Below are 56,663 nucleotides of genomic sequence, written 5' to 3' on the forward strand. Positions count from 1 at the left end.
GGTGTGGAGCTGACTGGTACTAATAGGCCGAGGGCTTGTCACACACCAACACCACGCAGGGAAACATTGTTTCTCCTGACCGTGTTGGGACAGATCGACTGATAAAGCCTGCGCTATGTAACGATGTTCGCGTTCACTGTACGGTTCCCGGAATACGGTCAACCCCAGCAACCAAACCCCACACCAGGGGTTTGTGACTTAGCAGGTTGATATGTGTTCTCATAGAGTTTCGGTGGCCATAGCGTCGGGGAAACACCCAGTCTCCATTCCGAACCTGGAAGTTAAGCCCGCCAGCGCCGATGGTACTGCGACCGGGAGGTCGTGGGAGAGTAGGACGCCGCCGGACATTCACACTGTTAAGGGCCACCCCATCCGGGGTGGCCCTTAACATTTCCCCCTGTAGTTGGAGTCACCCGCGCTGCTCGAGCAGCTGCTTGCGGACAGGCGTGTACGACCACCAGGGGCGAGCCGGATTGCCGTTGGCTTGGTCCGTCGCCGACATGATCGTGTCGAGCAGACACGGGTCGTGGAGTACGGCGTCACGTTCGCAGATCGTTTCGTAGATCTCGAAGGGATCGCGGCCGACCAGTTGATCGACGTGGGTGATGTCGGCGCGGCCCAGGTAGCCGGCCACCGCGGCGCCTACGTTCATGAGACTGGTCAGATCAGTCGGATCGTTCTTTGACATGGTTCGACCATGCCTCGGCCGGCGCCCTCCAGTCTTGAACAAATCGGACACCTACGCGCTGCCACCCCTTTAGGCTCTGGGGATGGCTGTGATGGTGTTGATCGTGGGGCTACCGGGCGCAGGCAAGACGGCCCAGGCTCGCCGACTCGAGGACGAGCGCAAAGCGATCCGGCTGACGCCGGACGAGTGGATGCAGGCGCTTTTCGACACCAGTGAGGTTGACGGACGACGCTGGGTGCTGGAATCGGAGCTCCTGTGGGGCGTCGCAGCGAGGGCGCTGGAGCTCGGAGTCGACGCGATCCTCGACTACGGCTGCTGGTCGGAGGAGGAGCGGGACCTATTCCGGACCCGGGCGCAACAAGCGGGCGCGAGCGCGGAGATCGTCGTACTGGATCTGCCGTTGGAGGTGTTGTGGGAGCGGCTCGAGCGGCGGAACGCGGACCTGCCGCCTGCGACGTTCCCGGTCAGTCGGGAGGAGCTCCAGGAGTGGAGCGACATGTTTCAGCGACCAACTGTGGAAGAGCTTCAGCGCTGGGATCGGCACCTCGTGGTGACGAGCTAGCTGCTACTCGGGGGCGATTCCGACCAGGGCGGCCGCGGCGCAGATGTGGACCGGGGTCAGGTCGATGGGGGAGACGGGTGCCTGCAGCAGGGTTCCGCGTTCGTATGGAGTCAGGCCGATCTCGATGCCAGGGGCGCCGGCTACCAGGCCGCGGACGTACGTCAGCCAGCCCATCATCGGGATGCCGCGGCGGAAGACGCCGGCTGCGGCGGCGAGTTCGGTGTCGGCGATGCTGGCCCACTCGGGTTCCCAGATCGTGACGACCGCGCGGAGTACCTGGGCGAAGCGTTCCGACTGCTGCAGTGCGTCCTCGTCACTCCAGTGCAGCGTGAGCTGATCGGAGACGGTGGTCATCGTGCCACCCATGGACAGGTCGAACAGCCATGGCAGCTCGCCGGTGCTCTGCAGGTGCAGACGCGTCGTACTCGTGCCGTTCGCGAGCACCTTCGTGGTGGCCTCGACCATCTCCTGCAGCGGCGTCGAGCCGTCCGCCTCGAGGACGTGGTAGCCCCAGCGCTCGTCCTGCGTCCAGTTGTGGACGTCGGGGAACGCCACCGCGACGGCGGTCAGCGTGCGGCCGACCCGGAGTGCGCGGTGTTCGACGGTCTCGTCACGGTGGGCCCATTGGGCGCGGAGCAGCCAGGAAGCCATTCACGCCCTCCGATCATCCGAAGGCGAAGGTACGGCGGATGCAGGTGACGGTACGCCGTGATACAACCGCTTGACCAGAGGTCCGCCTACTCGGTGTGAGCGGGCGGTAGCGATCTCTGGATGCGTCACCTGACCAGTCTGCTGCACCTACCGGTCAGTGGTCAGCACCGGGGTCCTCTTTTGGTAACCACCCAACGAAATCTATACAACTGTCAAAGAGTTCAGCTCTTCGGCGTCGCCGCGAGCAGGCCGCTCAGGGCACTGGCCTGCGTACGCCAGTCGCGGACGTTGGTGCCACCGCCGGCCCACCGCTGACCAAGCTTGTTCAGCGAGTCGCGATCGTTCTGCCAGATCGAGTCGGCCTGCCGCTGCGCGTACGTCCGGTACGACGCGTCGCCGGTGGAGTCGGCCAGGTCCATCAGGTATCGCGTGAACACGCCCTTGAACTGCTTCTGGTTGTCGTCGCAGTTGCCGGCCGCGTCACACGATTCGCTGAGGATGCCACCCGGGCTGAGCACCGACGACGACATCGCCGCATCACCCAACTGCCGGGCCGAGGTGAGCAGCGAGCTGTCACCAGTCGCGCGATACAGCTCGAGCGCGCCGCCGATGGCCAGCCCCTGGTTGTAGGTCCACACGGTCTGACCGTTGTTGGTGCACGATCCGGTCAGGCCGTCGTTCACCAGGCCGGCCGAGTTGATCATCCCGCTGGCGCGGAACCAGTTCCATCCCGTCGTGGCTCGCTGCAACCAGACCGTGTCGCCGGCGAGTCGGTTGTGCAGCGCCGCGGTCAGCCGGATGTACAGCCCGTTGGTCACCGCGTTCTTATAGGTGCGTTCGCGGTCCCACCACACGCCACCGCCACAGGTGCTCGTGTCCCAGTAGCCCTGGACGTAGTTCGCGATCGTGACTGCCATGTCGAGATACTTCGGGTCGCCGGTCAGGTCGTACGCCTCGACCCAGGCGATGCCCCACCACTCGGTGTCGTCGATCGCGCGGCTGATGAAGTTGCCCTCCAGCGCGTCACCGCTCTTCTGACCGGCCGGGAACACACCCTTGTTCTTCTCGAACACCTCGTTCACGATCCAACGTAGATCGGTACGGCGAGTGCGCTGCTGGTAGTCCATCAGCGTGGTCACCGCCACCGCGGAGTTCCACCAGCTCGACAGCCACCACGCTGTGTACGGCTGGTAGGAGTACATCAACGCATCGGCGGCCGCGCTGGTCCGATCGGAGGCCGGCCGGGCCCACGACGTACAGCTGCCGTTTTGGCCTTCGACGGCTCGGCCGCAGGCGCGGACGGCGCCGCCGTACAGCTTCGAGAGTGGATCGGTTGTGGCGTAGAGCTGGGTCTTGGTTGCGGTTGCGCCGGAGCCGACGCTGGTCCGGCCGAGTGATGAGCCGTCGGGCCAGGACGCGCCTTCGTTCCAGGAGCGGTCCAGCCAGATCTCGTCACCGGCGGTGCCGTTGGCGATTGTTCCCCAGGCCATGCCGCGGTCGTCGATGTGCAGGGAGATCGTGCGGTTGGACAGCGTGGCCGACGGCACCGGCTGGTTGTCACCGGACGGTCCGTCGCTGCCGTCGCACGCCGCCGCGCAGACGGAGGTGTGTACCCAGGCGGTGCAGTCGACGCCGGCTGCATCACCGCAGGCGCGGAGCAGACCGCGGCGGTGACCGGCCGGGTCGGCGAGGTTGTACATCAGTGTGCGGGTGCCGGTCCAGCCGGACGGGATGAAAGCTTTGCCGAGCAGACCGTCCCAGGTCGCGCCGCCGTCCCAGCTGCGGTCCAGCCAGACAGCGTCGTTGGTCGTGCCGGCGTCGATGCTGGCCCACGCCATCGCGTCCTTGTCGGAAACATGCAGTACGACGTGACGCCCGTTGATCACCTTCTCCGGCACGGGGAACGTCTCCTCCTGTGCCTTCGACGGATCGAGAGTGTCGCACGCGACCGAGCAGACCTGGTCCGCCTGCACCTGCGCCTCAGCCGTGAGAGCACCCGCAGACAGCGCGAGTCCAAGGACCGCGGCCAGTAGTAGTCGCATGTCAGCCTCCGAGCCCGGGCTGGTCGGCCCACGTTGTGTCTGCGTCGTACGAACCGCCGCCGTCCCACGGGTTCGCCCCGCTGACGGTGGCGATGTAGACCAGCTCGCTGGAGTGCCGGACGTAGTACGTCGGGTAGTTGAAGGACTGCAGCGACACGTTGCCTGCTCCGCCGCCGCGTGGTGGCTGGGCACAGAACGTGGCGTCCTTGCGGAAGGTGTCGGTGCCATCGTCGGACGCCTTCTGTAGCCGGTAGTTGCTGTGCCGGAGGAACTGTCCGGGGAAGTTGACCGATTCGAGCGAGTAGCAGCTACTCTCCGCCAGCCCTGGCCGGATGACGAAGCTCGCGTCCTGGCGATCCGTGAGGGGCGAGTTGGCGTCGATCACGTCGGTCCGCGCCAGTCCATCGCGATGCCGCAGTACCCGATCGGTGAAGCCAGCCGTGGTCACGCGGAACGTTCGGACCTGACCGACGGCGAGGTCTGCGCCGCTGCGCCACCAGGCCGGGACCAGATTCCAGGTCGCGTCGTCGCGGTACGAGCCACCGGTGTCGGTGTCCAGCCAAACCTCGGAGTTGCGATGACGCAGGTAGTACCCGGGTCGCGCCGCCGACTCCAACGACGTACCGCCGCCGCTCAACCCCGGATGCGCGCAGAAGGTAGCGTCGGCTGCGTCGGGGTTGGCTTCCTTGTAGATCCGGAGGTCGCGCTGGCGCAGGTACTGACCGGGGAAGTTGCGCGACTCGAACGAGTAGCAGCTGCTGTTGGAAAGACCTGGCCGAACCCAGAATGTCGCATCCTGCTTGAGGGTTTGGCTGCCGCTGGCATTGACGACCTCGGTGTTGGCGACACCGTCGATATGGCGTAAGTAGCGGTCCGTGTACGTCGGGGTGGTGACGCGGAACGAGATCAGTTTGCCGGTCGGGAGCGTCGTACCGTTCGCGGCCGCGAGCACCTGCTGCTTGACCGCGCGTACCCGCGCGAAGTCCATCTTCTGCACCTGGCGGTCGTAGGTGTAGAAGCCGTTGATCTCGTCCTCGACGTCTGTCGGCTCGGTGTAGATCGAACCGGACAAGCCTGAGCCGGTGATGAGGTCCGGCAGTTGACTGGTGATCTGCACGTACCGCGTGGTCAGGGCATCGCTCGTCGGCAGCATCTCGTAGGCGAAGCTGTTGCCGCTCGGCCACTCGTGACCGGGGACGTGCAGGCCGAGCCCGCCGTACTCGCCGAGTTGCAGCACCCGCGTCGTCGACGGCGCCCGGGCGATACCGGGACCGACGTACATGTGGTCGTCGATGACGTCACCGTTGCCGGGATCCGGATCGGAATCGCAGCAGTTCGAACCCGAATTGTGGTTGACCAGGCGGCTGGGGTCGAGGCTCTTGACCAGGTCGGCGATCCGGCCGGCGTCGAACTCACCCCAGCCCTCATTGAACGGGATCCACTGCACGATCGACGTGATCTGCTTGTGGTTGTCGACCATCCGGCGCAGCTCGGTCTCGTACCGCGCCTCTCCGGTCGCCGAAGCGTTGCGTCCGGCAACCAACGACGGCATGTCCTGCCACACCATCAATCCGAGCTTGTCGGCCCAGTAGAACCAGCGCGCCGACTCGACCTTGATGTGCTTGCGGACCATGTTGAAACCGAGTGCCTTCTGCTGCTCCAGATCGAAGCGCAGGGCGTCGTCGGTCGGTGCGGTGTAGAGGCCGTCCGGCCAGAATCCTTGGTCGAGCGTGCCGAGTGCGTAGACGAACTTGCCGTTCAACGTCGGCCGCAGGAACCCGCCGAGCATGGCCTTGCCGACCGAGCGCATCCCGAAGTACCCACCGACTGAGTCGCTGCCCATCGTGACTTTGATGTCGTACAGGAACGGGTCGTCGGGCGACCAGAGGTGTGCGTTCGGCACCGGGACTCGGAACTGGGTGCCGCTGATGCCGCTTGCTTCGCCGACGACCTGTCCGCCGGAGAGTACCTGCGCGTGGAGGGGTTGACCGGACGCCGAAGCTTGCACGGTGAGGTCCAGACCGCTGGCGGCGACGTTCGGGATGGTGTCCAGTCGGGTGATCCAGGTGGGTTCAGTCGGCTCGAGCCAGACGGTCTGCCAGATGCCGGACGACGGCGTGTACCAGATGCCGCCGCGGTTCACGCGCTGCTTGCCGAGCGGGATGTCCTCGGTGTCGACCGGTGCCCACACTCCGACGACGATCTCGTTGCTTCCGGCCCGCAATGCGGAGGTGATGTCGTACGAGAACGCGTCGTACCCGCCCTCGTGGGTGCCGAGCAGAGTGCCGTTGACCCAGACCTTCGACTGCCACATCACCGCACCGAAGTTGAGCTGCACGTGGCGTCCCGACCAGCCGGCCGGGACGGTGAAGGTCCGCTTGTAGTACATCCGATCCGCGTGGCGCTGGATGCCGGACAGCGCGGACTCGATCGGATACGGGACCAGCACCTCTTCGGGCAGGGATCCGGTCGGCGGGTTGTTCAGGTCGCTCGTCGGCGCGAACTGCCAGACGCCGTTGAGGCTCTGCCACTCGGTCCGGGTCAGTTGTGGTCGCGGGTACTCCGGGAGTGGGTCGGTGACCGAGACCTGGTTGGTCCAGGGGGTGGTCAACGGTGGCGGCTTCGGCGTGAACGCGCTCGCCTGCAGCGGGGACAGCAGTACGGCGAGGAGGCCGAGGACTGTGGTCAGCACGACCTGACGTGACAGCATGTGGATCTCCCTGGGGCGGTAGGAAGAGAGCGCTCTCACCTCGTGAGTATGAGGACCACCGCCGCCAGGTCAAGACCTCGCGTGATTGTTTCTGTCGGAAATTGTCGAACTACGTGAGCGTCGGCGACGCCAGCTCGAGGGTTGGCGTCGAACCGCGGTACGACGTCATCCACTCGCGGAGCAACTCGACCCGGGCGGCGTTGTCCTCGTTGCCCTTCACGACCGGCGCCTGGTTGTACGCCATCGTGTCCGAGCTGCGTCTGAGCTTCACGTACAGCCGGGACGACGCGAGTGCATACCGCTCCATGTCGTCCTGCAGTGCACCGATGACGGTGATGTTCCGATCCCGACCGATCTGCTCGAACAGGGCTACCGCCTCGCGGCGGTGCTGCGAACCGAGGTTGCGCCCGAGTTCGTCGAGGATCAGCAGCAGCGGACGGTCCGAACCGCCGGCGAGCGCCGCAGCGCAGACCAGCTTGACCGCCTTCTCGTCCATCTGGGCGGTGTTGCCCTTCACGTTGAACGCGGAGAACGGGCCACCCTCGGAACGACGCCACTTCGGTGTGACCGTCCAACGCCAGGGCTTGTCGGGCTCGGCCGGCGGGTCGGGCTCGGGGAATTCGAGCTTCGCGCCGTACCCGCCGTACTGCTGGTCGAGGCGGTCGAACTCCTGCGACACCAGCCGGAGTCGCGCTTTGATGCCGTCGGCAAGGGATGCGCGGTGCGCGCGGGCCGTGCTCTCCGCCTCGGCGAGGCCTTCGCGGGCGCGTTCGAGGGCTGCGTTCCGCTCGGCGCGCTGGCTCGCGATCTGCTGTTGCTGCAGGCTGTCGAACGTCTCGTGCTGGGCGAGGTGGCTGCTCAACGTCCGGTGCAGCGCCGGCACGAGGCTGACGCGGTCGCCGAGGGTGCCGTTCGTCCAGCCGTCCGCGCCGTTCAGGATCTCCCAGAGCTCGGTCGGGATTTCCTCGCGGGATCGGGCGTTCGGGAAGCAGCGGCGGATGACGTCGTCCAGCTGGGTGCAGGCCTGGTGGTTCCAGTCGGCCGTCGTACGACGCTGGACGTCGTCGGGCAGACCGAGGATGAACTCCTCGGCTTCGGCCGCCGTCCCGCCCCAGGCGGTCGTCCGCGTGGTGAGGTCGAGCGCCGTTTGCTCCTCGAGCAAGGTCAGCCGTCGACCGGTCAGGTCGTCGAGGATCCGGCCGTGGTCGCGCCGGGTCGCCTCCAGGTTCTTCAGCCGCTCGTCCCGGACGAGCTGCTGCCCGGCGGCGGCTTCGGCGGACTCCTTCGCTGCCTGCAACTGGGGTGCGAGCGAGTCGCGATCGGTCTCGTGCCGGTCGACTGTTTCGCGGAGCGCGAGGATCTGCTCCTGCACCGATTCCGCGTCGGCCAACGCACGAGCCGCCGCCGTACGCCGCTCTGCCTGCTCGACCCGCGACCGGGCCTGCTCGAGCGCGGTGGATGCTTCGGCACGGGCCTCGACTGCGGCCTCGACTCGGCGGCGAGCGGCCTCGATGCGCGCGGTCCGGCCGGTGATCGGCTCATCGAACTGCCCGACCGCGACGACGCCGGCGACGTCGTCGATCGTGTCCTTGCTGGCGCGCTCGCCGATCGCGGCGAAGAACGTGTCCAGGACGAATCGCTTGTCCGCCGACCTCGGCCCCTGCTTCGCGGAACGCTTCGAACCAGGCCGATTCGCCAGCACCAGCAGGAATCCGGCGTACCCGGCATCGGTCAGCGCGGTCGACGCGAGAGCGGCGTCGGCCGCGTCGATGACTACTGCCTCGCGGTACGGCGCGAGCCGCGGCTCCCACTCGGCTCGGTCACCGGCGGGCAGCTCGGTGATGTCCGTCAGGGCGCCGGACTCGATGCCGGCGTTCTCCAAGATCTTCTGCTGCGGCGCCGACACGGTCTGACCGCTCTCGGCTTCGCGCAACTCGGCAGACGCATGGTCGACCGCCGAGCGGGCTGCGTGGTCCCGGCCGATGTGCTCCTCGAGGACTGCGCGCGCCTCGACCTGCTCCTCGCCGGCTGCGGTGAGGTCGCGGCCGTCTGCCGAACGCCCCGCCTCGAGCAGTCGCCGGTGCTCCTGGCCGAGCTGCTCCAACCGTTCCCGCATCGAACGCTGCGCTAGGTCGAGCTCACGGTCGCGTGCATCCAGCTTGTCCCGCTCCTGACGGGTCAGCTGGACATCGCGGAGCATGCCCTCCTCGTTGCCAAAGGCATCGATCTCGACGTCGACCGCTTCCCGTCGCGCCTCCTGCTCGGCGACGCGCTCGTCGAGGACACCGAGCTCCTGCAAGATCTCGGCGTTCCGCGCGGCGCCGTCGATGAGGTGCCGGGCGCAGCGCGCTTGCCACGATTCCTTGGCCGCGGCGAGCGCCTCGCGGGCCGCGGCACGCTGCAGGATGCCGGCCTCGACGGTCGCCATCTCCTGCTCCCAGCGCTGCAGGTCGGCCGTCGCTTGCTTGGTCGCCTCGCGTTGGGTGTGCTCGGCGGAGCGGTGCGCTTGCTCCTGCTCGAGCTCGTGGTCGAGACCGGTGAGGGTCGCGATCGCGTTGAAGATCCGGGCCGGGCCGAGCTCGTTGAGCGGCTCGGCCAGCAGGTTCGCGGTCGGGCTGGAGCGGACGGACGTCGACAGAAACGAGACGCAGCGGACCTGTCCGCCGTACAGGACCTGCGACAGCTTGTTCGCGTGGAAGTCGGTGCGCCCGTTCGAGTGCGGGAGCGCGGCCCAGAGTGCATCGGCGCCGGCCGCACGCTCGGCTTCGGTCGCGCCGTACGGGATATGCAGGCCCTGTTTCCAACGGAGATCGAGGTACGACGCCTTGCGGTTGATCCGGATCCAGACGGTGATCGCGGCCGTCTCGATCTCGTCGAGGTCGGTCAGGTCAGGGTCGGAGAAGACGCCGATGATGTAGCCGCGGTCGACGTTCGACCAGTTGCCTTCTTGACCGGCCGCTTCGGCGGTGAAGAGCAGCTCGGCGGCGCCGGGAGCGCCGCTGGTCAGGCGCCACTGGTCGTCGGCGTGCAGGAGGCTGAGGGCGGCGATCCAGGATGATTTGCCGGCGCCGTTCGAGTCGGTCGGGCCTTGGCCGGCGACCGTGATCAGGCCGCGGCCGATCATCGGGATCGGGTGCGTGGAGAGGCGCGACAGATCGACCACCTGTACACCCAGCAGGACCTTGGACCCAAGGATGTCGAACGACCCGTCCTCAGATGTGCTCATCCACGTCCTCGCTTCGCTCCGGGCGCGGATGAGACACGAGACGCGCTGTGCTGAACGATGAGCTCGCTTCGCTCTCTCATGCGTCCTCTCCTTCTACTGGACCGCCGGTGCGGGCGCGGATGGCTTCGGCGATCGGGCTGGCCGGGGCGGCGGCGAGGATCAGTTGGTCCTGCAGACGGCGGCGCGCGGCCGGCGTCAAGCGCTGGAGCTGCGGACCTGGGATGTACGACGGCCCGCCCGAGTGGTCACCGGACAGCTGGATCAAGCCGGCCGCGCGCAATCGCTGCAGGGCAAGGCGTCTCTCCTCGCCGCTGATCCTGGTCGTCCGCAGTTCGTCGACCGTGGTGGGTCGCGCGGACTTCCAGCTGTCGCCGGTCAGGATGCCTTCGCTGCGGGGGATCGCGACGGAGTGGACCAGCACCAGCACGAGTACGGCGCGGTCGATGACGGACAGCGGCTGCCAGCCTTGCGCGACCAGGGACGATGCGATGTCGTCGTCGTACCCGGCGGTCCAGTGGGTGCCGTCGACGTGGACGAGCGTGCGGCCGATGAGCTTGAGCATCCGCTGCACTTGGCGGCGGAGCGTCACGTCGCGGAGGCCTGCTAGTTGTACTTCGGCGACCGGGTGTGCGGCGTACTGCACCGCGCTGAAGGCGGCGAGCACCTCGTCCCGCGAGCGGTCGCTGAGGTCCTGGAGCAACGGGTCGAACAACGCATGCTGCTCAGTCATCCGACACCTCCCCACGCAGCTCATCGGACGGCCCGTCCTGGAGCGCGGCGTCCGCGAGCGCGTCGTCCGGCAGCGCGTCGTCCGAGAGTGCCTCGTCCGGGAGCGCGTCGTCCGAGACCGCGTCGTCCGGCAGCGCGTCGTCGGGGAGTGCTTCGTCCGGGGGCGACGCGGCGGGAGGCTCGGTGGAGAGGACGGCCGGCGGTGGCTCGGGGAGGTGGCGGCAGAGGTCGCGGAGGGTGGAGAGGTCGGCGGCAGTCCACGTGATGACGCGTGGGCCGAGCCGGACCTCACCAGCCTTCTCGTCCCACCGGATCCAGTGGGTGGCGTGCAGCCGACGAAGGCTGCCGATGATCAGGGTCAGGTCGCTCGACTGCTCGGGCCGGCCGCGCATCCCGGCGTACACGGATCTGACCTGGGCGAGCGTGCCCGTCGAACCCGGCCAGGCTGGTGCGCTGCGGTCCGTCCAACAGCAGGCGACGCAGATCGCGAGTACACGAGCGGTCTCGTTCGGCTGCTCGACCGCGACCGGGGGAGAGTCGAGCTCCTCAAGCACACTGTGACCGGCGCCCGAGGGGAGCGTCGGCACGAGCCAGACGGTCGATCCGTCCGCCGACGCGGCACGGGTGAGACCGGCGACGGCCGGTGTGTCCGGATCGATCTCGAGCGGCCCGGCGGACTGAACTTTCGCCCACCAGAGCGCGTTATAGACCCGCCGCTCAACGGCCTCCGACGGTTGCGAGCTCATGACGCCACCCGGCGGAACACGCCTTCGGTCGCCCACGGCGTACCCGCGGCTGGGTCGATCCGCATACCGTCCGACCAGACCAGCTCGTACTCGAGCTCGTCGTGCAAATGCGCCGCGGTCAGCTCAGCCAACACACGCCGCGCGGTGACCCAATCGCCTGCCTCGTCGATGACCTCGACGATGTCGACGGCCGATCGTCCGGCCAGCACCCGCTCGGCCTCCGCACGCAAGTCCTCGCGGTCCGTCGCAGCCGCGGACTCAGGCGCGTCCGCATCCGCGGTCGGCCGTGGCGGCGCCATCCGAGCACTTCCGGTACGTCGACCTGTCTCGACCGCCTCGACCATCGTCTGTGGCGAGAAGTCCGGCGCGGCCGCATCGAACAACAACCCGTCGAGCACGGCGGCCAGCGTGTCGGGCTCGCTGCTGCGGGCGAATGTCAGCCAGGTCTCGATCGGCAGCAGCCCAAGGGCTCTCGTCGTACCGGCGCGCTCGACCAGGCGGCCGGCGGCTAGCTGGACAGCGTCGGCATACGCAGCGAGCGCCATCCGGAGAGACGTGCAGTCGCGGTGGAGCTCGGGCCAGCGATCCAAGACAAGACGGTGTACCTTCTCGGCCTGTTCGATCAGGCGTTCGTTACCCCACGCGAGCTGGGCGTTCTCGCGGAGCTGGGCCGTCGTGCTGGTTGCGACCAGGATGGCCAACTCGTTGCCGAGGAGCCGGAACACCTTGGTCATCCGCCCGATCGACGCCTTGCCGTCGTCGGCCGTCGCCTGCGGGTCGCTGACGCTGTGGGCCTCAAGGGTCAGCAGTTGGTGCAGCTCGGCCTGACCGCCCTGGACCGACATCCGGCGCAGGAACATCAGCATCACGTACGGCGCGAAGGCGGCGCGGTGGCGCAACTCGTTCGGACGGTCGACGAGTTTGGTGATCGCGCCGTACTGCCGGAGGACCTCGAAGCGGCGGACGATCACGTCATGGGGGTACGCGCGGCAGGCGAGCGTCGCCTGCTCGACCGTGAGCCCGTCGCTGCCGGCCTCGGCGAACGCGTCCAGGATCGCCTGGTCGGCGTCCAGCAGGTCGGGGTCGACGATCATCGCGCCGGCCTCGCGGGCGAGCACGGCGAAGACCTGACGGTAGACGCGCAACACGGCCGCTTCGGCCTCGGCGTCGAGCAGTGTCGCGTCCATCCGTACTCCTCCCCGTGTGATAGCAGCTGCGCTACCAGAGAAAAGGACTCTAACCACCCGCACCGACAGACCAAAACTCACCCGCCACGAGCCTGTGGACAACCCAGTTGACGCGGCGGCTGTGGAAAACCGGATGACGCCCGGAGCGGGCCTGCCTACCATCCGAGATGTGATGAGAATCCTTGGCTGACGCGGTCGACAGGCCGCGTCAGTACCACGGCGCCCGATAGGCGTCGCCCCGCCGGTGCGGGCCCTGTCGCAGGGCTCCCGGCGCGCTTGCTGATTCTCTCCATTCGGAGCTTGCACATGACTGTGCACAACGCGCGTTCCATTGGCGCGCAACATCCCCGTGTCCGTGACCTGTTCACCCTGCGGAAGGACGGTTCACCCGGCCGGATCATGGTCGAAGGCAGTTGGGAACACGACCGCCTACTCACCACTTCGGCCACGATCGACGCCTTCTTCTGGTGCCCCGAAGCCGGCACGACGGACGTCGATCGGATCGCGGAACGCGCCACCGAGGTGTACCGCGTCTCGGAGAAGCTGCTCGCCCGTTTGTCCCGCAAGACCCGGCCCGACGGCCTGATCTCGATCGCGCGGCTGCCGGAGTGGCGGCCGCACACGTTCGAGTTCACCAACGAGTCGCTGGTCCTGGTCGCAGATGGCGTCGAGTACGCCGGCAACCTCGGCACCCTGATCCGTACGGCGGACGCCGCCAACGCGGACTGCCTCGTCCTGACCAGCAGGCGAGCCCGGCCGACGCACCCGGCGGTGTATTCCGCCAGCCGCGGCACCGTCCTCTCGACTCCGATCCTGGAGTTCGACGACATCCCGGCCGCGGCGGCGTGGTTGCGGAGTCACCGGTTCCGCGTCCACCTCGCGGATCCCGCGGCGTCGGGTACCTACCGAGTTCCGCAATACGACGGACCGACGGCGTTCGTGGTCGGTTCGGAGGGCTCGGGGCTGTCGCGGCAGTGGCACGACGAGGGGTTCGACGCGGTGTCGATCCCGATGCTCGGGCGGGCGGACTCGCTGAATGTCGCGCTGTCGGCCGGCATCCTGCTGTTCGAGGCGCGGGCTCGGAAGGCGGGGTGGTGATCTCGCCAGGCAGAATGGCACAGCAAACCCGAGGACAAGGAGTGTGCTGTGCCGTTCGAGCCTGGCGAGGTTGTCGCCCCGTCCGATCCGCGCATCGTCCTGGAAGGACAGTGGGGACAGCAGCCCGGCGTGGCGATCACGGTCAACTCCGGTTCGCGGATCGCGTTCTCGTTCGCGGGTGAGCGGTTGCAGTTGCTGTTCGACATCGATGGGCTGACGGTCGCGCCGCACCTGTGGATCACGGTCGACGACGGCGATCCGGAGCTGCACGTGATCGAGGATCCGGTCATCGAGCTGTCCGCGCCTGACGGTCGGCACCAGGTCGAGGTCGTGGTCAAGGACGTGAACGAGCACGTCAACCGGTGGAACCCGCCGTTCGAGTGCGCGGTCGTGTTCGCCGGCTTGGTGCTCGACGTGAACACGCGACTCCGGCTGAGTGGTCGGCCGGGCGGTCCGCGGCTCGAGTTCTACGGAGACTCGATCACGCAGGGCGTGCGGTCGCTGAGTTCGCACCCGGAATCCGAGGGCGCTGACGGCACGACGTCGTACGCCTATCTGACCGCGCGGGCGTTCGGCGCGACGTCGTACCAGGTCGGGTTCGGCAGCCAGGGGATCAGCAAGCCGGGGAACGGCGAGGTGCCGGCCGGCGTGGACTCGTTCGGCTGGAACTTTGCCGGCTCACCGGCCGAGCGCATCGAGCCGTCCGACCTGGTCGTGATCAACCTCGGCGTGAACGACCCGACGCTGGAGCTCGAGGAGTACGCAGACTATGTACGACGGGTGCGCGCGGCGTACCCATCGACGACGATCGTCTCGCTGACGCCTTTCAACGGGAAGCACGCCGACACGATCCAGGCCGCGGTCAAGTCCCTGGACGACCCGAACCTGATCTGCATCGACTCCACCGGCTGGATCACCGAAGCCGACTGCACCGACCTGGTCCATCCAAGCGTCGCCGGCCACGCGAAGATCGCCGAGCATCTGATCACCGGCCTCGAGGAGCACACCTCCCTACGCCGCGGCGACTGATTTCTCGCCGGCATGAGGTCTGGGAAACCGGAACCGGGACTGGAGACAGGAAATCGCGTGTGGGGACAGGCTATTTCCTGTCTCCGGACACCGTGGCGTGTCCGCAGTCCCGACAACTACGCGCGTAGGGCGAGGCGAAGCACTAGATTGGCGCGCATGGCGGAGAAGTTCTCGAGCGTGGACGAGTACATCGCGTCATTCCCTCCTGACGTGCGGGAAGTGCTGGAGGAGGTACGGCGTACGATCCGCGCGGTCGTGCCCTCGGCCGGGGAGAAGATCAGCTACCAGATCCCGACGATCACGCTCGACGGGACCTCACTGATGCACTTCAGCGGCTGGAAGGCGCACATCGCCGTCTACCCGATCCCACCTGTCGACGACGCCCTGGCAGCCGAGCTCAAGCCCTACCACTCCGGCAAGAGCACCCTCAAATTCCCCCTGAACAAGCCGATCCCGTATGACCTGATCACCCGGCTAACCCAAGCCTTCGTCGCCGCGCGTTGATTCACGCGTAGGCAGGAGCGATGGCTTGGGCGAGTGCGACGACCGGGCCTGGGTGGAGGGTGCTGCCAGGAGTCGCTACCAGTTCGATGTAGGCGTCTTTGGCGGTGCGGAACACCAGCTCGCCGTCGGTCTGCTGCCAGCCTTCGATGCCGACGTTCACACGATGTGAGTGGAACCCGCCCTTCACGTAGCCGAAGTCGAGCGACGGATCCGAGCCCAAGCCACCGGATCTCACCACAACCGAGCGTGTCGCCGAGCCCCACTGGCACGACAGATAGCCGTCGGCCAAGGCGTCTCGCCTCAGGACCGCCTGCCCGCCGAGCAGTCGCTCGGCTGCTGCAGTGCCACGGGCGCATTCCGGTCGGGCGATGATCGGCTGAGCGGTGGGCAGGCCGCCGGGGAGGCCGAGGATCGTCTCCGCGATGGATCGAAGTTCGTCCAGCGTCCCTGAGCCGCCGTCCTCCACGCTCAGCTTGATCGGGCGGTTGCCGGCGCGGAAGACGAGCCAGGATCCGGCGGCTGCCGGGTCGACGGCCCACGAACCCGGTCCGATCTCGCCGTCGATGACCTTGGCGGCGTACCCCAGTTCGGTGATCCGCTCGGCGTCGCTCTTGCGGAACTCAGCGAACTGCGCGTCGGTGACCGGGGCGGCGGAGAGTGTGACTCGGACCCGATGGCTGTCCTGTGCCGCGTCGACGAGCGAGCAGCCGTCCCCGAGCGGCACGATGAGACCGGAATCTGCCGCCGCAGCTTTCCAGCCGGTGAGTTGCGGCGCTAGTCGCTCGCACAAGCTCCCAGCCGCTGTCGGTGTCGCCGTCGGGGTTCGTACGGTCTGCGGTGGGGTGTGGCTGTCGCAGGCCACCAGGCCGAGCAGGACGACAGCTACCGCGGCCGTGATTCGACGCATGGAACCTCCCTGAGCGGGAGCCTAGAGGAGGTCGCGGGGATCTGGGGCTGGTGGACGGGTGAGGGTCCAGTCGTTGAAATGCTGGTCGAAGCGGTACCAGAGGTTGTCGGAGCCTAGCCGGAGTTGGAGTTTGCCGGTGGTGACTCGGTTGGCTTCGGTGGTGGCGGTGGGCAGGGCTTCGAGGGCTTCGGCGACGGCTTCTGGGGGGACGTCGTGTGGTTCGTCGACGGTTACCGCCAGGCCGCCGGGGCCGGCTTCGCGCCAGGCGACGGCCCAGCTGGTGAGTTGGCGAGCGGGTACGCCGGCTCGATGGGCCAGGTCGGCGAGGTCCGACGTACCGAGGACGAGGGCTGCTCGGCGGGCGAGGTCCTGTTCGAAGGTGAGGCTCAGTCCACCGTCTCCGTCGCCGGATGCCAGCTCCCAGGCGCGACGAGCTGCGTCGGTGGCCAGTGCGACCAGATCCCGTACGTCGACACCCGACGAACGCGGTGGGTCCAGCACCTGCACCGCGGCTGGTACTCCGGGCGCTCCAAGCGGTCTCGGTGGCGCAGGGATGGCAACCGGACCGCCGCCGCCAGGCCGACCGCCGCCCTCGGACGGGCCGCTCTCCGTTGGCTGTTCGGGGGTGGCCGTCATGTGGCGGGCGAAGGCTGCGATTGCGGGGATGCCGGCTGGCGGGGGAGTGCGTGGTGTGACGATTGCGCCGCCGGTCGTGCCGCGGCGGGTGCGGAGGGCGGCGAGGAGCTCGTCTTTCTGGCGGCCGCGGAGTAGGAGGAGGGCGAATGGGTCGTCGTCCAGCGCGTCCGCGATCAGGTAGCACACGGCCGCAGAATGCTTGCAGGGAACGGCAAAGTCGGGACACGTGCAATGCGTCAGGACCTCACCAGCTCCAGGCAGAAGGTCCAGCCCCGCATCGTGTACGTCGTCGATGACTTCGGGCGGCAACTCGCCGTCGAGCAATGCGGCGACCCGGCCGATCTGCGCCGACACCACATCCATCACCGAGTCCCACTCCGCGCGAGAGAACGCGCGGATCCGCACTGTCACCTGGTACGGCGTGACGCGGCTGCCCTGGACGATGGCCTCGACCTCGCCCGGGCTGACCGTCAACTCGAGAACGCTGCCACGCCTTGCGTACGAACGTCCACGCGAGAGCCGCCCTGGATCAAGCCGGGCTCGCTGCTCCAGCGCCTCCAACCAAGCTCGTCCCCACCACGTCGCCCCGAACGTACGCCGGCTCCCCGGTCCCCTCGCAGCGGGCAACCCGGCGTCCTCGTCCGTCCGCCGCCACGCCTGCCAAGGCCTGCGATCCTCGTCAGCCATCGTCACCACCCGCCGACGTCCCAGCGGGCAGTCCGGGCCATATGCCTCGACCGTTCTCAGTCATCGGCGCCGACCGATTTGCCAACGGTAGAAGGGTTGTAGGCGCTCGCCGACCCCGACTTGACCGGTCCGGTCGACAGCTCGACGAGCTCGCTCAACTCAACGTCAGACAGCTCGCTCAGCCACGCCTCGCCTGAGCCGATGACGGCGTCGGCGAGCTCGCGCTTGGAGTTGATGACGGTCGCGATGCGGTCTTCCAGCGTGTTCTCGGTGACGAGTCGATGGACCTGCACCGGCCGGTCCTGGCCGATCCGGTACGCGCGGTCAGTCGCCTGATCCTCAACGGCAGGGTTCCACCAGCGGTCGTAATGCACGACATGCGTGGCCCGCGTCAGCGTCAACCCGACCCCACCGGCCTTCAGCGACAGCAAGAACACCTGCGCCTCGCCAGACTGGAACTCCGAGACCAACTGCTCGCGTTTCCGCACCCCGATACCGCCGTGCAAGAACAACGTCTTGACCTGCCGCGCCGCCAGATGCGCCTCGATCAGCCGGCACATCTCGACGTACTGACTGAAGATCAGCACCGACTCGCCCTCGGCCAGGATCACGTCGAGCAGCTCGTCCAGCGCCGCGAGCTTGCCCGACCGTCGCTCCAGCGGACCGGGCTCGTGCAGGAACTGCGCCGGGTGGTTGCACACCTGCTTCAACTGCGTCAGCAGACTCAACACCAGCCCGCGCCGCGCAATACCCTCCGCCGACTCGATCTTGGCGAGCGTCTCCTTCGCGACCGCCTGATACAGCGTGGCTTGCTCAACGGTCAGCGGTACGACGACATCTCGCTCGGACTTCTGCGGTAGCTCCGGAGCAATGCCCGGGTCGCTCTTCCGCCGCCGCAGCAGGAACGGCCGCGTCACCCGAGCCAGCCGCGCGGTCGCCTCCTCGTCATGGAACCGCTCCACCGGTACGGCGATGTCGTGGCGGAACCGGTCGAGGGTGCCGAGCAACCCGGGCGCCGACCAGTCGAGGATCGACCACAGCTCGGACAGCCGGTTCTCCACCGGCGTCCCGGTCAGCGCGATCCTGGTTGCTGACGGCAACGTTCTCAACGCGCGAGCCGTGCGGGACAACGGGTTCTTCGCGTGCTGCGCCTCGTCCGCGACGGCCAGCCCCCAGGCCACCTCACCGAGGACACGGTGGTCCTGACGCACCACGCCGTACGTCGTGAGCACCACCTCGTCGGGCGCCAGGTCGCTGAGGGTCCGGCCGGCACCGTGGTAGCGCCGGGTCGGTACGTCGGGCGCGAAGCGTTCGAACTCGCGCTCCCAGGTGCCGAGCAGGGTCGACGGGCAGACGACCACCGTCGGACCGCGTCCTGCGAGCTGGAGGTGCAGGGCGATTACCTGGATCGTCTTGCCCAGGCCCATGTCGTCGGCGAGGCATCCGCCGAGGCCGAGGTTGGCGAGCTGCGCCATCCACGCGACACCGCGGCGCTGGTAGTCGCGGAGGGTCGCGCGGAGACCGGCTGGCTGGGCGAACGGAGCCGGCTCCTCGGCCGCACGCAGCCGGGCGAGCATTGCGGCCAGCGATCCGTCGGCATCGAAGGGTACGAGCTCGCCGTCGACGTCGATGGTCCCGGTCAGCGCCGCGCCGAGCGCCTCGGCTCCGGTGAGCTTGCGCGCGGAACCGTTGCGGAGCTTGCGAACGACGTCCTGGTCCACCCGGATCCACCGGCCGCGCATCCGGATCATCGGCCGTTTGGCTTCTGCGAGCGCGGCGACCTCGGACTCGGTCAGCTCCTGGCCGTCGAGAGTGGGTCGCCAGCGGAACGCGACCAGGTCGTTGAGACTGAAGTCAGGCCCGGTGACGGCGCCCGGAGTCGGCGTCGCGACGGACCCACGGACTGCCAGCTCACCCGCGAACAGGTCGCTAGGCCAGAGGACCTCGATCCCGGCGCCCTCCAACGCAGTGCTTCCTTCAGCGAGCTCTTCCAGTGCGTCGTCATCGACAGCGACTTCTTCCGGTGCAGCATCGCGCAAGGCAGCACCGAGCGGCGGCCAGACTCTCGCCCCACGACGAAGGGCGAGGAGCAGATCGGTCTCGGCACGCTCACCGAGAGCCGTGAGTACGGCGGCGGGTGCGTTCCACATGTCCGCGACATCGACCAGCAGACTCGGATCCAGCCCGCTCCGCAGCTGCATGACCGCTCGAAACGACTCCTCTTCTGGAGCAGGCGGTTCGATCCGAAGGACGAGGCGGGCGCCGGCCTCCTCCGCGAGCGCGGTCTCGTCGAGCCAGCTTGACGATCCGGTCAGAGCAGTCGGGTCCGCGGCGGCGAACGGCGCAGCGCCCGGTCGAGTGGCGACAGCTGCAGCGGGCGTGCGGATCAAGGCGTCCGCGAGCGCGTCCCAGAACGCGCGGACGAGCTGCTCAGGATCGACCAGCCGAACGGGTCGGGTGCCCTCGATCGGAAGCGCATGACCGTACGCCGGCATGGCGGCACCGAGGTTCCGCAGCCAGGCGTGGTCCAGCGGATCGATCGGAGCCACCCGCCACGCACCGAACCCATCAGGACTGCGATCCGGCACCAGACGTCCGCGCCCGATCAACACCAACCCGGCAAGCCCAGCAGCCCGCCATGCCGCCCAACTGTCCGACGTCTCGGTCTCCGACCCGGTCAGCCGCGTGAGGACCTCGTCCATCCGCAGTAGACGGGCAGGAATCGTCGTACGGCGGACCGTCGAGCCGCGCGGCAGGACCAGGTCGACCGTGCCGTCAGCGGCTTCGCCGGCGCTCGCCAAGTCGCCGTACAACGCCAAGCGACCCGCGCGCGGCGGGTCGGCCGGGACGAAGACAGCGTCGAGCATGCCCAGAGGGTACGCCGGGCCACCGACAACTCTTGAGCTTGACCTGAACCAACGTTGAGGTTGCAGTCTGGGAAGCCCGAAGACCAACGGAGAGAGTCAGCGATGCGTGCAGCAGTAGTGACAGAGTTCGGCGGCCCGGACGTGATCGAGACCCGCGACCTGCCGGATCCCGAGCCCGCCGCCGGCCAGATTCTCGTCGAGGTCGGGATCGCGGACGTCATCTTCGTCGAGACCGCGATCCGTCGCGGTCAGCACAGCAACTTCTTCGACATCGAGCCGCCGTACGTCCCTGGTGGCACTCTCGGCGGACGGGTCCGCGCGGTCGGTTCCGACGTACCAGCGGAGTGGATCGGCAAGACGGTCGTCGGTCGTACTCTCGGCTTCGGCGCTCATGCCGAGTTCGCGTTGACCCCGACCGACCTGGTCGAGGTGCCGCCCGAGCTCGACCTGCAGACCGCGGTCGCGGTGTACGGCGATGGCTTCACGGCCCTCATGCTCGAAGAACTCGCGCCGTCGACGGCCGGCCAGAACGTACTGATCACCGCATCGGCCGGCGGCATGGGTCTGCTCCTGATCCAGCTGGCCCACCAGGCCGGAGCGCGCGTGATCGCGGCCGCTCGCGGCGAGGAGAAGCTCGAGCTCAGCCGCGCCCAGGGCGCCGACGTACTGATCGACTACAGCAAACCGTCCTGGGAGAAATTGGTGCTCGAGGCAACCAACAACCAAGGCGCGGACATCGTCTTCGAAGGCGCCGGTGGCGAGCTCGGCGCGGCCGCGTTCAGTGTGGTCAAGGACGGCGGCTGGTTCTCCGCCCACGGCGCACCGAGCGGCGGCTTCGCGACCATCGACCCAGCCGAGGTCGAGCGTCGCGGCGTCACTCTGAAAGGCATCATGGATCTCCGCGCCGATTCGACCACCACATCGGTCACCGGCGCCGAGGTGATCGCCCGCGCGGCCGCCGGCGACCTCAGGCCGGTGATCGACCAGACCTACGATCTCGACCACGTGGCTGACGCGCACCGAGCGCTGGAGAACCGCACGCTGCGCGGCAAGGCGCTGATCAGCGTCAGTCGCTGACGTTCTGGTCCGAGTCTTCGGACTGATCCATATGGTCTGTGACGGCCGGCGGATTCGGGAGCGCGGCGACGATCTGGTTGCGCCCGGACCGCTTGGCCGTCAGCAGTGCGTCATCGGCGGCCAGGACGAGCTGGTCCATGGTGTCCGCGACATGCGGGTAGATCGCCGCACCGAAGGACGCCGGTACGCCGGTGATGGCAGCAGCGCCGCCGTTCGTCGTACCGACCGAGACCGTGAGGCTCACCAGCCGCTCTCTGATCCGCTCCGCGATCTCCAGCACCTCGAGCTCGGATGCGCCCGGCAGCAGGACCGCCAGCTCGTCCCCGCCGACCCGGGCGACCAGATCGCCCTGCCGGACCTCGTCGCGGATGGCCTCACCGACAGCACGCAGCGCCTCGTCACCGGCCGGGTGACCGTAGGTGTCGTTGATCTCCTTGAACCTGTCGAGGTCCAGCATCAGCAGACCGACAGTGCTGCGCAGCGTGTCCGCCCGGGCCAGCTCGGCGGGCACTGCGCTAGCCCAGTACGACGAAGTCGCCAGGCCGGTCTTCGCGTCCGTCCCAGCGGCCCGCTGGTACTGCGGAAGCAGCAGATCCCGGTGCAGCGCCATCACCGTCACCATGAGCACAGGGACGACCCACGGGTACGACGACTGGACCGCAGCGATCGCCACGCCGAGTCCCAGACCGGCGCAGACCACCAACTGGTCGGACAGCTCGCCGAGCGCTTCACGCGCGGTGGCCTCGGGAGACGAGAGCAGGATCGCGCCGATCACCAGCGCGTAGTTCACCAGCCACCAGGTCGCGGCCGCCGCTATCACCACCAGCAACGACCAGAGGCCGGTCGGTACGCGCGGCTCGGTCAGCAGACCGCCTGCTCGCAGCACGGCGGCGGCTGCACCGCTGGCCAGGATGTACGTCGCTGTGGAGAAGACCTTGCGGTGGGCGACGGTCCGGCCGTACACGCGGAACCAGGAGTACAGGTACGCCAGGACGACCAGCGGGATGACCAGCGACAGCGGGAGCAGCAGCAGCGCGGCGAAGATCCAGAGGCACTTCAGGTTCGTATGCGGTGAGGTGTTGGCCGCTGTCTCGCGACGCCGCTCGATACCGCGGGCGCACTCCAGGTGCAGGGTCGAGGCGACAGCCAGGACGATGAACGCCACCCATTCCGAGTGGCGCACGCCGGAATTCGGCCCGGTCAGCGTGCTTCGAACCGCGAGTGTGGTAATCGTGACCGCGATCACATCAATCGCGAGCACATAACCCAATGCGGATCTGGGCAGCGACCAGAGCTTCCATTGCTGGGGTGGCACCCAACTGCTCCGACCGATCAGAATCATTATGAGCCTCACACACGGTCGACCTGAGCGGTTATGCGCTTCATCGTAACGAACCGTTCACGTCAGGTCACCCCCGTGGCCGGGGCATTCCACCAGTTGGTCACTCCAGAAGGGTCGAAATCATGCAGAAGTCAGCGCGCGTCAACGGCACCGGCAACGACTGGTTCACCGGCGGCAACGACTGGTTCCACGGGGGAAACGACTGGTTTGCCGGCGGGAACGACTGGTTCACCGGTGGCGGTAACGACTGGCTCCGCGGCGGCAACGACTGGTTCGTGCCGCGGCTCGCCGACGGCGGTAACGATTGGTGACGAAAGCCGGATCTTTACTTCTGTCTTACATTCCGGAGAAGGCGCTCGCGGATTAAACCCGGGGCCGGGGAAATTTATCCTACTGTAATTCCGGAATCGTCGCCGATTCGGCGGGCGCGGGTCCACGCCGCGCCCGCAGCGGCCGCCAGCAATGCACCTGTGACGCCCATCACGGCGAGTGCGTTCGCCGCGCCGAATGGTTCTGCCAGCACCCCGACGAGCAGAATTCCGAGGCCCTGGCTGCCCTTCAGCGCGGTGCCCGCCACGCCGAACGCCTTGCCGCGCTGGTGGTCCGGCACAGCCTGGACGAACGCCGCGCTCGTCGGCAGGTGGTACGCCGACGCCGCGCCGGACAGCGCCCAGAGACCGAACGTCACGGCCGGCCCCGGTTGAAGGGCGCAGAACGCCAGCGGGACGCACGCCGCAACCGCCAGCGGTCCGAGCAGCTTCATCCGCCGCTCCGGCGGCCAGAGCGTGATCAGCCACATCCCGACCACACAGCCGGCCGGACTGGCGGCCAGCAGGACACCTGCTGCTGTGGTGCCGTGGCCGATCTGGTGCGCGTACGGGACGGCCAGACCCTCCACAGTCACGTAGAAGCCCGCGATCGTCGCCAACAGGACCAGCGTGCGGAGTTTCGGCGTACGGGCAACCAGCGAGACGCCGGACAGCAGATCCTTCAAATAGCTCTCCGGTGACTCATCTGTGCCACTTGACGGGACCGGGCGTCGTCGTACTCCGAAGCTGACCAGGACCGCGGACAGCAGGAAGGTCGCCGCGTCGAGCAGCAGGCCACCTGACGTCCCGACCGCGACCACAACGGCGCCGCCGAACCCGAAGCCGAGCACCTGGCTGAACTGCACGACCATGTCGTTCGCAGCCTTGCCGAGCACGTAGTGATCTCCCGGCAGCACGGCGGGCAGCGTGGCACCGCGCGCCGCGTTGAACGGCGACCCGAACGCCTGCAACGCGACCAGCAACAGGATCACCGCGAGCAGCGGAAGCGCCTGAATCGCCATAGCTGCAACGAGAATCGCTCGTGCGAGATCTGTGACGATCATCACCGTACGTCGCGGGTAGCGGTCGGCGAACCCGGCCAGCAACGGCCCGAACAGCAGGTCCGGTATGTAGGTCAGGGCATAGGTGACCGCGGTCAGCCCGGCCGACGCTGTTCGGTCGAAGACCAGTACAGACAGGGCAACGCGGGCGAGCTGGTCGCCCGCGACGGACAGGACGCCGGCCAGGAACAACGCGCGGAACTCCGCGTGTCCGAAGACATCGCGCCAGCGCGCCCGCTCGACGTCAGCAACCGACATACTTACGACGTTAACCACAATCCGTGGTCCGACACCTCCCGAGTGTGATCAAATCCGTGTCCTGCCGTGGTTCAAGGGTTTGCCTGCGGCGCATCTGTGCCAGTTGGGGGCCAAATCATGGGACCCGGTGGAGCAGTATTTGGGTGAACGTTCTACTCTGTAGATCTCCGGTAGCGGGGTCTGGGCGGGGCGGCCCCGACCCTGCTACCGGAGCTCTTCTTTTGTGGGCCGATCCTGAGCCCCAGCCCCGAAAACTGTCGGTGGCGCCCGGTAGCGTTCTCAGTGCCAGGGGCGGCTCCTGGACGTGCTTCCTTCTCCTCCACCAGGCCAAGTAGCGCGTCCGCTCTCCGCCCCTGGCGCCTTCCTAAAACGCCCACCGGGGGAGACGCCATGTCGGAAGAAGCCGCCGTCTTGCTGCGCCGTCGCCGGCTCGTCGACGCAGCCGCGCTGACTCCCGCCGTTCGGCGCTCAGCCTGGCAGTGGCTTCGCCGTCCGCTCACGATCCAGGCAGGCCTGTCCGCGCTCCAGGCCGACCTGATCCAGCGAGGCTTCCTGCTGTCAGTCGGCCTCTACCGGTACTGCGCCTCGCTGTCAGCTCCCGCCCTCGCCGGCTTCGGGACTGCGCTGCTCGACCTGCTCGACGCCGAGTCCGGCAACCACATCCACCACACACCGCTGTTCCGCGGATTCCCGGAGAGCGTCCCCGGCAACACCGAGACCTTCTATGTGAACCGCGTGTTCGCTCGTCTCCTACAGGAGGTCGATCAGCCCTGCGTGCTGTGCGGCGACACCAAGACGGTGCATCCGGTCTCGCCGTGCGCCCACCTGGTCTGCCGCACCTGCTGGGACGGCTCCGACTTCAGCGTCTGCCCGCTGTGCCTGCGCCGGATCGACCGCAAGGACCCGTTCCTCAAGCCGTCCTTCGACGAGGTCCAGCCGGCCCACGTCCGCTCAGACAGCCTCCGTCTGCTCTCACCGACAACGCCCGACTCGGCTCGCGAGACCGTCGAAGCCCTGCTGGTACGGCGTTCGCCGCTGTCGGCCTCTGATCGCGCCGATCTGCAGGTGCTGCTCGACGGAGCCGACCAGTTCTGGCTGCCGGACGAGATCCCAGTTCGGGAGACGCGAGCGCTCGTCATCGCACACTTCCTCGCGGGCGATCCGGACCTGATCGATCGCACCGACACCGCGACCGACGTACTGCGGCTGATCTACGCACTGATGGACGCCGATCCTGGGTTGCGGACGGCGCCGGCCCGGAGGAAGTCGTTGCCGCGGGCAACTCGACGGTTGCTGCTGCAGCGACTGGACCGGTTGCCGGTCGAGACGCTGATCGAGGACCTGCTGCGGCACGAGCGCGCCTGGAAGCTGATCGCGGAAAACCTGCATCCCTTTGAGTTCGCGACTCGGTTCCCGGTGGCGGCGCTGGCGTTCGCAGTCCTCCGCCGTACCAAGGTGGATCTCGGGACCGCGGCCGGCCGGGCCGTGGCGGGCGAGGCATCCCGGCATCCGTTGGTCCGGGTGGAGGGCGGGCGGCTGGTGATGAGCACGTTCGCCGCGCGGGTCGAGGGCGCCTTCGTGCAAGGGCGGCCGGAGCAGGCGCTCGACCTTCTCCGTCAGCGTCCCGGCGAGCTGGTACGTCGCTTGGTCCACCTGGCGCGCGTACTTCCGCCGGAGCAGCATGCGGCGCTCATCGAGGCCCTGACGACCGCGGTGTCGGACGTTTCTCCGGCGGTGATCACGGCCGCCCTCGGTCAGGTGCGGACGCCGCCGGGCGATCTGCGACTGTTCTTCCCGCGGGGCGGGACCGCTCGGATCTGGACCGCGGTCGACGATCGCGAGCCGTTGCCGGCGGAGCTGGCGCTCGAGCTGTCCGGCGTACTGACCGGGGAAATGTTGCGGCGGGCAACGGATCTGCCGCGCTGGCGGCGGGTGTTCCTGGACGAGGAGCTGGCCCGGTTGGCAGCGCCCGGTTCGGAGCGGAGTGCGTCGTCGAGCCTGCTGCGGATGACGCGGGGGAGTGCGGTGCCGATCCCGCAGGACGAGCTGCTGCGGTTGTTCCTGCACTGGGTCGAGCCGCCGAGCCGGCGCGTCGATCTCGATCTGTCGGTGGCGGTGTTCGACGAGGAGTGGGCGTTCGTCGGGCTGTGCGACTACACCCGCCTGCGGTTCGACCAGGATGCGCTGGTGCACTCCGGTGACCTGACGTCGGCGCCGGGGCCGCACGGGTCGACGGAGTTCGTGGATCTCGATCTGCGCGCAGTGCGCCGGGTCGACGGGCGCTATGTGCTCCCGGTGGTGTTCAGCTACAACGACGTACCGTTCGATCAACTGGAACGCGGATTCGTTGGGGTGATGCGGCAACCAAACGGCCTGTTCGACCCGGCCGCGGTCGAGGATCGGTTCGACCTGTCCGGGCCGGCGAAGATCCTGATGCCGTTCGGCGTCGACCTGCAGACCAGGGAGTTGCGCTGGTACGACGTGAACCTCGGCGCGGCCGGATACGGTCACAACATCGCCAGGTACGGCGGTCAGCTCGGGCTGATGGCCGCGACGCTGGAAGAGGTGCACGGGTCGGGCGACCGGGTCAGCCTCTGGGAGATCTGCTGCTGGCATGCGGCCGCGCGGACCGACGAGATCGCCGTCCGGTGCGCCGATGGATCGGTTGTCGGCTACGTGCGGGACCCGTCCGAGGAGCTGGCGACCTTCGCGCGCCGGGTGACGGCGCGGTTGGAGCCGGACCGAAGCTGGGACGAGGACGCGGTGAAGACGTCCGATTTCGTCGCGGTTCTCTCCGGTGATGTCACACCGCGGTCGGGCACCGAGGTGTACGCGCTGCACCCGCGTCTGCTCGACCACGTCTCGCTGATCGACGCGCCGTACCTGCTGGCCGCTCTGGCGCCGGACTCCCGAGCCCGAGCGAGTCTCCCCACCCGCTGAATGCCTGGCACCTTCGGTCGGGCGAGTCTGGCAAGAGCCTGAGAAGTGTTTGACATTTCCGTGACGGACGCCGGGGCGGTGCTTTGGTGCGCTCCTGTGCAGGAGTACAACGGAATTGACGCGAAGGGAGCCACGAATGACGTTCCACGTGGTGGTGCTCATCGAGCGGGAGATGAGCGAGGGCGACGCGCGCCGCGTTGCCGCCCTGTACTCAAGGCACGAGGAAGCTGTGGACTATCACCTACTGGTCTCCAGTCATCCGGACAACGGGATCGGCGGTCCGATGGCGTTGCTTGGCTCGACGTTCGCGGATGTGGCCGGTCTGACCGGCGCCGCCTCCGTGGCCGGGTCGGCGACTGGTCCGTCGGCGCGGGTGGGTCCGCCGACGACCTCGAGCCGAGCACCGATGGCCACCCTTGCGGACCCGGCCGTCGATCTCGCCTCCGTGATCGAGCACAGCTCGCGTCGACTCCGGGCGGCCAGCGGCTACCAGGTCCACGTGTCCATCACGCACGGCGAGATCATGCTGGCGCTGATGCAGATGGTGAAGACCACGGGCAGCCAGGAGGTCCTGGTCGTTGCCTGGCCGGAGACCGCGGCACGTTTCCTCTGCTCCGACTTCACCACCAAGGCCCGCAAGCTGTTGAAGGTGTCGCGGGTCCGCATCCTCGAGCACGACACCTGAGGACCCGTACCGGACGACAGGAGGTAGTCCCACGCCTGAGCGGGCGGGCTCCTGCCGTGGTGGCGCGCACCGCCGCTACCTCCTGTCGTTCGGTACGAAACGTCAAGCGGAGACCGGTTGCCGCGGCAACCGGACCTGCAGCGTGGTCTCGCCAGGTCGCGACGTGATCTTGACGGTGCCACCGTGATGTTCGGCGATGATGCGTTGCGCGATGTCGAGACCCAGACCGGTGCCCTTGCCAACGTCTTTGGTCGTGTAGAACGGCTCGAAGGCGCGCGCCGCGACCTCCGGCGGCATCCCCGGTCCGGTGTCGGTGAACTCGACCACGATCCGCTCGCCATCGGTCCGCGTGGTGATCCGCAACGTGCCGACGCCGTTCATCGCGTCGACCGCGTTGTCGATCAGGTTCGTCCACACCTGGTTGAGCTCGCCCGCGAACGCGTCGATCCGGGGTACGTCGGCGCCGTACGCGCGGACCACCTCGACACCGTCGCGGAGCTTGTGCCCGAGCATCACCAGCGTGCTCTCGATGCCCTCGGTGACGTCGATCGTCTGGATCGAGCCGCGATCCATCTGTGAGTACGACCGGACTGCCGCAACCAGCTCGGTGATCCGCCGCGTCGACTCCTTCACTTCACCTAGCAAGGTCGCCGTGGAGAGCGTGCTGGCGACCCATTCGAGTCCAGGCTCCAGTGCCTCACCGAGTACGTCGGCCGCGCGCTCACACCACTCCACCCCGGCGCCGGCCGCGGCCAACGGCGGCGCGATGAACCAGTCGTGCTCGATGCCGTGCTCGTCGAGCCAGTCCGAGATGACGGTCTCGTGATCGGCCAGATCGACCGGGTCCGGTATCGCCGTACCGGCACCGAGCTCGACCCGCAGCTCGTCGAGTGCACTGAACTGCGCGGCCGTTGCCTCGCCCTCCGCGAGCCGCCGCAGGGCCGACAGCAGCGTGACGCACGCGGTGTCGAGCGCGCTGACCGAGCGTGCCGCGGCCGCCGCGGGATTGTTGATCTCGTGTGCCAGCCCGGCCGCCAGCGTGCCGAGCGTGATCAGCGCCTCGCGTTGGCGGGCGGTCGACTCGATCGCCCGGGCGGTCCCGTACACACCCTTGATCAGATGGCCGGCGAGCGGGAACCAGGCGTCGATCCGCTCCCGGAGGAGGTCGGACGGCACCCGCAGTACCCGCCCGTCGGCGAGGCCGCGACCGCTGGCCAGGTACACGCCGTGCTCGTCCCAGGCCCGGAACCCGCCGGCCCACCGACCCGGGACGTCCATCTTGCCCATCACCGTGTCTTCGCGGCCGATCTTGCGGTGCAGCGCGATCGCGCCGTCGATCAGGACCCACCAGAAGTCCGCCGGCTCGCCTTCGTGGAACAGGTCTTCGCCGAGCTCGATCGGTACCTCGGTACTGCCGTCGATCAGCTCGTCGAGTTGCGCGTCGGTCAGCCCCGCGAACAGCGGGATGTCCTTCAAATCGTCGGCGCGCATCAGACGGTCGCAAGGTAGCGGTGGACGAGATAGATCGACATGGCGCCTTCGCCGACCGCGGACGCGACCCGTTTCATCGAGTCCAGCCGAACGTCGCCAGCGGCAAACACTCCCGGCATGCTCGTCTCCAGCGCGTACGGCGGTCGCGGCAGCGACCATCGATCGAATGCGATCAGGTCTGGCCCAGTCACGACGAAGCCCTTGTCGTCGCGTACGACGGAGTCGCCGAGCCAATCGGTCCGCGGGATCGCGCCGACGAAGATGAACAACCAGCTCGCGGGCACCTCGTCGGTGCGACCGGAGTTGCGGTCGGCAAGCGTCAGACCTTCGAGGTGACCGTTGCCACGGCAGCCGACCACCTCGGTCCGGCAACGCACCTCGATGTTGGCCGCCTGGGTGATCTTGTCGATCAGGTACCGCGACATCGAGTTCTCGAGCGATTCACCCCGGACGAGGAGCACGACCCGCTTGGCGTAGCGAGCCAGGTTGAGGGCTGCCTGGCCGGCCGAGTTCGCCGCACCGACGATGTACACCTCGCCGTCCTGGACCTGACTGGCTTCGCTCGCGGTCGCACCGTAGTACACGCCGCGGCCGGTCAGGTCGCTGAGCCCGTCGACGTCGAGGCTCCGGTACGAGACGCCGGTCGCGACGATCAGCGCGCGGGCCTCGATCTCACCGGATCCTTCGAGCAGTACGGCGTGCACCGGGCCACGCGACTCGAGTCCGACCACGGATCGGGCCAGCACCATCTCGGCGCCGAAGCGGGATGCTTGCGCGACCGCTCGCTGGGCCAGGTCCGAGCCGGTCAGTCCGCGTGGAAAGCCGAGGTAGTTCTCGATCGCGGCGCTGAGTCCGGCCTGGCCGCCGGGAGCCTCGCGCTCGACGATCACGGTGCTCAGGCCTTCGGAGGCGGCGTACACGCCGGCGGCGAGGCCAGCGGGTCCACCGCCGACGATGCAGACGTCGTACAGCGGTTGTTCGGCCGTCGTCCGCAGGCCCAGGGCCAGGGCGATGTCGAGGGCGGTGGGGGAGCGGAGCGTGTCGCCTTCCGGGATCAGGACCAGCGGGAGGTCGTTGTCGGAGGCATCGGCCAGGGCCTTCAGACGTTGGCCTTCGGGGTCGCGCTCGACGTCGTACCAGTGGTACGGAACGTGGTTGCGGGCCAGGAAGGTCTTGATGTCGTGGGCCCGGTCCGACCAGCGGTTGCCGACGATGCGGACGTCGGAGCTGTGCACGGGGTTGGCGTGCAGCCAGTCGCCGAGCAGGTCGTCGATGACCGGGAACAGCTGGTCCTCGGGCGGGTCCCAGGGCTTGAGCAGGTAGTAGTCGAGACCGATGTCGTTGATCGCGCGGATCGCCACCTCGGTGTCGGCGTACGCCGTGAGCAGCAGGTACTTCGCGCTCGGCGCGTGTTCACGGGCGCGCTCGAGCAGCTCGATACCGGTCATGCCGGGCATCCGCTGGTCGGTCGCGATCAGCGCGATCGGCTGGTTGCGCAAGGCAAGCCGGGTCAGCGCGGCGAGTGCCTGGTCGCCGGACGTCGCGCGGACGACCATATAGTCGTCGCCGTACCTGCGGCGCAGGTCGCGGGAGATCGCCGCCGAGACCATAGGGTCGTCGTCGACACTGAGAATCGCTGGTTTGCTCACGCGGTGCCCCCCACCCCAGTGAACCGATCCCGTCAGAATGCCACGGGATTCCCTCACTCCTCTATGAGTGCACGCAACGTTTCCTGCTCGGAGTCGGGCACGTACCCGGCGTAGTAGTCGAACATGTTCTGGCGGGCCAGGCGGGCGGCCGCGTTGCCGTTGCCGGTGCGGATCGCGTCGACGACCTCGGCGTGGTGGTGCAGCGACTCGAGCATCAGGGCGCGGCTGTTTGGCGCGTGCGCGATCTTGTCGGAGATCAGGCCGAGTACGACGCCGCGGACGACCTCGTTGCAGGTCTGGATCAGCGAGTTCCGGCTGATCCGCGCGATCAGCTCGTGGAAGGCGAGATCGGCCTGGCTGAACGCGTCGAAGTCGACGTCGATCGCTGTCCGCATCGCGACCAGCGTCTGTTCCAGCTCGTCCAGCTCCTCGGGCGTGCGCAGCCTCGATGCGACCTGGATCGCCGCGCCGTCCATGATCATCCGGAACCCGATCAGCTCGCTCAGGGTCACCTCCTCGACCCGGGCCAGGCGGACCATCTGCTTGCGGAGCGCGACCTGCGAGAACGGCAGGATCTCCGGGCCGTTCGGATCGCCGGGCCGGGAGCGGACCACGCCGTTGCTCTCCAGCACCCGCAGCGCCTCGCGGACGGTTGACCGGCTGACCGCGAACTGGGCGACCAGTTCCCGCTCGCTCGGCAGCCGTTGACCCGGGACCAGCTCGCCGCGGGCGAGCGCGTCCTCGACCTGCTCGACGATCCGTTGGTAGGCGCGCACGGGCTGTACCGGGCTGAACTGCATCCCGCGTTGTCCAGTTGTCATCCGCCGCACCCCCTAGTCGCTTGACAGGCACCTGAGCAGGGGACAAATCTAGTGGCCCAGTTACACCTAGTCCACTGGTCAGACCAGTTGCTCTCCGTGAAGGAGTTGGCGTGAAGTCGTCGTTTCGCATCCGGGCGGTCGCGTTCGTCGCCACCGCGGCGGTGCTGGCCCTGACCGCCTGCTCGGCGGGTTCGAGTACGTCGGGCTCGTCCGGCAGCTCGCCCGGCGGGGACCAGAAGCTGTCGATCGGCCTGGTCGCGGAGCCGGCCAGCCTGGACTTCACCACCACCGACGGGGCTGCGATCCCGCAGCTGCTGCTGGGGAACGTGTACGAGACGCTGGTCAAGCAGGACGACTCCGGCAAGATCGTGCCGTCGCTGGCGAAGTCGTGGACGGTCTCGGCGGACCGCAAGACCTACACCTTCGACCTGGTCGACACCGCGAAGTTCACCAACGGCAAGCCGTTCACCGCGAACGACGCGGTGTTCAGCATCAACCGGGTGAAGACGGCGTGGACGATCTCGCTGAAGGCCGCGATGGACGTGGTCTCGCAGGCCAAGGCGCTTTCGCCGACCCAACTGCAGGTCACGCTGGCGAAGCCGAGCAACGACTGGCTGTTCCGGATGACCACCCGGATCGGCGCGATGTTCTCGGAGAGCGGTGTCAGCGCGCTCGCGACCGACCCGGTCGGCACCGGCCCGTTCAAGTTCTCGAAGTGGAACCGCGGCGACTCGATCGTCATGGTCCGCAACGACGACTACTGGGGCACCAAGCCGTTCTTCCAGCAGATCACGCTGAAGTACTTCAAGGACGCGACCGCGCTCAACAACGCCCTCCTGACCAGCACGATCAACGTGATCGGCACGGTCCAGGCCCCCGAGGCACTCAGTCAGTTCACCAGCAACACGAAGTACCAGGTGATCGAGGGGACGACCAACGGTGAGGTGCTGCTGTCGTTCAACAACTCGCGGCCGGTGTTCAAGGACATCCGGACCCGGCAGGCGATCCGGATGGCGATCGACCACAAGGCCTTGCTGGACACGTGTTTCGCCGGTCGCGGCAAGCTGATCGGCAGCATGGTCCCGCCGACCGACCCGTGGTACGAGGACCTCACCGGCATCGCGCCGTACGACCTGGCCAAGGCGAAGTCGTTGCTGCAGGCATCCGGTGCGGCCGGAAAGACCCTCCGGCTGCGACTGCCGACGTTGCCGTATGCAACGTCCTGCGGCCAGGTGGTGAAGAGCATGCTGGAGCAGGCCGGGCTGAAGGTGCAGATCGACCAGCTCGAGTTCCCGGCGGCCTGGCTGACCACGGTCTTCAAGAACGCCGACTACGACATGTCGATCATCGCCCACGTCGAGCCGCGTGACCTGGGTGCGGTGTTCAACGCGAAGTACTACACCCGGTACGACGACCCGACGCTGCAGGGCTATCTCGCCGCGGCGGACGCGGGTGACGAGGCCGCGCAGGTCGACAACATGAAGAAGGCCGCACGCCGGCTGTCCGAACAGGCCGCGGGCGACTGGCTGTTCCTGTTGCCGAACCTGGTCGTCGCGGACAAGAACATCAAGGGCCTGCCACAGAACGCGATCACCGAGAGCTTCGACCTGTCCAAGCTCGCGCGATGATTCTCCGCCTGATCGAGCGCGCCGCCGTGTTCTTGGTCAGTCTTGCGGTGAGTTCCGTGCTGGTGTTCGCGTTCATGGCGGTGCTGCCCGGCGACCCGGCTCGGGTCGCGCTCGGGGTCAACGCCTCCGATCAGGCAGTGGCCGAATTGCGGCGGCAGTTCGGCCTCGACCGGCCGTTGCCGACGCAGTACTTCGACTGGCTCGGCGGACTGCTCCACGGTGATCTCGGTACGTCGTACGTGTCGAAGGTGGCGATCGGGCCGCAGGTGTTCGACCGGCTGCAGGTGACGCTGTGGCTCGTTGTCGCGGGCATGGTGATCGCGCTGGTGGTCGCCGTACCCGCCGGGACGGTGATGGCCGCGCGGCACCGCAAGGTCTCCGGGTTCGCGCTCTCCGCGGTCTCTCAGGTCGGCGTCGCCGTACCGGCGTTCCTGGCCGGGATCCTGTTGATCGTGGTGTTCGCGGTGAAACTGGGCTGGCTGCCGGCGAACGGCTGGACGCCGCCGGCTCAGGATCCCGGGATGTTCCTCAAGCAGCTGATCCTGCCGGCGTTGTCGCTCGGGCTCGTGCAGGGCGCGGTGCTCACGCGCTATGTCCGCAGCGCCGTTCTGGATGTGTTGCGCGAGGACTACCTGCGGACCGCGCGGGCGAAAGGGCTTAGACCATTTCAAGCGTTGTGGCGGCACGGTCTACGCAACGCCGCCGTACCCGTCGTGACCGTGCTCGGCCTGCAGCTCGCAACCTTGCTGATCGGTGCGGTCGTAGTCGAGCGAGTCTTCGTTATCCCCGGCCTAGGCAGTCTTCTCCTCGACGGAGTGTCCAACCGCGATCTTCTCCTGGTCCAAGACGTGGTCATGGTCCTCGTCCTCGCGGTTCTCCTGGTCAACTTCATCGTCGACCTGCTGTACGTCGCTCTGGACCCGCGATTGAGGACGGCATCATGAAGCGCCTGAACCCGAGTCTGGTCGCCGGCGGCGTGATCGTCGGGGTGATCGTGCTGATGGCGCTGGTGTCGTTCGTCTGGACGCCGTACGACGCGACGCTGGTGACGCCCGCATCCCGGTTGCTGAAGCCGTCGTGGTCGCACTGGTTCGGGACCGACAAGTTCGGCCGGGACGTGCTCAGCCAGATCATGGTCGGTTCGCGGACGACGCTGTTCGTCGGCGTGGTCGCGGTCGGCGTCGCCGCGGTGATCGGCGTACCGCTGGGGATCCTGGCGGCGATGGTACGGCGATGGTCGAGCGAGGTCATCATGCGGGCCAACGATCTGCTGCTCGCGTTCCCGGCGTTGCTGCTGGCAATCATGTTCGGCGCGGTCTTCGGGGCGAGCACGCTGACGGCGATGGTTGCCATCGGCATCGCTTCGGTACCGGGGTTCGCGCGGGTGATCCGGAGCGGGGCGCTGCAGGTGATGCGGACCGAGTATGTACTCGCGGCGCGCGCGGCCGGGCGGCGGCCGTGGCCGATCGCGGTCCGGCACGTGTTGCCGAACGTGACCAGCCTGATCACCGTGCAGGCATCGGTGTCCTTCGCGATCGCGGTACTCGCGGAGGCGGCGCTCTCGTTCCTCGGGTACGGAACGCCGCCGCCGACACCGTCGTGGGGCCGGATGCTGCAGGAAAGCCAGGAGTTCCTGTTCAGCGCGCCGCGGCTGGCGATCTTTCCTGGTGTCGCGATCGCGATCGCGGTGCTCGGGTTCAACCTGCTGGGCGACGGTCTGCGCGACCGGTTCGACCCGAAACTGGAGGACCGCCGATGAGTGATGTGCTGACGGTCCGCGGGCTGTCCGTCAAAGTGCGCGACACGATGCTGGTGTCCGACGTCGACCTGACGGTGGGCGCGGGGGAGCGGGTCGGGCTGATCGGGGAGTCGGGGTCGGGCAAGTCGTTGACCGCGCTGAGCGTTCTCGGCCTGCTTCCCGAGGACGTGCATGCCGGCGGATCGGTTCGCCTAGACGGCGTCGACCACGAGCTGATCGGTGCCGACGAACGCCGGATGTCGCGGATCCGCGGCCGCGACATCGCGATGGTCTTCCAGGAACCGATGACCGCGCTCAACCCGACCATGCGGATCGGCGACCAGGTCGCCGAGGCGATGCTGATCCACAAGACCAGGCCCAAGTCGGCAGCCGATGCGGCCGCCGCCGACCTTCTTGAGCTGGTCCAGTTGCCGTCCGAGACACGCCGCGCGTACCCGCATCAACTCTCCGGAGGCCAACGCCAACGCGTCGTACTAGCTCTTGCCCTGGCCAACGATCCGTCCCTCCTGATCTGCGACGAGCCGACCACTGCCCTCGATGTCACCGTCCAGGCGCTCGTCCTCGACCTGATCGTCCGCGGGGTCATGGACCGATCGTCCGCCCTGCTCTTCATCACCCACGACCTGGCCGTCGTCGCCACCGTCTGCGAACGAGTGCTGGTGATGTACGGCGGACGTGTCGTCGAATCCGGCCCGGTCGGCGAGGTGTTCACGCGCCCGCGCCATCGCTACACCGAGGGCCTCCTGGCCGCGTCCGATCTCGACACCAACTCGCGCCGACTGACCACGATCCCCGGAAATGTTCCGCCCGCCGGCAAGTTCCCGTCGGGCTGTGTGTTCCGCACTCGATGCGCCCACGCAACCGCTCTCTGCGAAGAGACCCCGGAGTGGTCGGGCACCGAGGCTCGTGGGTTCGCCTGTCATCATCCCGCGGGGGTGGCCGATGTCTGAGCCGACTGCTATCCAGGTGGTCGACCTCGTGCGCGACTATCCGCGGCCGCGGACGTCGCTGTTCCAGCCGGCCCCGGTCGTCCACGCACTCCGTGGTGTGAGCCTGGAAGTCAAGCAGGGCGAACGCTTCGGCATCGTCGGCGAGTCCGGCTGCGGCAAGTCGACGCTGCTCCGGATCATCGCGGCTCTCGATCGCGCAACGTCCGGCAATGTGATTGTCGAGGGCACCGACATCACCCGGCTGCCCGACCGCCGGTTGCGGTTCCTGCGCGAGAACCTGCAGCTCGTGTTCCAGGACCCGATGAGCTCGCTCGACCCACGGATGCGGGTCCGCGACATCATCGCCGAACCGCTCGTCGTACAAGGCCATCCCGCCTCGGGAGAGCGCGTTCGCGAGCTGCTCGAAGCCGTCGGTCTCTCGGCGGACGCCGGCGACCGGTACCCGCATCAGTTCTCCGGCGGCCAGCGTCAACGCATCTCGATCGCTCGTGCCCTGGCGCCACGCCCACGCATCCTGATCGCGGACGAGCCGGTCAGCGCGCTCGACGTTTCCGTTCGCGCCCAGGTACTCAACCTGATCTCCGATCTCGTCGACGAGCTCAACCTCACGCTGGTCTTCGTCTCGCACGACCTGTCCGTGATCAAGCACGTCTGCGACCGCGTGGCCGTGATGAACGCCGGCCAGATCGTCGAGACCGGCTACACCGGCGACGTGTACGCCGCCCCGCAGCACCCGTACACCCAACGCCTGGTCTCGGCCATCCCTACGCTCCAGCGTGCGTTGTCTGGGGCAACTACTTCCGACCTGCTCGCGAAGGGAGATGCACCGTGAGGTTTCCAGCCGGCCTGCCGATCGGCGAGACCTGGGTCGAGGCGCCGTCGACCGCTCCGGTGATCTTCCCGTACGACGGTTCGACGGTGGCGGACGCGCCCGTCGGGGACGTCGAGCTGGCCCGGGCGGCGCTCGAGAACGCGCTCTCCGTCCGGGAAACGGTCGGCCGGCTTCCGTCGTACCTGCGCCGGAAAGTCTTGCAGAGCGTGCATTCCGCGGTCCTCGCCGCGCGCGATGCGTTCGTGGATCTGCTGGTGCTCGAGACCGGGAAGCCGTTGGTCGATTGCCGGGTCGAGATCGACCGGACACTGCTGACCTTGGAGACGTCTGCCGAGGAAGTCGCTCGACTGCATGGCGAGACGGTGCCGCTTGATCTGCTGCCGAGTGGCGAGGGGCTGCAGGGTTTCTGGGTGCGTAAGCCGATCGGCGTGGTCGTCGGCATCACCGGGTTCAACTATCCGCTGCTGCTCGCGGCGCACAAGGTCGCGCCGGCGTTCGCGGCCGGTTGCCCGATCATCGTGAAGCCTGCGCCGCAGACACCGCTCGCCACGCTGTGGCTCGTCCATCTCATGCGCTCGGCCCTCGCCGACGCAGGAGCGCCAGAGAGTGCTGTCCAATTGATCACCGGCGGGGCGGACGTCGGCGCGACGCTCACCACGGACGACCGGATCGGCGCCGTCTCCTTCACCGGATCCGCCGCCGTCGGCCATCGGATCGCGCGCGACGCGGCCCCGACCAAGGTGCTGCTCGAACTCGGCTCCAACTCCGCGCTGGTCGTTGCCGAGGACGCCGATCTGGACGCGGCCGCCGACGCGATCGTTCGCGGCGGGTACTACGCCTCCGGCCAAGCGTGCATCTCCGTTCAACGGGTCATCGCCGTCGAGTCCATTCGTACGGCGTTGCTGGAGAGGCTCGGCGCTCGCCTGCCTGGCGTGGTCGTCGGCGATCCGCGCGATCCGGAGACTCGGGTATCCGCTCTGATCAACGCCGACTCGACTAGTCGCGTCCGCCAGTGGGTCGGGGACGCGGTCCACGCCGGCGCCTCGATCGCCTACGAGGCTCCTGGTGATTTGCTCGGGCCGATTGTGCTGACCGACGTACCGGATGGGTTGCCTGCATGGGATGAGGAGATCTTCGGGCCGGTGATCGCGGTGCGGTCCGTTCCGGACATCGACCGCGCGCTCCGGGCGGTGAACGACACGCGGTACGGCTTGCAGGCCAGTGTTTTCACGTCCTCGCTGGACACCGCTTTCGCCGCGATCGACCGGCTCGAGGTCGGTGGCGTGGTGATCAACGAAGTACCAGGGTTCCGTTCCGACGTGATGCCGTACGGCGGCGTGAAGCACTCCGGCACCGGTCGAGAGGGCCCTCGCTTCGCCATCGAGGAACTGACCACCACCCGGATGGCCATCATCCGCCCCCGCCCTTGATTGAGGTGAATCCTGATGGATTATGCGAGTCTCTTCCGGCTTGATGGCAAGCATGTTCTGGTGATCGGCGCGGGGAGTGGGATCGGGCGCGAGAGCGCGTTGGCGTTGGCTGCGCACGGCGCGCGAGTGACGTGCGCCGACCGGGATCTCGTTGCTGCTCAGGAGACCGCGGGGTCCGAGCTCACGGCGTACGAGCTGGATGTGCTGGACGATGCGGCGGTCGAACGGGCGGCGGCTGAGCTGGATCCGGTGGACGTGCTGGTGTTCACGGCGGCGACCAACGTGCGGAAGCGGATTCTCGACTACACCAGCGAGGAGTTCGACCGGGTTGTGTCGCTGAATCTGCGAGCGTCGTTCCAGCTGATCCGCGCGTTCGGCCGGGGGATGGCGGAGCGGGGGAGCGGCAGCATCATCGGGTTCAGCTCGATCCGGGGGACCACGGTCGAGCCGGGGCAATCGGTGTATGCGGCAACTAAAGCCGGCCTCGTGCAGTTGCTGCGGACGGCGGCGGCCGAGCTCGGCCCATCCGGCGTACGCGCGAATGCGATCGCTCCCGGCGTCGTCGAGACTCCGCTCACCGCGCAGATCAAGGCAAACAAGGGCTGGTACGACGCGTATGCGCAGAAGGGCGCGCTCGGTCGATGGGCCCAACCAAGCGAGCTCGCCGGCGCCGTGGTGTACCTCGCGTCGGACGCGGCGAGCTTCGTGACCGGGAGCGTACTCGCGGTCGACGGCGGCTGGACCGCGGTCGACGGCCGCTTCGACCCACCGAACTAGGAGCGTGTATGAACCTCGCTGACCTGACTGCGATCGAACTGCTGGCGAAGTACCGCGACGGCTCGGTGTCTCCGGTCGAGGTGATGGATGCCGTACTCGCCCGGGTCGATGAGCTCGAACCGCAGATCTGTGCGCTGTACGCGCTCGATCGCGAGGGCGCGCGGGCAGCGGCGCAGGAGTCGGAGCGGCGCTGGCGTGAGGGTACGGCGGGCGCGCTGGACGGCGTGCCGGTCACGGTGAAGGAGAACATTGCGACCCGCGGTACGCCGGTACCGCAGGGGACGGCGGCGACCGAGCTGATTCCGGCCGCGGAAGATGCACCGGCGGCGGCGCGGTTGCGGGCGGCCGGGGCGGTGATCTTCAGCAAGACGACGATGCCGGAGTACGGGATGTTGTCGTCGGGCGTGTCCACGTTTCACCGGCTGACGCGGAATCCGTGGGACCTCTCGAAGACGGCGGGTGGGTCGAGCGCGGGCGCTGCCGCGGCGGCCGCTGCGGGATATGGACCGATTCATGTGGGCACGGACATCGGCGGGTCGATCCGGTTGCCCGCGGGTTGGTGCGGTCTGGTCGGACTCAAGCCGACGCACGGACGGATCGCGGTCGGCAACCCATACCCAGGTCGCGCGATCGGACCGCTCACGCGTACGGCGGGTGATGCGGCGCTGGCGTTGTCCGTGATGTCCGGGTACGACCCGCGCGACCACACGTCGATTCCTGTTGCCTCGGACAACTTTGAGGTGGATCTTCAAGGGCTCCGGGTCGCGCTGCTTCTGGACGCGGGTGTCGGTCTGCCGGTTGATCCCGAGGTCACCGCAGCGGTCTCGGCCACGGCCGCCGTACTCGAGAAAGTGGGCGCGATCGTCGAACCGATTGCCCCGATCATCACCCGCGAGATGCTCGACGGCCTGGATCGCTTCTGGCGGGTCCGATCCGCCACCGACATCGCGGCCCTGCCCGAGGAACGGCGGGCGAAGGTCCTCCCGCAGATCCGGGAATGGGTGTCGACGGCCGGCGACCTGTCCGGATTCGACGTCTTCCACGGCTACAGCCAGATGGGCGCGATGGCCGCCGCAGTCGGTCAGGTCTTCACGTCGTACGACGTGATCCTGTCACCGGTCGCCCCGATCACAGCCTTCCCGGCCGAACTCGCCTACCCAACCGACGACCCCTCAAAGCCCTTCGAACACATCGCCTTCACCGTCCCCTACAACATGTCCCAACACCCAGCCACCACAGTCAACGCCACCTGGTCCACCACCGGCCTCCCCATAGCCGCCCAACTAGCCGTCCCCCACCACCAAGACCTAAAGGCTCTCGCACTGGCCGACTACCTCACCAAGCCCCATCCTTGGCCGCTGGCGTAGCTAACCCACAGCATCAAGGCGAGCGACCGCCTTGGTGAGGAACTCGGCAAAGGTGGCGTCGGTGAAGACGGTGCTGTCCGTGCTGAGACTGAGTAGGGTGCCGCCTCTCGCGACATATGCGGAGTAGCCGACAGACGTCGTTTTCGGATCGTCCGGATCCCCTATCCGCAAGGCGATGCCGTCCTTCAAGCCCGGAACTGCCAGTTGCCGCACGGAGATCCGGTAGGACTCGCCTTCGTACCAGGTGCCGGTGACTGTGCCGCATTGCCGCAGCGTCTCGGTGATTCGATGCAGGAGCGGGCGCTGCGAGGTCGGCCAGGAATAGATGAACTCCGTAACGGATACGGGGTTGTCGGACACGCGGATGAAGTACTGGCCGCGGATTGCCATGGCGGGTGATCTCTGGTCCCGCAGCGGGTCCCGGACCATCCAGCAGTTGGCTGGGTTGTACTTGACCGGAGCACTCAGCGTCGGAGTGGGATCGGAGGCCACCCCTCCTTCCCAGCCTTTCGGCAGGTCGGTGACTTTGAGCGCGGCCTTCGTTGCCTGGACGGCTGTCAGCGGGACGATCGTCGGGGTCGCGCTGGGTGTCGGGGTTGGGGTATCGACCTGGTTTCCGCAGGCCGTCAGCAGGAGTACGGCGGCAGCCGCGAATCGTCGTAGCACTTAGTCCCCGCCGTGAGTGTTCGTGTGGTCCAACAGTCGGTGGATTGCTTGGCGGCCTCTGGTGGCGGCGGTTGGGTCGCGGGTTAGGAGGATGGCTTGCTGGACTGCTAGAGCGATGCCGCCGAGTTCGAAGGTTAGTTGGGGGACGTCGGTGTTGTGGGGGAGCTCGCCGGCTTTGACGGCCTCGTTCAGTTCGGCTGTTACGTAGTCGGACCAGCGGGAGAGTGCGGTCAGGATCGCGTCGCGGATCGGGCCCGGGCGTTCGTCGTACTCCATGGCTACCGAGGTCAGGAAGCAGCCGCGGTGCTCTTCGTCTCCGGTCATGTAGTCGATCCACTCTTCGAAGGCGCGCGTCAGCCGCTCGATTCCGGGGCGTGCGCCGAGTGCGTGGCCCGGCACGCGGAGCCGGAAGCGCTCGACGGCTTCGTCGACAACGGCGAGTTGGAGCGCCTCCTTGGTGCCGAAATGACCGATCACGCCTGCCTTGCTCATGCCGAGGTCGGTCGCGAGGTGGCCGATGGTGAGTCCCTCGAGCCCGTCGACCGATCCGAGCGTCAGCGCACGCTCGATGATCCTGGTCCGGGTGGCGGCCGCTTCGACGACGGACTTTCGAGGGCTCATGCCGCTCATATTAACCTAACGGTCGTTCGCCTAACTGCTTGCCTCAAGCGTCAGATCGATCTTAAGCTGACGATCGTTCTCTAAAGACGATCGATCGTGAGCTAAGGAGTCGGTCATGAAGGTTCATCACCTCAACTGCGGTTCGATGCGCGAGGTCAATCCGCCGGAAGGGGCCGGGCTGGCGCCGGCGCGGGTCGTGAATCACTGTCTTCTGATCGAGACGGATACAGCCGGCCTGGTGCTGGTCGACGCGGGCTTCGGTACTGCGGACATCGCGCGCAGCGAGGAGACTCTCGGCCAGACGTTCCTCCAGCGGGCTGAACCGGTACTCGACCCGTCGGAGATCGCCGTACGCCAGGTCGAGCGGCTCGGTTACCGCGCCGGCGACGTACGGCACATCGTGCTCACTCACCTGGACCTCGACCACACCGGCGGTCTGGTCGACTTCCCGGACGCGACGGTCCATCTGCACGATGCGGAGTACCGGGTGGGTATGGCGGCCACTAGCCAGCACCCGGAGCACGCCATCCGTCGGCGGCCGGCGCATTGGGCTCACCGGCCGCACTGGGCTACCTATAGCGACCAGAAGGGCAGTTGCTGGTTCGGCTTCGACGCACTGGAGCTGAACGGTCTGCCGGAGGAGATCAAGTTGATCCCGCTCGCTGGGCACACCGAGGGGCACTGCGCCGTAGCGGTGCGGGACACCGACAAGTGGTTGCTGCATGCCGGTGACGCCTTCTACCACCACGGCGAGGTTGACCCGGAGAACCGCTGGAATCTGCCGGGTTGGGAGGCCCTGGAGGAGATCACCGAAACCGACCGCCCGCTGCGCGTCGCCAACCACGCCAGGTTGCGTGAACTGATCCGGGACCATGGCGACGAAGTGGAGGTCTTCTCGGCGCACGATCCCTGGTCGCTCGCTTTGTCCAAGAGGTGATCTAACAGCCAAAACCAGTATTACCTGTTAGAGTCGAACCCGGAGGTGGTTCCGGGTGACGTATCGGCCGGAGTTGATCGGCGGGCATCTCGCGCTCGACCTCGTCAACACCGTGGCGTGGCGATTCGACCCCGGGCGAACTGTCGATCGGTTCGCGGACCTGTCGAACGTGGAGCAGTGGCTGCTTGCCGCCGGTGTGGCCACAGACCGAGCAGTGGTGACGCCACAGTTGCGCGACGACCTCGTGGCTGCGCGAGACGTCGCGTACGACATTCTGGGACCACTCGCCATCGGAGACCGGCCGGGCCGCGCGAAGATCGGCGCGTTGCAGGGCCTGATCTCCGAGGTTGTCCGGACGGCGTCTCCCGAGGTGATCCCGTTCGGTTGGCGGGCCGATGATCCGGGCCTCGCTGTCCGGTTGGCGGTCTGGCGGCTCTTCGAGGACGAGGACCTGGGCCGGTTACGCCGATGCGGAGATGACGGTTGCGGCTGGCTGTTCCTGGACCGGAGCAAGAACGGGTCGCGCCGGTGGTGCAGTTCGGCCGACTGCGGCAATCGGGCTCGCGCTCGACGGCACTACGCGCGAGCCCGGGACGGATCGACAGCATGACGGGATCTGGCCGGCAGTCGTTCGCCCGCGGGCTTCGGCTCGGCATCGGGCCGGGGCTCGCGACCGGCGTACTGGCATTGAATTTCGGTGCCGAGGCGCGGGCGCGAGGCTGGGGGATGGTGGCGCCGGTCGCGTTCTCGGCGTTCGCGTTCAGTGGCTCGGCGCAGTTCACCTTGCTAAGTTCGTTGTCCGGGGCAACGGTTCTGGCGGCGATCGTCGCCGCCATGGTGATCAACGTGCGCTACCTGGTGATGAGCGTGGCGATCGCGCCGAGCCTGCGCGGAAGCCGGTTCGCCCGCCTGCTCCAGGCCCAGGCGATCGTCGACGCTTCGTTCGTGGCCGCGCACGACGAGGACGATCGGTACGACGTCTGGCGGCTGATCGGAGTCAGCGTGCCGCAATGGATCTGCTGGACCGGAGGCACCGCCGTCGGCGTACTGGCCGCCCCGTCGCCGGATCTCATGCACCGGCTCGGCCTCGATGTGGCGTTCCCGGCGTTCTTCATCGTTCTACTGATCGAGGAAGTACGCCGGTCGCATCGTGCGGTCGCTGCCTGTCTGCTCGGCGCGGCGATCTCCGCCGGACTACTGTTCGTCACCAGTCCCAGCTACGCCTTGCTCGGCGCGGCTGTGGCCACCCTGATCGGACTACGAAGGAGGCCTGATGAAGCTGTGGTTGTGCGTACTAGCGGTCAGCGCCGCTAACTGGTTGATGAAAGCCGCCGGCCCATTGGTGCTCGGCAAGCGAGCTCTCCCGCCGGCATTGGTCCGCATCACTCAACTGACTGCGCCGGCGTTGCTCGCCGGCCTGATCGTCACCGACCTCGGCGGCCGCACGATCGACTGGACCCAACTGGTCGGAGTAGCCGTCGCCGGCGTACTCAATCTGCTCCGGGTCCCAATCCTCCCAGCCGCCGCCGCAGGAGTCGCCGCCACAGCCCTCGTCCGCCTGGCGTCGGCCTAGTACTCGCCGTACACCTGGACCTTGGTGCCGATGGGGGTGTCGGCGTAGATCTGGTGGATTTCGGGGCGGAGGACTCGGACGCAGCGGTGGCTGGCAGGGTACGGCTTGATCAGGGAGTTGACCCGGGAGCCGTGCAGGGCGATGCCGGGGCGGTCCTTGAGGAAGTAGAGGGAGTCGTACATGTACGCGTCTTCGTACAGACTGCTTTCGTGCGCGCCGGCCCACTTGCGCCAGACCGTGCCGGTGCGGTTCGGGGTGTCGTACCCGGGCTGACCGGTGGAGATCCAGACGATCCGCTTGATGGTCTTCCCGACGACCTGGTACAAGATCTGGCAGGTCTTGTTGACGTAGATGCCGGGGGAGCGGGTCGCCGCCGGGCGCTTGGTTGCGTTGAGCACCGAGTACGCGTCGTTCAGAGTCAGGCCGTCGCGGCTGATCGGCAGACCGTTCGTCTCGCGCCACGCACAGAGCGCCTGCTTGGCCCGCGCGGTGATGTCACCGTCGATGTCGCCGACCGGGTACCCGAGCTTGTCCAGCTGCCGTTCGACCCGGAGCGCGTAGTACGCCGGCGTCTGCTTCACCCTGGGCTTCGGCTTCACGGTGGGCTTCACAGTCGGCTCGGCTGTGGGCGTCGTACTAGAAGAAGACGCTGTGGGAGAAGGAGTTTTGGAGGGGCTCGTCTCGCTCGCGGCCACGTCGGAACATCCGGCGAGCACGAACGACAGTACGACGGCACCGGCGACCAGACCACGACGACGCGACACGTGCGACCCCTCTCTCAGCACTTTCAATGTCGCAGAAGCACACCGAGTAAGCGTGCAACGACCCGCCGAGACTAATGCGCGAGAGGTCCCCAGTCGTCCTAGATGCGTTTCCCGTCACCGAACCGTTGCCGACGTCCGGTCCCGGATCATCCCGTAACCGGCTGTACAGGTACCCGTCCCGCAGCCGCCCGACCCGGAACTCGCACCCGCGGATCAACCCTTCGAGCCGGAAACCCGTCCTCGGCGAACCGCCGTACGGCAGAGCGAGGGCGCATTCGGCACCTTGTTGCTGGACGCAACCAATGACCTGGTCGCCCTCGCCGGGTCAGAGACCGAGGTCGCGGAGGAACTCGGGCTTGTAGGCCTGCAGTACGACGTACCGCGGGTCCGGGACCTCCATGTTCGCGTTCTTCGCCGCGTCACCGGCCGCGTCGTGCGGACCGACCGGAACGCTCGGGTCGGTCCAGTCCTGCTCGGCCGGGTTCCACCGGGTGACGGTGTACGTCGCCTCGAGGTGATCGCCGGCCACCAGCTCCTTGGCGGTCCGCTCGGCCTCTTGCGCGTCGTCGAGCGTGTGCGTGTACATCAGCATCCGATTCCCGTCCCGGGTCACCGTGACCTGACTCCCGAGCCGCTTCTGCGCGTCGTCATCAAGATCCAACGCCCGCAGCCGATCCCAGAACGTCAACCCGTGCCCCTCGTCACTGAGCACAACCTCAACCCGAAACTCCTCATCCGCCATGGGCGACACCATACCTACTCAGAGCCGAGGCAGGTTCGACGGTCGGTTCGACGGGTGGCAAAGGTCCGCCGCAGCACTTCTTGTACTTGACGCCAGATCCACACCAGCACGGCTCGTTACGCGGAGGTGGCCAGACGACCCGTCTACCGTCGGGCAGTTCGTCGTGCCGGATCCCGGCATCTCGCAGGCAATCGAGCAGACCGCCGTACGTCCAGGTGGCAACCGTGACACGCCGGCCCTCGGCGCGCAGGACCCGCTCGACCAAGTGGCAGTAGGCGTCCGCGTTCTCGCCGATGAAGTGCCTGCGCCATCGCACGGCGTCGTCGAACTCGCCGCGATCCCAGACCTGGATCCGGCCGTCGCGCACCGTCGGATTGTGCAGCAGGTCGTGCAGATCGGCCTCTCTGTCCGCCGCCTCGTCCTCACCCGGGGAGCCCATCAGATCGAGGCCGTCGAGCGGCAGTCCCAACGCCCATTTCACGCGCCGACGGCCGGTCAGCAGATCCTGGATCCGGTGCAAGCCGCTGGTCACGTCTTCCGCGGTCAGTTGGTCGGCCGCGATTTCGTACCAGAGCAGAGCTTCGTCCAACTCGCCGCACCGCTCGAGCAGCTCGGCGGCGCCGCACCAAGCGAAGCTGTAGATCCGGTTGTTGGTCATCACGGCGCCGAGCTCGCTCCGCGCTTCGTCGTTGCTTCCCTCCTCGAACAGGAAGTCGGCATAATCCACCCGGGCGTCATCGCCGGCTGTGCCTCCCTCACTGATCAACTGCTGCCAGATCGCCAACGCTCGCTCAGTCCGTCTCATCTCCACGTGCTCCTGAGCGATGATCAGCAAGGTGAAGGTCCGGCCGAGGCCGGAATCTGTCTGGTGATTGCGGAGCTCCTCCGCCAGCGGGTCGTCCATGCCCTGGAACGTATGCGGATCGGGCCCTCTGTTCGCGGGTCTCTTCGCGGCTGTGGATAACCGTCCCCTGACGAGCCCGGCGGCTAGTGCGGATGACCCCGACGACATGTGGGACAGGTGAATCGATTTCCTTCGATCGACTACAGTTCTTAGTCATGGAGCTGAGGCACTTGGAACACTTCGTGGCGGTGGCGGAGGAGAAGCACTTCACCCGGGCCGCTGAGGCGATGTCGATCTCGCAATCGGGCCTGTCCGCCTCGATCCGTGCGCTCGAGCGTGAGCTCCGGGCTTCACTGTTCGTCCGGAACACCCGGAGCGTGGAGCTGACCGAGGCCGGACGGGCGCTGCTGTGCGAGGGACGTCGTACCCTTGCCGCCGCTGAAGCCGCCAAGGACGCGGTCGCCGCGGTCCAGGGGCTGCTGCGCGGTCACCTGACGGTCGGGCTCGAGCAGTGCCTCGGGGTGGTCGACGTACCGGCGCTGCTCGCGAAGTTCCGCTCCGCGTACCCCGGGGTCGAGATCGAGGTCCGCCAGGGCGGCTCCACCCCGATGCTCGACGAACTGGCCTCCGGCCGTCTCGACGTCGCCTTCGTCGCCACTGCCGGCGACCCGATCGACGGACTCGACCTGCGACCGCTGTCCCGCGAGTCGATGGTCCTCGTCTGCGCGCCCGACCACCGTCTCGCGAAGGCATCCGCCGTCACGCTGGACGACCTGGCGGGGGAGTCCTTCGTCGACTTCGACCCGACCTGGGGCGCTCGCGCCATCTCCGACAGTGCCTTCACCACCGCCGGCGTCGCCCACCCGGTGACGATCGAGGTGAACGACGTACACACGCTGCTGGCCCTCGTCGCCTACGACCTCGGCGTGGCCCTCGTCCCCGAACGCATCGCCGCCAAACACGGCGACCACGTCACGGTCTCCCTGGCCCCCGGTGCCGCCTCCCCCTGGCAGGTCTCAGTAGCCGTCCCCACCGGCCCCGCCGCCTCCCTAGCCGCCGACGCCCTCATCGGCATGCTCCCAACAACCGCGGTCCACGCGTAGAAAGGCCGTCGCACCCCCGCGGGTACGACGGCCTCTTCGGTACTGCTGTTACCAGGCGTAGTCCTCGGGGGAGGTCTTGTAGCCGGGGAAGATCTCGTCGAGGCGGGCTAGGGCCTTCTCGTCGAGCTTGACGTCGACTGCGCGTACTGCGGACTCGAGCTGCTCCATGGTCCGCGGGCCGACGATCGGGCCGGTTACGGCCGGCTGGTGGAGGAGCCAGGCCAGGGCGAGTTCGCCCGGCTCGTGGCCGAGCTCGTCCGCGAAGGCCTCGTACTGCTCGATCTGCGGGCGCAGCTTCTCCAGGGTCTCCTTCGAGCGACCCTCGAGGCGACGTACGCCTTCGTTCTCCTTGCGGATGACGCCGCCGAGCAGACCGCCCTGCAGCGGGGACCACGGGATCACACCGAGGCCGTAGTACTGCGCCGCCGGCAGAACCTCGCGCTCGACGTCGCGCACCAGCAGGTTGTAGATCGACTGCTCGCTGACCAGGCCGATGTAGTTGCGTCGCGCCGCGGCCTCCTGGGCCTGCGCGATGTGCCAGCCCGCGAAGTTGCTGGAACCGGCGTACAGGATCTTGCCCTGCTGGATCGCGACCTCGATCGCCTGCCAGATCTCGTCCCACGGCGTCGCGCGGTCGACGTGGTGGAACTGGTACAGATCGATGTAGTCGGTCTGCAGCCGCTTCAGCGACGCGTCCAGCGCGCGCCGGATGTTGAGTGCGGACAGCTTGCCCTCGTTCGGCCAGCCGTCGCCCATGTCGCCGTAGACCTTGGTGGCGAGCACGGTCTTGTGCCGGTTCGCCGGGTCCTTCGCGAACCACTCGCCGATGATCTCCTCCGTCCGGCCCGGGTAGATGGCCCGCCCGTACCCGTTGGCCGTGTCGAAGAAGTTGATGCCCTTGTCATGCGCCGCGTCCATGATCGCGTGCGCGTCCCCCACCTCGGTGTGGGGCCCGAAGTTCATCGTCCCCAACACAATCCGACTAACCGACAACCCAGTACGCCCAAGATGAGTGAAGTCCATACCCACCACCCTTGCGCGCCGACGGCAACACTTCAAACAAAAGAATCAGGACAAAGCCATCACCTGAGCTTCTGAGTCAACCTGTCCCGGGCGATTTCGGTCGGAGTGGCACCACCTTCGGCGATCGCATCCAGTAGCGCTCCGACCAGGGCCGGCGCCTGGGTATGGCGGAGATCGGCGTCGGGATCGCAGGTACGGCGGAGTGCGGCGTACAGCGGTGCATCGGGCTCTCGGACGAGGCCGCCCCCGACTACCACGGTCACTGGTCTGACCAGTCCACAGGTCCGAACGAGACTTCCGATGTAGTCCGTGATCCGCTCCGCCTGCGTGTTGACCAACCCGGCCACAACCGGGTCGTCGTCGACGAGAGCCAGGACCGATGGAGCGAGCGCCGCCTGCGCTGCGAATGTGAAGGCGTTGCCCCGCGCGGTCGTGATCTCGAGCATCTCCTCCGGCGTGGATGCTCCGAACAGCGGCGGCAGTACGGCGGCAAGCTTCGTTGGCTCAGCCAGTCCGAGCTGAGCCAGATACACCGCTCGCAACGCCTCGTTCACCAGCCCGGCGCCACCCATCGGATGCTGCAGCCACCACGACAGCGCCAACTCCTTCTCCGGCCCGCGACCGGCCAGCGCAGCGCCCGTGCCCAGAACGACGGAGATGCCCTGCCCATCGAGCCGACCGCATCGAATCAGGGCAAAGCCGTCGTTCTTGATGCTGAGGTCACTGAAGAGTGGTCCCAGCGCCGCACTCCAGAACTGCTCATCCGCGGGCCAGTCGACACCTGCCAAGCGGAAGGCCGCATGCCTGACGTCGGACGGGCGGATGTCGGCAGACGCGAGTACGTCGTCGATCAGGCCGAGGACGACCGACTTGGCGGCCCCCGGCCCGGCCGGCGCGTAGATGTCGCCGACGCCGCCCCGGGCGAGGCCGATCAGGTCACCTTCGGCCGTCGTCAACCCCGCCCAGGTCTTGGTGTTCCCGGCGTCGACGGCGAGAAAGACGTCTCTCACCCAAGCAGTCTTTCAGGCAGGTACGCCGCATGCGCCGCGGCAAGCTCGTCGTACAGGGGCTCGGCGACGGATAGATCGGGGACGAGCGGGTTCGCGACGAGCGCCCGGATCGCGTCGGCCCTATTGCCCTCCCAAGCAGCCTTCGCGGCGAGCATCTGGTAGTCGGCAAGCTCGCGCGTGATACCCCGGACAGCAAGCGGCAGCGGCTGTTGCGGGTCGATGTGGCAACCCTTCCGATTGACGGTGCAGTAGACCTCGACCACAGTCTCCGCGTCGAAACCCGGGAGCGCTCCGTCGGCGTTCGGCAGGTTGACGGGCAAGCGTGCACCCGTGTCGTTGTAGTAGGCGCTCATGACGTCGATGGCGAGTTCGAGCTCGTGGATCCCGCCGCGCGATCGGGCCGGATCGAGCTCGGGATGGCCGGAATCGGCCTGTTCACGGTAGTGGTCCCAGTAGCCCGGTACTGCGTTCATGATCACTTCCGAACGGGTTCGAGGCGCGGCCTGCTGCTCCCTGAACACCTCGTTCCGGAAGTAGTAGTAGTTGAAGTAGTCGGACGGGATCGACTGCATGACCACGGCCAGGTGCAGGGCCCGCTTCGAGTTCTCGTCGAGCGTCGGGTCGTTCTTGCGCTCTTCCCACGCCGCGTCGAGCAACGGCATGACATCGACGCCGTCGTACAAGTGCTCGTAGCTCCAGCAGTTGTGGTTGACGCCGGCCATGGTGACCTTGGCCCGCTCGGGGTCGAGTCCGGCCGCCTTGAGTACGACGGGCGGGAACACGAGCGGCCCTTCACACATCGAGTAGATGGGGATCGGCGTGTAGTCCGCGACCGCCTGGGAGACGATGTTGACGGGGTTGGTGTAGTTGAAGATCACTGCGTTCGGAGCGACCGCCTGCAGGTCGTCGGTGATGCTGCGCATGTCGTTGATGGAGCGCAGCGCCATGAAGAAGCCGCCAGGCCCCTGGGTCTCCTGCCCGATCACGCCGTGCTTGATCGGAATGCGCTCGTCGAGTGCACGCGCGGCGAAGTTGCCCGGACGAAAGCTGGTCAGCACGGCGTCGACGTCGGTCAGTCCAGCTCGCTGGTCGGTGGTCGCGGTGACGGTGATGCCGTCCCCACCTTCCACAGCGAGTTTCTCGGCGATCCGGCGTACCGTCTCCAACCGCTCCGGGTCCTTGTCGATCAGCACGACCTCCGAGCCGGCGAACTCCGGCCCGTGCCACAGGAACGAGGCCATCGTGCCGGCCGCGCGGGAGGATCCTCCGCCGATGTAAGCCATCTTGATTCGAGCCATGTCTTTATGAGACCCCTTCTCGTTCTGACTTTTGTGCGGCTTCTTCATCCGCGTAGATGAGGGCGTTGCGGCAGTCGTGCACGATGGTTGCCGGCCACAACGGGTCGTAGCGGTCGGCCTGACGAACTCGGTCGAACGCGTATGCCTTGTTCGGCCCCCACAGCAGCATCACCACGGAATGCGAGAGCTCGGCCAGTTCCCCAGTACCGATCGTGACGCCGTACGACGGAACGTCGGCGAGCGACTGCAGGTTCGGGAAGGTGGACACGTTGTCGCGGCGCGTTGACTCGGGCAACTTCACGACCCGGGTGGGCGCGTCGCGCGGCGTACCCGGACCGTTGAGGGCGACGTGGCCGTCGCCTTGACCGCTGGCCAGCAGGAAGAGGTCAATGCCTTTCAATGCAAGGACTTCCTGCTTGAGGGCTTCGGGTTCGTTGGGGTCGGGGGCGATTGCGGGATGCAGGCCGAGGTCCTTGAGTGGCGCCAGTAAGTTTCGTTGGGCCCAGCCGATGCAGCTGTGCGGTGTATCGGGGGACAACAGCTTCCACTGGCCGGGGTGTCCGGTGACGTACTCGTCCATCATCACCACCTGCAGGCCGTCGACGCGTACCTCTTGTTCGTGCGCCAGGCGATTCAAGGCGGCTGCCACTGGAGTCGCGCTGCGTCCGGCGGGGAAGCCGACAACGTACCGATCCCTGGTGGACAGGCGGTCCAGTATCTGCTGAGCCACGACCTCGCCGATCTCGGCGGCGGAGGACATCACTGTGATGGGCGTCGCCACGTCACTCCTTGACGGCGCCGGCCATGACGCCGCTGATGAACTCGCGCTGGAAAAAGAGGTAGAGGGCAACGACCGGCAGCGAGACGATCAGTGAGCCGGCCGCCATCAGGTTGACCTGCAAGACGTGCCGGCCCTGGAAGGCGCCCAGGGCAACGGTCGCGGTCTGCTTCTCGGGGTCGCCGAGGAAGATCAGCGACAGGAAGAAGTCGTTCCAGGTCCACATGAACGAGAGGAGGACCAGGGTGAGAACCGCGGGACGTGCCATCGGGACGAGAATGCGCCACAACGTGCTCCACACGCTCGCTCCGTCGACGGCGGCCGAGTCCATCACCGAGCGGGGGAGCGCCCGGAACGTCGCCCGCATCCAGTACGTCCCGAACGGGACTCCCATTCCGAGCTGGATGATGACGAGGCCCAGCCACGAGTTGGTCAGGCCGATGCGTTGAAACTCGTAGTACAAGGGAATGACGATCACTTCGGTCGAGACCATCATCCCCAGCAGGATGATCGGGAAGAGGTACCGCTCGCCGACCACGCCGAGGATGCCGAACGCGTAGCCGGAAAGGATCGCGAGGATGGTCTGCCCGATCACCGCGGACACCGTGATGACCAGCGACGCGTACATCGAGTGGGCCAGGTTCCCGTCACGCCAGGCCGCTGTGAAGTTGCTCCAGGCAATATTGGAGAAGTCGAGTGCGCCCGACGTGTTGGGGCTGAGCGAGGTCAGGACGAACCATCCGACCGGGAACAGCACCCCGACGGTCAGTGCGATGACGATGACGTAATTCGAGACGCGTTCGAATCTGGAGATCATCGGTCTTTGTTCTCCATGATCCGCGTGATGCCGACCGCGATCCCGAGACAGAGAACGGCCAGCACGACGCCAGTCGCGGATGCCCTGCCGACATCGGGGTTGACGAAGGCCAACTGGTAAAGGAGAAGCGCCGGTGTGGTCGTGGCCGTGCCGGGTCCGCCCTGCGTGGTGATGTAGACCAGGTCGAAGGTCCTGAGCGCACCGGTGATGGTCAGGGTGAGGGCGATCGCCATTTGCCCGCGCAGGCTGGGCAACGTGATCAGCCGGAACTCCTGCCAGCGCGTCGATCCGTCCAACCGCGCGGCCTCGTAGAGCTCGTCCGGGATGGCGAGGATGCCGGCCAGGAACAGCACCATGGTGAAACCGAAGCCGCCCCAGACGCCGATCATGCCGAGCGACGGCAGCGCCCAGGTGAAGTCACCGAGCCAGTTGCGGGTGAGGTGGCCTAGTCCGACTCCGCGCAACAGTCCGTTCAACGGGCCGTCCGGCGCGTAGATGCGCTTCCAGATGATGGCGACCACGACGCTCGTCAACACCTGCGGGAGAAAGAGGAACCAGCGATAGATGCCTTCGCCCCGGATCTTCGCCCGGCTCAGCAAGGCAGCGCTGATCAGTCCGAGTCCGAGCGGGATCAGGCCGAACATCAGGATGAGTACGAGGACGTGACCGAACGCGGCGTACATCCGTGGATCGCGTCCGAACTCGAGGTAGTTCTGCAGTCCGACCCAGGACGGTTCGCTGACGCCGTCCCATTTGTAGAAGGAGTAGTTCACCGTTTGGAGCAGCGGTACGAGGACGATCGCGCCGTACAGCAAGAGCGCGGGGGACAGGTAGAGGAGCCCGATCCAGCGTCGCTTGCGCGCTTGTCGCGAGACGGTCCGCGTTCGCGGTTTGGTGCGACCGATGGCGAGAACGCTCATCGCCCGGCCTGGAACTTGTCGTAGTCGGCCTGCACAGCCTTGACCAGCCCGTCGGGTGCAGTCCGGCCAGCCAGCAGCAGCTGAACCTGACCGCCCAGCGTGTCCAGCATCGAGGGAGTGGACCAGTCGAAGTACGGGACGTAGCCGTTGTCCTTGTCCAGCGACCGCTGACCGGCGATCTCTGTACCGAACTCAGGGTTGTCCGCCGGCGCCTGGACGTCGTGGAGAAGAGGCAGCAGGCCGTTCTGTACGACGTACTGCGCGGTCTGCTGGCCGGCGAGGAAGTCGAGGAACGAGGCGGCGACGTCCGGGTGCGCGCACTTCGAGCCGAGTGCGACGGCTGTCGACGCGCCCGTACCTACAACCTTTTGGTTATTGACTTGGGGGAGTTGGACGTAGCCGTAGTCCTGTTTCTGGGCGCCTTTGAAGGCGAACGTTCCCGTGTACTCGAAGCGGAACGCGGACTTGCCCTTGAGGAACGCGTCGACAGCGTCGGCGTACTGGATGCCGGCATGGTTCGGCGTGAGCCACCCCTTGTCCTGGTACGACTTGAGACGTTCGGCGGCTTCCGTCATACCGATGTCCGCTGCCTTCACGGCGCCTGTCGAGTAGACGAAGTCGTTGATCTTCTGCTGATCGCCGAACATGTCCTGCAGGGCCAGCAGGATCGCGGTCGACGAGCCCTTGTCCTGCGAGCCGTAGCCGATCGGGATCAGGCCCGCGGCCTTGGCCTTGGTACATGCGTCCTCGAAGGATGCGAGGTCCGTAGGCGCAGTGGCTCCTGCCTTCTGGAGAACAGTCTTGTTGTAGTAAAGACCGATCAGCGACGAACTGGCGACAGGCGTGGCGAACAGCGAGCCGGTGCCCATCGACTTGCCGTCGGGGGTGAACTGGGTCTGGCACAGGATCGTGCTCGGGAACTTGTCCCAACCGAACGACTTCGAGTAGCCGTCCAGGTTCATCACGAGCCCTGCCTTGGCCAACGTGCCAAGGGATTGCCAGCCGTTGTTGACCGTGATGATGTCCGGTGGGGTCTTCTCCTTCAACCGCAGATTGGCCGTCTGGGTCAGCTGACCCCAGTCGACGGACGTGCGCTTGATCGTCACGTTCGGATACTTCTGCTGGTACGCCTTGACCGCGTTGGCCACCCACTGGGCCGCGTCACCGGACCACCAGTCGAGCATCGACAGCGTCACGGCGCCGGCCTTGGCGACATCGATCGAGTTCACGGGCGTGGTTGGGGCGCTGCTCGCCTTCGTACCCTGCGGCGCGCAGCCGGCCATCGTGAACAGGCCGAGCGCGGCCCCGGACTTCAACACGGTCCGCCTGGTGACCATCGTGACTCCTTCGTCCTGTGACTTCCGGCCACCCTACGACGCTCAAACCAGTTATGCCAGTGTGAACCAGTTTCGGATTGCGCCTAGCGTGGACGCCGAAACTGGTATAGTTGCCGTCGTGACAGAGCCCGCCGTTGAGCGCGTCAAGAAGCGGATCCGCGAGGGGATCGTCCGCGGGAAGTACCCGACCGGAAGCCGGCTGCCCAGCGAACGTCAGTTCGCAGTGGAGACCGGACTCAGCCGGATGACCGTCCGCGCCGGCTTCCAGGCCGCCTCCGACGACGGCCTGATCGCCCCGTCACCCCAACGCGGGTGGTACGTCCGCGACCTCGTACTGCGTGAGCCCCCGAGCCGCCTGCAGTCCTTCACCGAGATGGCCCACGAACTGGGCTTCCGCCCCAGCTCGGAAATCCTCGACCACCGCGAACGCCCCGCCACCCTCGAAGAAGCCCACCGCCTGCACCTAGCGCCCACCGCCCCCGTCACAGCCATCCGCCGCCTCCGCGGCATGGACGGCCGCCCCGTCACCGTCGAAGACCTGGTTATCCCCCTCGCTGTCGCCCCGTGGCTCACCGGCACCGACCTGACCGACGCGTCCCTCTACGAACTCTTCTCCACCCACGGCATCGAATTCGCCTACTCCCGCTACACAGTCCAAGCCCAAAACGCCAGCGAAACCCTGGCCACCCTCCTGAACCTCCCCGCCAACGCCGCCATCCTCGTAGCCACCGAAATCGCCTATTCCCAAGCCACCACCCCCCTCCTATCCGGCACCAACCACTACAGAGGCGACGCCTACCAATTCACCGCCGACCTAACCCGCTAAGGTGAGTTGATGATCAGCGCGGTCTCGGCGAAGGATCTCGAGGACGCTCAGGTGATCTGGGACTACCACCTCATGCACCATCAGTCGGAGCCGGCGGACGTAGGGATCGGGCTGGGCAGTCACGATCTGGGTGTCGCGACGTTCGCCGTGAAGCTGTACCACGAGCAGCTCTTCCCGATGATCGTCTTCACCGGCGCCACCAGCCGCACCACAGCGGCACGATTCCCGCGCGGCGAGGCCGTGCACTACCGCGACCACGCCATCGAACTCGGCGTACCTTCTGTAGCGATCAGAATCGAAACGAACGCGACCAACACCGGTGAGAACATAGCGCTGACGCGAGACCTGCTGGCCGCTTCTGGCACACCAGTCAAGACCGTGCTGCTGATCTCGAAGCCGTACATGGAACGGCGAGCATTCGCCACCTGCCAGAAGGTCTGGCCTGAGGTCCGTGCAATCTGCGCCTCGCAACCAATCGGCTTGAACGAGTACCTCGCGAGTATCGGAGACCCCAAACTCGTACTGGACATGCTGGTCGGCGATTTTCAGCGAGTGATGGAGTATCCGGCCCTCGGATTCGCTATTGCGCAGGACATCCCCGACGACGTCGAGACCGCCTACCGCCGCCTGATCTCCACCGGCTACACCAGCCGCCTCGCAACGACATGAATCGGTCGTGGTCGATGCCACGCTGCCAGGCAGCTGCAAACCCGGAGGTGCATAACCTCACCACATCCGGGTCGTGGCTCACCTCGTTACC

The 56,663-nt window shown here is 67.2% G+C and carries 51 protein-coding genes, 1 rRNA gene and 1 pseudogene (1 of these 53 running past the window's edge); 24 read left to right on the forward strand and 29 right to left on the reverse strand.

Going from position 1 to position 56,663, the window contains the following annotated elements; all coding sequences use genetic code 11:
* The first annotated feature begins 228 nt into the window (after positions 1–228).
* Positions 229–346: ribosomal RNA gene (gene rrf, locus EV650_RS00005) — 5S ribosomal RNA — on the forward strand.
* A gap of 63 nt (positions 347–409) precedes the next feature.
* Here the strand turns inward: rrf and EV650_RS00010 are convergent.
* Positions 410–688, reverse strand: a complete 279-nt coding sequence (locus EV650_RS00010; RefSeq protein WP_134114027.1) for a helix-hairpin-helix domain-containing protein — start codon at positions 686–688, stop codon at positions 410–412.
* Positions 689–770: 82 nt separating this feature from the next.
* Between EV650_RS00010 and EV650_RS00015 the strand changes: the two genes are divergently transcribed.
* On the forward strand, positions 771–1,250 hold the full coding sequence (locus EV650_RS00015) for a P-loop nucleotide/nucleoside kinase family protein (protein ID WP_134114028.1): 480 nt from the start codon (positions 771–773) through the stop codon (positions 1,248–1,250).
* A gap of 3 nt (positions 1,251–1,253) precedes the next feature.
* Here EV650_RS00015 and EV650_RS00020 read toward each other — a convergent pair whose 3' ends face one another.
* The 7 genes from EV650_RS00020 to EV650_RS00050 form a co-directional block, all read right to left on the reverse strand.
* A complete protein-coding gene (locus EV650_RS00020) occupies positions 1,254–1,901 on the reverse strand; it encodes a hypothetical protein (RefSeq protein WP_134114029.1) in 648 nt (215 codons plus the stop codon).
* 221 nt (positions 1,902–2,122) lie between these two features.
* Positions 2,123–3,943 (reverse strand): glycoside hydrolase family 76 protein, encoded by a 1,821-nt coding sequence (locus EV650_RS40830; protein ID WP_134114030.1) that lies wholly within the window; start codon positions 3,941–3,943, stop codon positions 2,123–2,125.
* A 1-nt stretch (position 3,944) separates the two neighbouring features.
* Positions 3,945–6,653 (reverse strand): AbfB domain-containing protein, encoded by a 2,709-nt coding sequence (locus tag EV650_RS00030; protein WP_134114031.1) that lies wholly within the window; start codon positions 6,651–6,653, stop codon positions 3,945–3,947.
* A 109-nt stretch (positions 6,654–6,762) separates the two neighbouring features.
* Entirely contained in the window at positions 6,763–9,879 is a 3,117-nt protein-coding gene (locus EV650_RS00035) for a coiled-coil domain-containing protein (RefSeq protein ID WP_134114032.1), read from the reverse strand.
* 76 nt (positions 9,880–9,955) lie between these two features.
* Positions 9,956–10,609 (reverse strand): hypothetical protein, encoded by a 654-nt coding sequence (locus EV650_RS00040; protein WP_134114033.1) that lies wholly within the window; start codon positions 10,607–10,609, stop codon positions 9,956–9,958.
* Complete coding sequence (locus EV650_RS00045) at positions 10,602–11,354, reverse strand: hypothetical protein (protein WP_202874272.1); 753 nt, start codon at positions 11,352–11,354, stop codon at positions 10,602–10,604. Before EV650_RS00045 ends, EV650_RS00040 begins: the two co-directional genes overlap by 8 nt.
* A complete protein-coding gene (locus EV650_RS00050) occupies positions 11,351–12,541 on the reverse strand; it encodes a hypothetical protein (RefSeq protein ID WP_134114034.1) in 1,191 nt (396 codons plus the stop codon). Before EV650_RS00050 ends, EV650_RS00045 begins: the two co-directional genes overlap by 4 nt.
* A 306-nt stretch (positions 12,542–12,847) precedes the next feature.
* Here EV650_RS00050 and EV650_RS00055 point away from each other — a divergent pair, with 306 nt between their 5' ends.
* The 3 genes from EV650_RS00055 (at position 12,848) to EV650_RS00065 (ending at position 15,172) form a co-directional block, all read left to right on the forward strand.
* Positions 12,848–13,639, forward strand: coding sequence for a TrmH family RNA methyltransferase (locus tag EV650_RS00055; protein ID WP_134114035.1), 792 nt, complete (start codon positions 12,848–12,850; stop codon positions 13,637–13,639).
* Between the two features lie 48 nt (positions 13,640–13,687).
* On the forward strand, positions 13,688–14,668 hold the full coding sequence (locus EV650_RS00060; protein ID WP_238173938.1) for a GDSL-type esterase/lipase family protein: 981 nt from the start codon (positions 13,688–13,690) through the stop codon (positions 14,666–14,668).
* 156 nt (positions 14,669–14,824) lie between these two features.
* Positions 14,825–15,172, forward strand: a complete 348-nt coding sequence (locus tag EV650_RS00065) for an iron chaperone (protein WP_134114037.1) — start codon at positions 14,825–14,827, stop codon at positions 15,170–15,172.
* Position 15,173: 1 nt separating this feature from the next.
* Here the strand turns inward: EV650_RS00065 and EV650_RS00070 are convergent, their stop codons facing one another.
* The 3 genes from EV650_RS00070 to EV650_RS00080 are packed head-to-tail and all read right to left on the reverse strand — an operon-like array spanning position 15,174 to position 20,269.
* A complete protein-coding gene (locus EV650_RS00070; protein WP_134114039.1) occupies positions 15,174–16,079 on the reverse strand; it encodes a hypothetical protein in 906 nt (301 codons plus the stop codon).
* Positions 16,080–16,100: 21 nt separating this feature from the next.
* Complete coding sequence (locus tag EV650_RS41290; protein ID WP_134114041.1) at positions 16,101–17,402, reverse strand: SWIM zinc finger family protein; 1,302 nt, start codon at positions 17,400–17,402, stop codon at positions 16,101–16,103.
* Positions 17,403–17,458: 56 nt separating this feature from the next.
* Positions 17,459–20,269: an SCO1167/SCO6262 family helicase gene (locus EV650_RS00080; protein WP_134114043.1), complete on the reverse strand. Its 2,811-nt coding sequence runs from the start codon at positions 20,267–20,269 to the stop codon at positions 17,459–17,461.
* Positions 20,270–20,371: 102 nt separating this feature from the next.
* On the opposite strand from EV650_RS00080, the gene EV650_RS00085 reads away from it, so the two are divergent.
* Positions 20,372–21,346, forward strand: a complete 975-nt coding sequence (locus tag EV650_RS00085) for a zinc-binding dehydrogenase (protein WP_134114045.1) — start codon at positions 20,372–20,374, stop codon at positions 21,344–21,346.
* On the opposite strand, the gene EV650_RS00090 is transcribed toward EV650_RS00085, so the two are convergent.
* A complete protein-coding gene (locus EV650_RS00090; RefSeq protein ID WP_238173939.1) occupies positions 21,336–22,661 on the reverse strand; it encodes a GGDEF domain-containing protein in 1,326 nt (441 codons plus the stop codon). The genes EV650_RS00085 and EV650_RS00090 overlap by 11 nt on opposite strands.
* A 149-nt stretch (positions 22,662–22,810) precedes the next feature.
* On the opposite strand from EV650_RS00090, the gene EV650_RS00095 reads away from it, so the two are divergent.
* Complete coding sequence (locus tag EV650_RS00095) at positions 22,811–22,999, forward strand: DEAD/DEAH box helicase (RefSeq protein ID WP_134114049.1); 189 nt, start codon at positions 22,811–22,813, stop codon at positions 22,997–22,999.
* A gap of 74 nt (positions 23,000–23,073) precedes the next feature.
* On the opposite strand, the gene EV650_RS00100 is transcribed toward EV650_RS00095, so the two are convergent.
* A complete protein-coding gene (locus EV650_RS00100; protein ID WP_134114051.1) occupies positions 23,074–24,315 on the reverse strand; it encodes an MFS transporter in 1,242 nt (413 codons plus the stop codon).
* A gap of 390 nt (positions 24,316–24,705) precedes the next feature.
* On the opposite strand from EV650_RS00100, the gene EV650_RS00105 reads away from it, so the two are divergent.
* Both EV650_RS00105 and EV650_RS00110 read left to right on the forward strand, forming a co-directional pair.
* Positions 24,706–27,255, forward strand: a complete 2,550-nt coding sequence (locus EV650_RS00105; protein WP_134114053.1) for an MXAN_6230/SCO0854 family RING domain-containing protein — start codon at positions 24,706–24,708, stop codon at positions 27,253–27,255.
* A gap of 136 nt (positions 27,256–27,391) precedes the next feature.
* On the forward strand, positions 27,392–27,940 hold the full coding sequence (locus EV650_RS00110; RefSeq protein ID WP_134114055.1) for a hypothetical protein: 549 nt from the start codon (positions 27,392–27,394) through the stop codon (positions 27,938–27,940).
* Between the two features lie 102 nt (positions 27,941–28,042).
* On the opposite strand, the gene EV650_RS00115 is transcribed toward EV650_RS00110, so the two are convergent.
* The 3 genes from EV650_RS00115 to EV650_RS00125 are packed head-to-tail and all read right to left on the reverse strand — an operon-like array spanning position 28,043 to position 31,901.
* Positions 28,043–29,431, reverse strand: a complete 1,389-nt coding sequence (locus EV650_RS00115) for a sensor histidine kinase (protein ID WP_134114057.1) — start codon at positions 29,429–29,431, stop codon at positions 28,043–28,045.
* Complete coding sequence (locus tag EV650_RS00120; protein WP_134114059.1) at positions 29,431–31,080, reverse strand: NAD(P)/FAD-dependent oxidoreductase; 1,650 nt, start codon at positions 31,078–31,080, stop codon at positions 29,431–29,433. The genes EV650_RS00115 and EV650_RS00120 overlap by 1 nt, the downstream gene beginning before the upstream one ends.
* A gap of 53 nt (positions 31,081–31,133) precedes the next feature.
* Positions 31,134–31,901, reverse strand: a complete 768-nt coding sequence (locus EV650_RS00125) for a FadR/GntR family transcriptional regulator (RefSeq protein WP_238173940.1) — start codon at positions 31,899–31,901, stop codon at positions 31,134–31,136.
* A gap of 110 nt (positions 31,902–32,011) precedes the next feature.
* Here EV650_RS00125 and EV650_RS00130 point away from each other — a divergent pair, with 110 nt between their 5' ends.
* From EV650_RS00130 to EV650_RS00165, 8 genes are read left to right on the forward strand one after another with little or no spacing between them, the layout of a single operon-like run.
* Positions 32,012–33,529 carry an ABC transporter substrate-binding protein gene (locus tag EV650_RS00130; RefSeq protein WP_202874274.1) on the forward strand — a complete coding sequence of 506 codons (1,518 nt, stop codon included), beginning with the start codon at positions 32,012–32,014 and terminating at the stop codon, positions 33,527–33,529.
* Positions 33,526–34,473 (forward strand): ABC transporter permease, encoded by a 948-nt coding sequence (locus EV650_RS00135; protein ID WP_134114061.1) that lies wholly within the window; start codon positions 33,526–33,528, stop codon positions 34,471–34,473. Before EV650_RS00130 ends, EV650_RS00135 begins: the two co-directional genes overlap by 4 nt.
* Positions 34,470–35,288 carry an ABC transporter permease gene (locus tag EV650_RS00140; protein ID WP_134114063.1) on the forward strand — a complete coding sequence of 273 codons (819 nt, stop codon included), beginning with the start codon at positions 34,470–34,472 and terminating at the stop codon, positions 35,286–35,288. Before EV650_RS00135 ends, EV650_RS00140 begins: the two co-directional genes overlap by 4 nt.
* On the forward strand, positions 35,285–36,238 hold the full coding sequence (locus EV650_RS00145) for an ABC transporter ATP-binding protein (RefSeq protein ID WP_134114065.1): 954 nt from the start codon (positions 35,285–35,287) through the stop codon (positions 36,236–36,238). Before EV650_RS00140 ends, EV650_RS00145 begins: the two co-directional genes overlap by 4 nt.
* Positions 36,231–37,070, forward strand: coding sequence for an ATP-binding cassette domain-containing protein (locus tag EV650_RS00150; RefSeq protein WP_134114067.1), 840 nt, complete (start codon positions 36,231–36,233; stop codon positions 37,068–37,070). The genes EV650_RS00145 and EV650_RS00150 overlap by 8 nt, the downstream gene beginning before the upstream one ends.
* The gene (locus EV650_RS00155) at positions 37,067–38,500 is read left to right on the forward strand and encodes an aldehyde dehydrogenase family protein (RefSeq protein ID WP_134114070.1); all 1,434 of its coding nucleotides are present in this window, start codon (positions 37,067–37,069) and stop codon (positions 38,498–38,500) included. Before EV650_RS00150 ends, EV650_RS00155 begins: the two co-directional genes overlap by 4 nt.
* Positions 38,501–38,515: 15 nt before the next feature.
* Entirely contained in the window at positions 38,516–39,277 is a 762-nt protein-coding gene (locus tag EV650_RS00160; RefSeq protein WP_134114071.1) for an SDR family NAD(P)-dependent oxidoreductase, read from the forward strand.
* An 8-nt stretch (positions 39,278–39,285) separates the two neighbouring features.
* On the forward strand, positions 39,286–40,644 hold the full coding sequence (locus tag EV650_RS00165) for an amidase (RefSeq protein WP_134114073.1): 1,359 nt from the start codon (positions 39,286–39,288) through the stop codon (positions 40,642–40,644).
* Here the strand turns inward: EV650_RS00165 and EV650_RS00170 are convergent, their stop codons facing one another.
* Entirely contained in the window at positions 40,645–41,136 is a 492-nt protein-coding gene (locus EV650_RS00170; RefSeq protein ID WP_166677962.1) for a hypothetical protein, read from the reverse strand.
* Between the two features lie 174 nt (positions 41,137–41,310).
* Positions 41,311–41,931, reverse strand: coding sequence for a TetR/AcrR family transcriptional regulator (locus EV650_RS00175; RefSeq protein ID WP_134114077.1), 621 nt, complete (start codon positions 41,929–41,931; stop codon positions 41,311–41,313).
* Between the two features lie 115 nt (positions 41,932–42,046).
* Between EV650_RS00175 and EV650_RS00180 the strand changes: the two genes are divergently transcribed.
* Genes EV650_RS00180 through EV650_RS00195 form a run of 4 tightly spaced genes read left to right on the forward strand, consistent with a single transcriptional unit; the run spans position 42,047 to position 44,441 of the window.
* Positions 42,047–42,868: an MBL fold metallo-hydrolase gene (locus EV650_RS00180; RefSeq protein WP_134114079.1), complete on the forward strand. Its 822-nt coding sequence runs from the start codon at positions 42,047–42,049 to the stop codon at positions 42,866–42,868.
* Between the two features lie 55 nt (positions 42,869–42,923).
* Positions 42,924–43,478, forward strand: coding sequence for a CGNR zinc finger domain-containing protein (locus EV650_RS00185; protein ID WP_134114081.1), 555 nt, complete (start codon positions 42,924–42,926; stop codon positions 43,476–43,478).
* Positions 43,475–44,182 (forward strand): AzlC family ABC transporter permease, encoded by a 708-nt coding sequence (locus EV650_RS00190; RefSeq protein WP_134114083.1) that lies wholly within the window; start codon positions 43,475–43,477, stop codon positions 44,180–44,182. The genes EV650_RS00185 and EV650_RS00190 overlap by 4 nt, the downstream gene beginning before the upstream one ends.
* Entirely contained in the window at positions 44,142–44,441 is a 300-nt protein-coding gene (locus EV650_RS00195; RefSeq protein ID WP_134114085.1) for an AzlD domain-containing protein, read from the forward strand. Before EV650_RS00190 ends, EV650_RS00195 begins: the two co-directional genes overlap by 41 nt.
* On the opposite strand, the gene EV650_RS00200 is transcribed toward EV650_RS00195, so the two are convergent.
* The 3 genes from EV650_RS00200 to EV650_RS00210 all read right to left on the reverse strand — a co-directional run bounded on the left by EV650_RS00200 (position 44,438) and on the right by EV650_RS00210 (position 46,851).
* Positions 44,438–45,205: a L,D-transpeptidase family protein gene (locus tag EV650_RS00200; protein ID WP_238173941.1), complete on the reverse strand. Its 768-nt coding sequence runs from the start codon at positions 45,203–45,205 to the stop codon at positions 44,438–44,440. The genes EV650_RS00195 and EV650_RS00200 overlap by 4 nt on opposite strands.
* A gap of 325 nt (positions 45,206–45,530) precedes the next feature.
* Entirely contained in the window at positions 45,531–45,947 is a 417-nt protein-coding gene (locus EV650_RS00205) for a hypothetical protein (RefSeq protein WP_134114087.1), read from the reverse strand.
* Complete coding sequence (locus EV650_RS00210) at positions 45,937–46,851, reverse strand: SEC-C metal-binding domain-containing protein (protein WP_166677963.1); 915 nt, start codon at positions 46,849–46,851, stop codon at positions 45,937–45,939. The genes EV650_RS00205 and EV650_RS00210 overlap by 11 nt, the downstream gene beginning before the upstream one ends.
* A 155-nt stretch (positions 46,852–47,006) precedes the next feature.
* Between EV650_RS00210 and EV650_RS00215 the strand changes: the two genes are divergently transcribed.
* Positions 47,007–47,894, forward strand: a complete 888-nt coding sequence (locus EV650_RS00215) for a LysR family transcriptional regulator (RefSeq protein ID WP_134114091.1) — start codon at positions 47,007–47,009, stop codon at positions 47,892–47,894.
* A 48-nt stretch (positions 47,895–47,942) separates the two neighbouring features.
* On the opposite strand, the gene EV650_RS00220 is transcribed toward EV650_RS00215, so the two are convergent.
* The 7 genes from EV650_RS00220 to EV650_RS00250 are packed head-to-tail and all read right to left on the reverse strand — an operon-like array spanning position 47,943 to position 55,077.
* Positions 47,943–48,917, reverse strand: a complete 975-nt coding sequence (locus tag EV650_RS00220; protein ID WP_134114093.1) for an aldo/keto reductase — start codon at positions 48,915–48,917, stop codon at positions 47,943–47,945.
* A gap of 59 nt (positions 48,918–48,976) precedes the next feature.
* A complete protein-coding gene (locus EV650_RS00225; protein WP_134114095.1) occupies positions 48,977–49,927 on the reverse strand; it encodes a hypothetical protein in 951 nt (316 codons plus the stop codon).
* Entirely contained in the window at positions 49,924–51,225 is a 1,302-nt protein-coding gene (locus EV650_RS00230) for a family 4 glycosyl hydrolase (protein ID WP_134114097.1), read from the reverse strand. The genes EV650_RS00225 and EV650_RS00230 overlap by 4 nt, the downstream gene beginning before the upstream one ends.
* Positions 51,226–51,229: 4 nt before the next feature.
* The gene (locus EV650_RS00235; RefSeq protein ID WP_134114099.1) at positions 51,230–52,006 is read right to left on the reverse strand and encodes a 6-phosphogluconolactonase; all 777 of its coding nucleotides are present in this window, start codon (positions 52,004–52,006) and stop codon (positions 51,230–51,232) included.
* Position 52,007: 1 nt separating this feature from the next.
* Positions 52,008–52,820: a carbohydrate ABC transporter permease gene (locus tag EV650_RS00240; protein WP_134114101.1), complete on the reverse strand. Its 813-nt coding sequence runs from the start codon at positions 52,818–52,820 to the stop codon at positions 52,008–52,010.
* Positions 52,817–53,740 (reverse strand): carbohydrate ABC transporter permease, encoded by a 924-nt coding sequence (locus EV650_RS00245; protein ID WP_134114103.1) that lies wholly within the window; start codon positions 53,738–53,740, stop codon positions 52,817–52,819. Before EV650_RS00245 ends, EV650_RS00240 begins: the two co-directional genes overlap by 4 nt.
* Entirely contained in the window at positions 53,737–55,077 is a 1,341-nt protein-coding gene (locus tag EV650_RS00250) for an ABC transporter substrate-binding protein (RefSeq protein WP_134114105.1), read from the reverse strand. The genes EV650_RS00245 and EV650_RS00250 overlap by 4 nt, the downstream gene beginning before the upstream one ends.
* Before the next feature lie 118 nt (positions 55,078–55,195).
* Between EV650_RS00250 and EV650_RS00255 the strand changes: the two genes are divergently transcribed.
* Together EV650_RS00255 and EV650_RS00260 are read left to right on the forward strand one after the other, a co-directional pair.
* A complete protein-coding gene (locus tag EV650_RS00255; protein WP_202874275.1) occupies positions 55,196–55,903 on the forward strand; it encodes a GntR family transcriptional regulator in 708 nt (235 codons plus the stop codon).
* Positions 55,904–55,912: 9 nt separating this feature from the next.
* Complete coding sequence (locus tag EV650_RS00260) at positions 55,913–56,572, forward strand: YdcF family protein (RefSeq protein ID WP_134114107.1); 660 nt, start codon at positions 55,913–55,915, stop codon at positions 56,570–56,572.
* Here the strand turns inward: EV650_RS00260 and EV650_RS41450 are convergent.
* Positions 56,484–56,663 (reverse strand): annotated as a pseudogene (locus EV650_RS41450) (DUF6879 family protein); it runs 362 nt beyond the window's last position. The gene EV650_RS00260 and the pseudogene EV650_RS41450 sit on opposite strands and share 89 nt — an antisense overlap.

It is taken from the genome of Kribbella kalugense (assembly GCF_004365875.1).
In the GTDB taxonomy this organism is placed as follows: domain Bacteria; phylum Actinomycetota; class Actinomycetes; order Propionibacteriales; family Kribbellaceae; genus Kribbella; species Kribbella kalugense.

What these genes read in the sequence shown, in the direction of transcription:
- EV650_RS00205 (WP_134114087.1), bottom strand. Translation starts at nt 45,947, where the DNA reads ATGGCGGATGAGGAGTTTCGGGTTGAGGTTGTGCTCAGTGACGAGGGG.
- EV650_RS00215 (WP_134114091.1), top strand. Translation starts at nt 47,007, where the DNA reads ATGGAGCTGAGGCACTTGGAACACTTCGTGGCGGTGGCGGAGGAGAAG.
- EV650_RS00105 (WP_134114053.1), top strand. Translation starts at nt 24,706, where the DNA reads ATGTCGGAAGAAGCCGCCGTCTTGCTGCGCCGTCGCCGGCTCGTCGAC.
- EV650_RS00110 (WP_134114055.1), top strand. Translation starts at nt 27,392, where the DNA reads ATGACGTTCCACGTGGTGGTGCTCATCGAGCGGGAGATGAGCGAGGGC.
- EV650_RS00150 (WP_134114067.1), top strand. Translation starts at nt 36,231, where the DNA reads ATGTCTGAGCCGACTGCTATCCAGGTGGTCGACCTCGTGCGCGACTAT.
- EV650_RS00250 (WP_134114105.1), bottom strand. Translation starts at nt 55,077, where the DNA reads ATGGTCACCAGGCGGACCGTGTTGAAGTCCGGGGCCGCGCTCGGCCTG.
- EV650_RS00050 (WP_134114034.1), bottom strand. Translation starts at nt 12,541, where the DNA reads ATGGACGCGACACTGCTCGACGCCGAGGCCGAAGCGGCCGTGTTGCGC.
- EV650_RS00035 (WP_134114032.1), bottom strand. Translation starts at nt 9,879, where the DNA reads ATGAGCACATCTGAGGACGGGTCGTTCGACATCCTTGGGTCCAAGGTC.
- EV650_RS00040 (WP_134114033.1), bottom strand. Translation starts at nt 10,609, where the DNA reads ATGACTGAGCAGCATGCGTTGTTCGACCCGTTGCTCCAGGACCTCAGC.
- EV650_RS00180 (WP_134114079.1), top strand. Translation starts at nt 42,047, where the DNA reads ATGAAGGTTCATCACCTCAACTGCGGTTCGATGCGCGAGGTCAATCCG.
- EV650_RS00260 (WP_134114107.1), top strand. Translation starts at nt 55,913, where the DNA reads ATGATCAGCGCGGTCTCGGCGAAGGATCTCGAGGACGCTCAGGTGATC.
- EV650_RS00230 (WP_134114097.1), bottom strand. Translation starts at nt 51,225, where the DNA reads ATGGCTCGAATCAAGATGGCTTACATCGGCGGAGGATCCTCCCGCGCG.
- EV650_RS00010 (WP_134114027.1), bottom strand. Translation starts at nt 688, where the DNA reads ATGTCAAAGAACGATCCGACTGATCTGACCAGTCTCATGAACGTAGGC.
- EV650_RS00195 (WP_134114085.1), top strand. Translation starts at nt 44,142, where the DNA reads ATGAAGCTGTGGTTGTGCGTACTAGCGGTCAGCGCCGCTAACTGGTTG.
- EV650_RS00015 (WP_134114028.1), top strand. Translation starts at nt 771, where the DNA reads ATGGCTGTGATGGTGTTGATCGTGGGGCTACCGGGCGCAGGCAAGACG.
- EV650_RS41290 (WP_134114041.1), bottom strand. Translation starts at nt 17,402, where the DNA reads ATGGCTGACGAGGATCGCAGGCCTTGGCAGGCGTGGCGGCGGACGGAC.
- EV650_RS00220 (WP_134114093.1), bottom strand. Translation starts at nt 48,917, where the DNA reads ATGGACTTCACTCATCTTGGGCGTACTGGGTTGTCGGTTAGTCGGATT.
- EV650_RS00240 (WP_134114101.1), bottom strand. Translation starts at nt 52,820, where the DNA reads ATGATCTCCAGATTCGAACGCGTCTCGAATTACGTCATCGTCATCGCA.
- EV650_RS00115 (WP_134114057.1), bottom strand. Translation starts at nt 29,431, where the DNA reads ATGCGCGCCGACGATTTGAAGGACATCCCGCTGTTCGCGGGGCTGACC.
- EV650_RS00020 (WP_134114029.1), bottom strand. Translation starts at nt 1,901, where the DNA reads ATGGCTTCCTGGCTGCTCCGCGCCCAATGGGCCCACCGTGACGAGACC.
- EV650_RS40830 (WP_134114030.1), bottom strand. Translation starts at nt 3,943, where the DNA reads ATGCGACTACTACTGGCCGCGGTCCTTGGACTCGCGCTGTCTGCGGGT.
- EV650_RS00095 (WP_134114049.1), top strand. Translation starts at nt 22,811, where the DNA reads ATGCAGAAGTCAGCGCGCGTCAACGGCACCGGCAACGACTGGTTCACC.
- EV650_RS00140 (WP_134114063.1), top strand. Translation starts at nt 34,470, where the DNA reads ATGAAGCGCCTGAACCCGAGTCTGGTCGCCGGCGGCGTGATCGTCGGG.
- EV650_RS00030 (WP_134114031.1), bottom strand. Translation starts at nt 6,653, where the DNA reads ATGCTGTCACGTCAGGTCGTGCTGACCACAGTCCTCGGCCTCCTCGCC.
- EV650_RS00085 (WP_134114045.1), top strand. Translation starts at nt 20,372, where the DNA reads ATGCGTGCAGCAGTAGTGACAGAGTTCGGCGGCCCGGACGTGATCGAG.
- EV650_RS00055 (WP_134114035.1), top strand. Translation starts at nt 12,848, where the DNA reads ATGACTGTGCACAACGCGCGTTCCATTGGCGCGCAACATCCCCGTGTC.
- EV650_RS00080 (WP_134114043.1), bottom strand. Translation starts at nt 20,269, where the DNA reads ATGCTCGACGCTGTCTTCGTCCCGGCCGACCCGCCGCGCGCGGGTCGC.
- EV650_RS00135 (WP_134114061.1), top strand. Translation starts at nt 33,526, where the DNA reads ATGATTCTCCGCCTGATCGAGCGCGCCGCCGTGTTCTTGGTCAGTCTT.
- EV650_RS00160 (WP_134114071.1), top strand. Translation starts at nt 38,516, where the DNA reads ATGGATTATGCGAGTCTCTTCCGGCTTGATGGCAAGCATGTTCTGGTG.
- EV650_RS00145 (WP_134114065.1), top strand. Translation starts at nt 35,285, where the DNA reads ATGAGTGATGTGCTGACGGTCCGCGGGCTGTCCGTCAAAGTGCGCGAC.
- EV650_RS00125 (WP_238173940.1), bottom strand. Translation starts at nt 31,901, where the DNA reads ATGACAACTGGACAACGCGGGATGCAGTTCAGCCCGGTACAGCCCGTG.
- EV650_RS00175 (WP_134114077.1), bottom strand. Translation starts at nt 41,931, where the DNA reads ATGAGCCCTCGAAAGTCCGTCGTCGAAGCGGCCGCCACCCGGACCAGG.
- EV650_RS00045 (WP_202874272.1), bottom strand. Translation starts at nt 11,354, where the DNA reads ATGAGCTCGCAACCGTCGGAGGCCGTTGAGCGGCGGGTCTATAACGCG.
- EV650_RS00245 (WP_134114103.1), bottom strand. Translation starts at nt 53,740, where the DNA reads ATGAGCGTTCTCGCCATCGGTCGCACCAAACCGCGAACGCGGACCGTC.
- EV650_RS00165 (WP_134114073.1), top strand. Translation starts at nt 39,286, where the DNA reads ATGAACCTCGCTGACCTGACTGCGATCGAACTGCTGGCGAAGTACCGC.
- EV650_RS00070 (WP_134114039.1), bottom strand. Translation starts at nt 16,079, where the DNA reads ATGCGTCGAATCACGGCCGCGGTAGCTGTCGTCCTGCTCGGCCTGGTG.
- EV650_RS00065 (WP_134114037.1), top strand. Translation starts at nt 14,825, where the DNA reads ATGGCGGAGAAGTTCTCGAGCGTGGACGAGTACATCGCGTCATTCCCT.
- EV650_RS00190 (WP_134114083.1), top strand. Translation starts at nt 43,475, where the DNA reads ATGACGGGATCTGGCCGGCAGTCGTTCGCCCGCGGGCTTCGGCTCGGC.
- EV650_RS00210 (WP_166677963.1), bottom strand. Translation starts at nt 46,851, where the DNA reads ATGGACGACCCGCTGGCGGAGGAGCTCCGCAATCACCAGACAGATTCC.
- EV650_RS00100 (WP_134114051.1), bottom strand. Translation starts at nt 24,315, where the DNA reads ATGTCGGTTGCTGACGTCGAGCGGGCGCGCTGGCGCGATGTCTTCGGA.